Below are 55,723 nucleotides of genomic sequence, written 5' to 3' on the forward strand. Positions count from 1 at the left end.
GTGAAGTGCTGCGAGGTCGACGACAAGCGCAAGCCGATCGCCGGCACTGAATTCGTCATCCGCGCCGATCTCGCCTTCATCGCCATCGGCTTTGCTGGCCCGGCGATGGCGGGCGTTGCGGCGGAACTCGAGGGGGAGATGAAGATCACCACCGACAGCCGCCGTTCCAGGAATGTCGAGGCCAATGACCGCGATTACAGGACGAGCGTCGACCGGCTCTACGCGGCGGGCGACGTACGCCGTGGCCAGTCGCTGGTCGTCTGGGCGATCCGCGAAGGCCGCCAGGCGGCACGCTCGATCGACGAGGCGCTGATGGGGACGACCGTCCTGCCGCGTTAAGGGCTGACCGCCGTGGTGGTGTCGGACGCTGCCGCTGTCGCCGGACTTGCCTTCGGCGGCCGGGAAAAGTCGTCGGCGCGGCCTGGGGAAGCCTCCGGCGCCTTGCCCTCGATCACCAGCCTTTCGCCAGGGAGAGCCGGATTGGCCTTCGGCGGTGGGGCAGCGCCGAGCAATTCTGTGCCGCCGTCGAGCGCGGGATCGCTGAGCAGCATGGGTTGGGTGCGATCGATGACGATAGGCGCGGCCGCTGGAGCGGGGGTCTCGACCGGTGCGCCCGCCGGCGCCGTCGTCGGTGCCACGCTTCCCGGCGCGGCCAGTCCAAGGATCTTAAGCAGCGGCTTTTCGGTGTAGAAGGCGAGCTTGCGCTTGCCGGCTTTGGACACGTTGATGCCGTCATCGGCGCGCAGTCGCACCGGCTGACCGTTCATGTCGGGGCCAGAGGTGACGAAGGCGCCGTTCTCGTCGACGAAGCCGTCCCAGACATCGACGAATTCGCCGCCGTGGCTTTCGGCGGCCTTGTGGTAGATGTCGTTGAAGGCCAGCATGTCGGAGGTCATCTTCGGCACCCGGAAGGCCGGCATGCCGACCCACAGGAAAGGCACCTTGGCGGTGGCGATTGCCTTGCCGAGCTCATCGGTGCGGCGCTCGTATTCCTTCGTCCAGTTTTCGGAGCGGGGCTGTTCGCGTACGTCGCCGACCTTCATCTGCTGGCGGTCGTTCGACCCGAGCATGACGACCACCGCGGCGGGTTTTTCGGTGTCGATCAGCGATTTGATCTGTTCGGGCCAGTTGTAGAAATCATCGCGCACGAAGCCTGACGAGCCATTGCTGCGGACCACGATCCTGACGCCGGTATTCTCGGCGAAGGCTTCGTCCAGACCCTCGGCGAGGCCGGCCGCCATGAAGTCGCCGACCACCAGGACGGTGCGGGCGTCCGGCGCTTTTTCGACCACGGGCGTTGCCGGCTCCTCTGGTGGGCGAGGCGCACGCGGTTTCTTCTTCGGCTTAGGTCTCGCCTTCTGGATGTCCTGCGGCGGCTCGACCCGCTCGCTGCGGCGCGGAAACAGAAGGTCGCGCAATGACCAGCCCCGGCTTTGCTGCGGCTGTTCCTGCGCCATGGCTGGGGCATGGACAGCTCCGGCCACGGCAATGGCGAGCACGGCGAAGGCCAGGATCAGCACCGGCATGCGACGGACGAACGTCCCGATGCGCGTAGGCCAAACCAATCGCTCCCTCCCTACTCAACTTCGTCAGGCTCTATTTCTGCCTGAGCCATTTCAGCACTTCCAAGCTCGGATAGCCATCCTGGGTCAAGCCAACCTTGGCCTGATAAGCCATGATGGCCGTCTTCGAGCCGTCGCCGATCTTGCCGTCGAATTTGCCGTCGTAAAGGCCGTGCTGGGAAAGTCGCTTCTGCAACTCCTGCCGTTCCTCGAAGCTGAGCTTGGTAAAAGGCCGGTTCCAATCCTGGACCAGGCCGCTGCCACCCGCGATCTCATCGGCAAGCAGACCGACGGCGAGCGCGTATTTGTCGGCATTGTTGTAGGCCTTGATGACCGAAAAATTCCTGACCATCAGGAAGGCCGGCCCGCCACGGCCGTCCGGCACTTTCAGCGTTGCCTTGTCGGTGAGGTTCTTGAACGGCTTGCCGCTGGCGCGGCCCACGCCGAGCGCCTGCCATTGCGCCAGGGTCTTCGACGCGGCGGGAAGTTTGCCGGCCGGCAACGCGACCTCGTAGCCCCAGGTCTTGCCGGCCTGCCAGCCATTCTTCTTGAGCAAATTGGCTGATGTCGCCAGCGCATCGGGAATGGAATTCCAGATGTCGCGCTTGCCATTGCCGTCCATGTCGACGGCATAGTGCTGGTAGCTGGTCGGGATGAACTGGGTCTGGCCCATGGCGCCCGCCCAGGAGCCCATCAGGTGGCTTTCGTCGATATCGCCGGTCTGCAGGATCTTCAGCGCCGCTACCAGCTGGGTGCGGGCGTATTTCGACCGTTTCGCGTCGCTATAACCCAAAGTCGCCAGCGAACGGATGACGTTGCGCATGATGTCGTCGCGCTTGAGAATTTCGCCATAGTTCGATTCCATCGACCAGATGGCCAGGAGAACGTAGCGGTCGACGCCGAATCTCGCCTCGATCCTGTCCAGCCAAGGCTTCCATTTCTTCGCCATCTGCTGCCCGACGGCGACGGACTGGTCATGGACGCGGTTGTCGAAATAATCCCAGGCGGGCGCGGTGAATTCGGGCTGGGTGCGGGCCTTTTCCAGCACCACCGGATCGGGCTCGTTGATGCCCCGGAAAGCCTGGTCGTAAACGGCGCCGGAAACGCCACCCGCCACGGCGGTGGCGCGGAAGCCGGCGACCCATTGCCGGAAACCGGCGTCGGCGAAGGCCGGCCCGGTGGGGACAAGCAAAGCGAGCGAGAGGCTGGCCGCCGTCATGACGCTGGCGAAACGTTTTGCGGCATTGCGAACGGACATCTTTTCCTCCTTCTCTGTCCCAGGAAAGACCATTCTTCGCCGAACCGGGTTAGGAATTAGTTTACCATAGGCGTCGCCTGGAACGAAAAGACACCTCGATGCTTTAACCGGCGGGAGTTTCCCTCAGCCGTCCCACTAATCTTCAATTCCGGCGCGAAAATGTCGGGGGACGGGGATTGCGGAGCTGGCCAGCAAACGGATAATTGAAAGTATGAAGAGAGTTCGCAAGGCAGTTTTCCCGGTCGCCGGTCTCGGCACGCGGTTTCTCCCGGCCACCAAGGCTGTTCCCAAGGAGATGCTGACCGTCGTTGACAGGCCAGTCATCCAGTATGTCGTCGACGAGGCGCGCGAGGCGGGCATCGAGCATTTCATCTTCGTCACAGGCCGCAACAAGGCGGTCATCGAGGACCATTTCGATATCCAGTTCGAACTCTATGATACGCTGGCACAACGCGGCAAGGACGAGCAGCTTGCCCGCCTGCAGCGGCTGCAGCCGGCACCGGGGCAGACCAGCTTCACCCGCCAGCAGGTGCCGATGGGTCTTGGCCATGCCGTCTGGTGCGCGCGCGAACTGGTCGGCGATGAGCCGTTCGCCCTGTTGTTGCCCGACATGATCATGCAGTCGGAAAAGAGCTGCACGAAGGCGATGGTCGAGCTCTACGAGGAGACCGGCAACAACATCATCGCGGTGCAGGAATGCGACCCGGCGGAGGCTCATAAATACGGCATCGTCGGGCGCGGCGAAGACACGCATCACGGCTTCCGCATCACCGAGATGGTCGAGAAGCCGAAGTCGGGCACCGCGCCGTCCAACCTCTACATCAACGGCCGCTACATCCTGCAGCCCGAGATCTTTAGGATTCTGGAAGGCCAGGAAAAGGGCGCAGGGAACGAGATCCAGCTGACCGACGCGATGCTGAAGCTGGAGAAGCAGCAGGCCTTCTACGGCTACCATTACAAGGGCCGCACCTTCGATTGCGGCTCGCCGGAAGGTTTCGTCGAGGCCAATGTCGCTTTCGCGCTGTGGCGCAACGACATGAACCAGAGCATGGCCGGCGTCATCCGCACGCTGCTCGACGAGATGAAGCCATCAGAACGGCGCGGGGCAGCCTTCTAGGGTATGCCTGATATTCAGGTGATGCCGGCCTGCGAATGGCCGCTCCTACGCTTCCCAGTTCTACTGCGTCGCAGTAGAATTGTGCTCACGTACATAAAGTACGCTCCGCTGCGGTTCTCGGTATCAGCCATTCTCGACTCGGCCCGACCCTGACTCTCGCCATGCCTTGGCGCACACGCCTTCAGCGCTGCACCTTCACGCCGACGAAGATGCTGTTGGCGGTGTAGTCGCGGCCGGGCAGGTTACTGGTCAGCTTTTCGGTCCTTACCCTGCTGGTGAGGCCCGCATAGCGGTTCAGCCACCAGGTCAGCCCGGCCTCGGCGCTCAAGATCCTGTCATGGCCGTCAATGCCGACATAATCGCGCCAATCCAGGCCCAAGGCCGCATTCGCGGTAAGATTGGATCGGATCACGCGCTCGCCCGTCAGGCGTCCGGAGTAGAGGATATCGCCGCTTTCGCCCGATGTGGTCGTGGTCTCGACGGTGGTCTTGCCGGTCAAGCCGATGGTGGTGCCGCGCTGCGGCGACCATTTGAGGTCGGCATTGAGGGTGGCCCCCGAAATCGCTTCCAGGCTGTTGTCGTCGATCGCCTCCCTGAGCCAGCCGGCCGAGAATTCGCCCGACAGCTTCTCGCCCATGTCGAGTTGCAAGCCGGCGCGGGCGCCGAGACGCGTCGAGGAGCGCTCGAAGCCTTCATTGTCGATGCGCTGGTCGTAGGCCCGGCGGCCGACCTCGATCTCGGTGAAGGGCGTGAGCGCTGGGGATATCTCGTAGCCGGTGCGCAAGGTTGCCGTGTAGAGCGTATTGTCTTGATCTTTCTGCGACAGCGAGGTGCCGTCCGAGAGCTTGGCGTCACCATAGAAATCGTGCGAGACCGCCCCGGTCAACGTGTACTGCATCTTGCCGACGGCCTTCTCGACGCCGATGCTGCCGTCGATGGTCTGCCGCAGCGGCTGGGTGCTGACGCCGGCGATGGCATCGGGCGAGGACGCGGATTCCGGCACGGCTTCGTAGCCGAGCTTGGCGATGGCGCGCAAGTCATTGTCGAGGTCGACATTGAGCTGGCCTTCGATGCGGCCCTGCGCGTCGTGAACCGGGTAGCCCGACACGGTTTCACGGAAAATTCCGTAGCCGTCGATGGTCGCGGCGTTTTCACGCCAGTCGGAAGCGGCGGTAAAGCGAAGAGCCGTCTCGGACAGCAGCGCTGATGTGCCGGCACTGCTCGAATCGCCGTTCGTCGTCGCCGTCAGCCCCTGTTCGATGGTCGGCCGGATGATGAAGGAGCCCCATTTGACGCCGGTTGCGGCGAACGGATCGTCCTCGGGTTTCTTGTTCTGGCCCTCGATTGCAGCGGTGCGCTCGGCGCCGGGGTCGAGTTTCTGCTTGTCCGCACTGTCGATGGTGAGTGCACGGCGATTGGCCGCTTCCTGATCCGCCGCGATATCGGCGGTGTCGTCCGTCGCGGCCGTCGTGGCGGTGGTGGTTGGATCCGTAGCCGCCATGGTGTTCTTTTTTTTCTTCTTTTTGTCGGCGACCTTGTCCTTTGCCTTGTCGGCCGCATTCTGCCTGGCGGTCGAAGCGCGGCGTGGCTTGGGCGGCGTGGGCGCGTCGGCAGAGGCATCGTCGCTGGCCTGGGGCGGGTCGAAGACGCTGGTGGTCGAGTTCGCGGCGTCCGCGTCGTCAGGCACGGCGCCGGCGCTGGCCGGCAGATAGGTTCGCGCCGGCGCATTGTCCTGCGCGGCCGCGTTGGCCGCCGCTTGCTGTGCAAGAACCAGGTTTCTCGCCTTGCGCTGCTGGTCGGACAGGATCGCCGATTCCGACACTTCTCCGCGCAATTCCGTTTCCTGGGCATGGAGTGGCGTGGAACGCAGCAAGGCAAGGATGCTGGTCGCCAGCAGCAAGGCGCAGATCGCCTTGCCCTGTCGTCCTCTCAATTTTTCTGGCTGGACCCCGGACATCGCCACCACTGCCTGCGCGGCGCACGCGCGCCATACTTACCGAACCGTAAATGGGGATGGTTAACGGAGGGTTGAGGTCGCGCGCGCCACTGGCTCCAAACGCGGATTTCCGCGGGCGACAATGCGGGTCTGCGTCGTGCCTTCCATTTGATCCTTGTCGTCGTCCCCAACGACCGCACACATCCGGCCGTCATGCAGAGGCCATTTCTGTTGGACAGGCGGGCGGCAAAGCGCTAATCGCATCACCCATGCATGCGAGATCTCTCGATAAGAAGCCTCTGGACAGGCAAGCGTCGATCGAATCGGCGCTTAGAACGGTAACAACCGAACAGGCGGGAGTCGCGGCCCTTGCCGAGGCGCTTGAGAACGGACTGGCGGCATCCTTTGCCCAGGCCGTCGAGACGATCTCGAAGATCGAGGGCCGGCTCATCGTCACCGGTGTCGGCAAAAGCGGCCATATCGGTTCGAAGATCGCCGCTACGCTGGCCTCGACCGGCACGCCGGCCTTTTTCGTCCATCCCGTCGAGGCAAATCATGGCGATCTCGGCATGATCGCCAGGGACGACGCCATCGTCGCGATCTCGTGGTCGGGCGAGAGCAAGGAGATGATGGGCATCGTCGCCTATTCTAGGCGCTTCTCCATTCCACTCATCGCCATCACCTCCGGAGAAACCTCGGCGCTGGCGCGCGCGGCCGACGTCGTGCTGCTTTTGCCGCGCACCCCGGAAGCCTGCCCGCACGGCCTGGCGCCGACGACGTCGACGCTGCTGCAACTGGTCATCGGCGATGCGCTGGCGATCGCGCTGCTCGAGGCGCGCGGCTTCACGCCGGACCATTTCCGCACCTTCCATCCCGGCGGCCAGCTCGGCGCCAACCTGACCATGGTCTCCGAGATCATGCGGGTCGGCGAGCAGATGCCGCTGGCTTCGCTCGGCACCAAGATGCCGGAAGCGGTGATGACGCTGTCGCAGAAGAAGGTCGGCTGCGTGCTGATCGTCGACGCCAATGGCGAGTTGGCCGGGATCATCACCGATGGCGATGTCGCGCGCAACCTGCACCGCAACCTGGCCGACGTCATCGTCGACGAGGTGATGACCCGCACACCCAAGACGGTCGACCCGCAGACGCTTGCAGGCACTGCGATCGCGCTGCTCAACGAGCACAATGTCGGTGCGCTGGTGGTGACCAGGAACAACATGCCGCTGGGCGTGGTGCATTTCCATGACCTGCTGCGCATCGGCGCTGCCTAAGATATTGATCTTCAGGTGAGGCCGGCCTGCGAGCGAAGGATTTCTGCGCTTCCGGCGTAGGCCGGAGCGCACGGACTTAATGTCCGCCCTGCTCGTCGCAAGAGCGACCCCGAAACCCATCGTTCACGACTTGAATCTCAAATACTTTAGCACGTTGGCACTCGCTGGAATTCAGACCCGCTCCACCGTCAGTTCCAGATCCGTGTCCGCGGCGCTTGTCACACGCACCTGAGTGCCGGCGGGCAGATCGGGGCCGGAGACACGCCACAGCGTGTCGCCGAGCTTGATGCGGCCACGGCCGTCGCGGATCGGTTCGGCGAGCGTCGCCATCCTGCCGACCATCTGGGCGCCACGGCGATTGAGCAGCGGCTGATCGGTTGGCTGGTCGTGTCCGCCCATGAGTTTCTTGCCGACAAAGGCTGAAACCAGCGACAGCACGAGGAATAGCAGCACCTGGACCTGCCATGTCCAGATGGCGACATCCCAGATCAGCAGCGACACCGCGCCGACGATCAGAGCGGCGATGCCGATCCAAAGCATGAAGAAACCCGGTGCGATGACCTCTACCACCAGCAGCACGAAGCCCAGAACCATCCAGTTCCACGGCCCGAGTTCAGAAACGATGCGGTCGATCATGAGAGTGGCCTATCTCAGTTGTCGGAGGGCCTGACGACAGGCGGACGTGCCGCCTGCCTTTGCGCACCGGTCGTGCCTTCGCTGCGAAAGACTTCCTTGGCGATTTCGCCGATACCCCCGAGCGAGCCGATCAGCGACGATGCCTCGAAAGGCATCAGCACGATCTTGCTGTTGGTGGCGGTGCCGATCTTGCCCAGCGCCTCGGTGTATTTCTGGGCGACGAAGTAGTTCAGTGCCTGGACGTCGCCCTTGGAGATCGCTTCCGACACCACCTGGGTGGCGCGGGCTTCCGCTTCGGCGGAGCGTTCGCGCGCCTCGGCGTCGCGGAAGGCGGCTTCCTTGCGGCCCTCCGCTTCGAGGATCTGCGACTGCTTGAGGCCCTCGGCGGCCAGGATCTGTGCGCGCTTGTTGCGCTCGGCGGTCATCTGGCGGCCCATCGATTCGATCAGGTTGGCGGGCGGGTTGATATCCTTGATCTCGACGCGGGTGATCTTGATGCCCCAAGGATGCGCGGCCTCGTCGACGACGCGCAGCAGGCGCTCGTTGATGGCGTCGCGGTTCGACAACAGCTCATCGAGGTCCATCGAACCCATGACGGTGCGGATGTTGGTCATCGTCAGGTTGAGGATGGCGTTCTGCAGGCCGGCAACCTGATAGGCGGCCTGTGCCGCATTGAGGATCTGGTAGAAAGCGATGCCGTCGACACCGACGATGGCATTGTCGCGGGTGATGATCTCCTGGCTCGGAACGTCGAGCACCTGTTCCATCATGTTCATCTTGGCGCCGATGCGGTCGACGAACGGAAAGATGAGGTTCAGGCCGGGGCTCAGTGTCTTGGTGTAACGACCAAAGCGTTCGACGGTATAGTTGTATCCTTGTGGGATTGTCTTGATGCCCTTGAACAGCACCAGTACGACAAGCGCCACCAGAACAACGACCGCAATATCGAAACCACTGAAATCCATTTGGCCCTCCCTCATGGGCAGGCCGCGCGAGCCATTCCCGCGCAACCGGCTTCACCAAAGACTTAAGTGTGTTTCAGGAACGTTACAATCAGGTGATGAGGGATTGTTTGTGGGTATGCACTCAGCGGTTGAAGGCAAACAGGCTTGCATACGTGTCTTCAAGCCCGCCGATCGAAGCAGAGATGATCTCGGCGGCGATGCGCGAGAAGGTAATGCCGTTGCCGCCATAACCCATCACGGCATGGATGCGCGGGTGCCTGGGAATGGCGCCGATGTAGGGGAGGCCAGTGGTCGTGGTGCCGAAGGAGCCGGTCCAGGCAAAGTCGGGCCGGGTGTCGAGGTGCGGAAACATCAGGTCGAGTTTTGCGGCAATGCGGGCGCTTTTGTCGGCTATCAGCTTATCGCGCCGCGTCTCGTCAAGGAATTCCTCGTCCTCGCCGCCGCAGATGACCCGGCCATCGGCGGTTGCCCTGACATAGAGGTAGGGATCCGACGCCTCCCAGATGAACGCCGCGCCCGGCCAGAGCTTCCGTGGTTGCGGACATGTCGCAATCGCCCATGTCGAGATGACCCGGTGAGCGGCCGCCGGCACGATGTCGATCAGCTCGTAACCGGTGGCCAGGACAACATGCCGTGCCGTGATGGTGAGGCCGTCCGTGGTTGCCACCACCACCTCATCGGCGCTGTCCTCGATCGCCGTCGCTTCGACGGGAGCGTATAAACGTGCCTTGCGCTCCAGCGCCTTGAGCAGCAGCCCTGCCGTCAGCTTGCGAGGGTCGAGCGCGATGTTGCCATGGCTCAGGATGGCGCCACCCCGATCGATGCCGAATGCTCCGGCCAATGGCGCCGATGTAAGATAGGTCGCGCCGATGCCGGCCATCTGCCGCGCCTCGGCTTCGTCCCGGAGTTCCGATGGGCCGAGCACGGTGCCAGCCAGATAAAGCGATTGGGTGCGGCTTATGCCGCAGTTGATGCCGAGTTCGGCGATGCGGGCGGCAAGGTTGGAAACGGCTAGCCGGGAGCGTCGCCAGGCCTGCCGTGCCTGGCCCTTGCCGATCATCATCGAGAGCGTTGAAAGCGGCTGGTCGATCTCGAATTGCACAAGCGCTGTTGTTGCCGCCGTCGATCCTTTCAGCGGGCCACGCCGGTCGATGCAGATCACGGCGTGAGCGCCGGCTGTCAGCGCCTCGGCCATCATGGCGCCGCTGATGCCCATGCCGACGATCAGCACATCGGTCTTGACGTCCCGGGTCAGACTGCCAGTCGGTACCGCGGGCGCCCGATAGGCAGACCAGACGGGCCGGCCAGTGCTGAGGTCAAGTTTGCGGAGCATTGAGTTCTCCGGAGGCGCTGCTCAACGCTCCGGAGCTGGTGTTGTTCCGGCATCAAGCCCAGCCTGACAGCTCGCGCCGTACCATCGCTTCGATCACCGCCATGCCTTCAGGGCTGTCATTCAGGCATGGTATGCGGGCGAAGTTCTTGCCGCCGGCATGGTGGAAGGTCTCGGCCGCTTCGCGGCCAATCTCATCCAGCGTCTCGATGCAGTCGACTGAAAACCCCGGATTGACGACGGCGATCGACTTGACGCCGTCCTTGGCCAGTTTCTCCACAGTCTTGTCGGTGTAGGGCTGCAGCCATTCTTGCGCCCCGAAGCGTGATTGGAAGGTGGTGATCAATTTTCTCTCGTCCCAGCCGAGCCTGTCGCGCAGCAGCCGCGTCGTCTTCAGGCAATGACAATGATAGGGGTCGCCCTTCTCAAAATAGGGTTTTGGAATGCCGTGATAGGAGGCGATGACCACCTCGGGCCGGAAATCCAAGGTCGCCAGATGCCGTGCGATCGAACTGGCCAGCGCCTCGATGTAGACTGGCTCATCATAATAGGGCGGCACGCTGCGGACGGCAGGTGCCGCCCGCATCTTCATCAAGGCGCGAAACAGCTGGTCGTTTGCGGTGGCGGTCGTCGTCGCCGAATATTGCGGATAGAGTGGAAAGCTCAGGATGCGATCGCAGCCTTGTGCGACCAGCCTTTCGGCGACGCTCGACGTCGAAGGGTTGCCGTAGCGCATCGCCCAGTCGACGACCACGTTGGGCAGATCGCGTAGCGCCTCGGCCAGTTTTTCACCTTGTGCGCGGGTATAGGTACGCAAAGGCGACTCGTTCTTCTCCCGGTTCCAGATCCTGGCGTAGTTGGCGCCCGACTTCTTCGGTCGCGTGGTCAGCACCAGTCCATAGAGGATGGGATACCAGATCGCCTTGTTGAGTTCGATAACGCGTGGATCAGACAGGAACTCCCTGAGATAACGCCACATCGGCCTGAACTCGGTGCCGTCGGGTGTTCCAAGGTTGACCAGCATGACCCCTATCTTGCCGATCTTGACGGGGGGATGCCCGACCGGTCGTGGGCCAGGGGCTTTCGCGGCTTTGGGATCGACAATAGTGGAAAGCGGCATATGGGTCTCCGAGACGTGAACCTAACCATCCTGCAGGAGCTTTCAATGCCGCGTCTGGCCGCACCTTGTAGCATGTCGCGGCGGATAGGATTCGCCCGACCTGCCGTAAGCTTCTGATAACCGAGGACACCTCCGGGCGACATGCATCAGGCCATGGAGATATAAACCCGCCCGGTTCCCCGGGCGGGCGATGTGGCGGAGCTGGACGAAATTACTTCGCCGGGATGGTCAGTGTCGCGCCCGGCATAAGCCGATGCGGCCTTTGGCCCTTGTTCGCCTCATAGATGAGCTTCCACTTGGTCGCATCGCCATAGGCCTTCTTCGCCAGATCCCAGTAGGTATCGCCGGTCACGACGACATGATTGCCGGTGGCTGGTGTGGCTTCAGCGGGCTTTGCCGGCTCGGCGGGCGCGGGCGTCGCAGGCGCAGGAGTGGCCGGCGCGGGAGTGGTCTCGGCAGGCTTCGCCGGTTCGGCAGGTGCCGGCGGGGCCGGTGGTGCAGGCGCGTTTTCCGTCGATATGGCTGGCGGCGTGTTGGCGATATCGCCTGAGTTGGCAGGCAATTCCGGCATTGCCGGTGCAGCCGGTTTGGCAGCCTCGGCCGGTGCCGGCGCTGCCGGTGCGGTCTCCGCCGGCTTTGCTGGTTCGGCGGCGGGAGCTGCCGCTGTCGTCGCCGCGATCTCGGTGATGCGGCCGTCGAGCTTCGGCGTATAGGGCCGGTGCGCGCCGAGATAGTCGGCCACGACCTGTTCGAGGCCAGGGCCGTAGTCGTAAGCGTTCTTGGCCTTTTCGGCGAAGACCTTGTAGCCGTCGCCGCCCTGGCGGACATAGTTGTTGGTGGCGACCAAATAGTCCTTGGTCGGATTTATCGGCGTCCAGGCGCCATTTTCCATCACCTCCACCGACTTGACGCGGCCGGCATTGGGTGCGACCGATCTGTCGAAGGAATATTTGAGGCCCGCCACCTGCGGGAAGCGGCCGGCGCCGTCCTCGATCTGGCTAAGCCCGCCTTCGAGGCCGGCGACCAGGTCCTTGCCGGAAATCTGGAAGGTCGCCAGCGTGTTTTGAAACGGCAGCACGGTCAGCACCTCGCCCATGGTGACGGTGCCCTTGTCGATGGAAGCGCGCAGGCCGCCTCCGTTGGAAATGACGATCTCGACACCCTGTCCCTTGACGCGGTCGAGGATGGCGTCGGAGACGAGATTGCCCATCGCGCATTCCTTGGCGCGGCAGCTTTCGCGGCTGCCGTCGATGACATCGGTGGTCTCGGCCACTTCCTTGTTCTTCAAGGCCTCGATCGGCGCGCCAAGCTCCTTGATGCGGACGAGCACGGCCGGGTCCGGTGTGATCGACTTGTCGAGATAGATCGGGTCGCCGCTTGCCGATTTGACGACGCCATTGTCGTCGAAAACCACCTTGAACTCGCCGAGATATTTCGAATAGGACGCCGCCTGCACCACCGGCACCTTGTAGCCGCCGGGGTTGTCGACCATGGTCGGGTAGGGACCAGCCGCCTTCGGATCGGTATTGGACAGAAGCGTGTGGCTGTGGCCGCCGACCACGATGTCGATGCCAGGGATCTTGGCAATGACGTCGCGCTCCCTGTTGTAGCCGATATGGGTCACGGCGATGATCTTGTTGACGCCTTCTCCCTTGAGTTTCTCGACCTCGGCCGTGATCGACTTGACATCGTCCTCGATTTTGATGTTGGGGCCGGGGGAGGCGAGTTCGGGCGTGTCGTTGGTGGCGGCGCCGATGATGCCGATCTTCTGGCCGCCGACCTCGACGACAACAGACGGCTTGACGCGGTCGCCGAGCTTGGACTGCGCGTTGGCCTTGACGTTGGCGCCGAGCACAGGGAACTTGATCATGTCGAGGAACGGCGCCAGCGCCGCCTCGCCGTCGTCGAATTCATGGTTGCCGAGTGCCATGGCGTCGAACTTCATGTCATTGAGGAACTCGCCTTCGACCTTGCCCTTGTAAGTCGTGTAGAACAGCGAACCCTGGAAATTGTCGCCGGCACTGAGCAGCAACACGTTCTGGCCTTCCAGCTTCTTGCGTTCCTGGGCAATGGCGGTGATCAGCCGGCCGGCGCCGCCGATGCATTCGCCCTTGGTCTCCTCCTCGGCCGAGCAGGTCGATTCGTATTTGTTGTTGCCTTCGATGCGGCTGTGCCAGTCATTGATGTGCAGGATGTTCAGTGTGTAGTCGGCAAAGGTTGCGCCGGCCGACAGGCCAAGCGTCGACGCGGAAAGGGCGGCAATGGCGGCAAGCTTCTTCATCTTCGTCTCCCGGTAGGCTGATCAGAGGCGTCTGGCGCCCTTGCTTGACTGGGTATTACAGCCAGCGTTTCGATCATGTTCCCATCGCGTCCGGGCCGACGCAAGGGGAAATGCGGCGGTATCTCCAGGCGCGAAACCCGGGGTATTTGCCGGCACAAAAAAAGAACGGCGGCCGAGGGGCCGCCGTCTTATGTGACTGGATTGTTCGCCGAGTTCAGGTGCGCCGCGTCAGCACGAAATTCTGGCCGGCGGAGCTGGTGCAGTTGAGCTGGCTGGTCGACACCATCAGGCAATTGAAGCTTACCGGGGTTTGGCGGATCAGCGAGGTGCCGTTGATCTGCACCGACGTGGCGCCGGTCATCGTGTAGCTGCCATCGGCAAGCTTCTGTCCCGTGTCGGTGGCGACGGTCGTGAAGGTGCCGCCGGTGAAGGTCGACAGGCCGGTGCCCTTGGCATCGATCCAGGAACCTTCGACCCCTTTCGGGGCGGCGGCCATGGGCGGCGTATCTGGGCCGCTGGTGGCACAGGCAGCAAGCATCGAGGCAAGGGCGCCCGCCAGGCCTGTCGAAAGAACTTTGCGCGCAATCGTCATATGAAATCCTCTCCAAACGCGTCGTCCCAGAAATCGGGCCGATTTCTGGGAATGACGCGAACGTCCAAAGTGCCGGGGTATGCTTTAAGCGTTCAACGGACGCACATCGCCACCCCAGGCCGCCTCCCTTCAATCGCCCGATTTCCGGGCGATTGCAAGGCAATGGAGCATGGTCCGGGTGGTGCTATCGGACGAGGATGTTGCGGAATTGCCACGGGTCGCTGCGGTCGAGGTCCTCCGGGAAGAGACCCGGGCGTCTGTCGAGCGGCGTCCAGTCGGTATAATAGCCCTTGACCGGTCCGAGATAGGGCGACTGCACGTCCAGGCAGCGTTTGTAATCCATCTCGTCGGCCTCGACGATGCCGGCGGCGGGATTCTCCAGTGCCCAGACCATGCCGGCCAGGACAGCCGAGGTGACCTGCATGCCAGTGGCGTTCTGGTAGGGGGCCAGCTTGCGCGCTTCGGCGAGTGACAGCTGCGAACCGTACCAGTAGGCATTCTTGTCATGGCCGTAGAGCAGGACGCCGAGCTCGTCGACACCGTCGACCAGTTCGTTCTCGTCGAGCACGTGGTGCACCGGCTGCGGCTTGCCGGCGGCACCGAACATCTCGTCCAGCGACAGCATCGCATCGTTGCAGGGATGGTAGGCGTAGTGGCAGGTCGGGCGGTATTGAACCTTGCCCTTCTTGGAGCGCACTGTGAAGAAATCGGCGATCGAGATCGCCTCGTTGTGGGTTACCAGCAGGCCATATTGCGGTCCCGGCGTCGGGCACCAGGAGCGTACGCGGGTGTTGGCGCCGGGCTGCTCCAGGTAGATCGCGGCCTTTGAACCATGCTTGTGCTTCTTGCCGTTCTTGGGCATCCAGGTCTCATGCGTGCCCCAGCCGAGCTCGGCTGGCTGCAAACCCTCGGAGATGAAGCCCTCGACCGACCAGGTGTTCCAGAACACATCCATCGGCTTGGGCTTCTTGGTCCGCTGGGTGTCGCGCTCGGCGATGTGGATGCCCTTGACGCCGGCCTTCTTCATCAGCTTGGCCCAGCCCTCGCGGTCGTCCTGCGATGGCTCGGAGAATTCCATGCCAAGATCGGTGGCGAGGTTGACCAGCGCCTGCTTGACGAACCACGACACCATGCCGGGATTGGCACCGCAGGTGGATATCGCAGTGGCGCCGCCCGGCTTGTCGTGCTTTTCCTTGATCAGCGCCTCGCGCAACGCATAGTTGGTGCGGCTGGCGTTGTCGGCCTTGGCGTCGAAATAGAAGCCAAGCCAAGGCTCGACGACGGTGTCGATATAGAGCACGCCGAGCTTGCGGCAGAGCCGCATCAGGTCCACCGAGCCGGTATCGACCGACAGGTTGACGCAGAAGCCCTGGCCACCGCCATTGGTCAGAAGCGGCGTCAAAAGCTTCTTGTAGTTCTTCTCGGTCACCGCTTCCTGGACGAAGGCGATGCCGCGCTCGTCGAGCAGCTTGCGATCGGTATCGCGCGGGTCGAGGACTGTCATGCGCGACTTGTCGAACTTGAAATGGCGCTCGATGAGCGGCAGCGTTCCGCGTCCGATCGAGCCGAAGCCGATCATCACCACGGGGCCGGTGATCTCACCGTAAACGGGCCAGTTTTCGTTCGCCATTTTATCGAGCACTCCTTCAACTACGTCCAAAAGCCGGGCAACTGCGTTCAAAAGCTGGGCAACTGCGTGCAAAAGCCCGGCATTTTCGCCCAACGGCCATGCGCTACATCACAGATCATTGTCACAAACCAGCGAAAAGCGCCAACCAGCGACTACGCGTCCTTGGCCATTTGGTTAAGGACAGCGATCAGCCGATCGCGATCCGATGTCAGGCCCTTGTAGTCGAGCTGGGCGACATCGAGTGCTTCGAGCTGCGCGGCAAAGGACGCTGCCAGCGTCGCCCGGTCCGGGTGCCGCGCCAGCACAGCGAGCGGGTCGAGATGGATGCGGATGGTGAACAGGATGTCGCGTGAGGCGGGCAGTTTGCGCAGCGTCTGGCGCTCGACCCGGATGAAGGCGTGCGTCTTCACGTCACCGTCGGGGAAACGCGTCGGCCGGCTGGTGGCGCGGTCGATGCGCTCGATATTGGACAGCGGATGGTAGAGTGCATCGCCTGATTGGATCGACCAATTGTAACGTTCGACGGCCTGGCCCTGCAGGCCATCGAACATCCGGTTGATCAGATCGGCCGGCCTTGTGCCTGGGCCGAAGCCCGGCACCGGCTCGTGGATCTGCTGCAGCGGCTTGCCGAATTTTTCGACAAGCGACCAGGACGAGGGAAAGCACAGCGAACCCGCGGCGAGCCGCCAGCCGTCTTCGCCCCGCCGCATGAGGATCAGGTCTTCCTGGACCAGCAGCGAGGCCGCGACGAGGGGGGCGCCGGCGAGTCTGGAGGGGATCGTGGGACGGCTCGTCGCACCCACGACCGCAACGCCCGCATCGCTGCGCCGGTGGGTGTCGGGAAATCTTTCCGGCAGGTAAGCGCCGAGCAGTTCGAGCACTTCCTGCTGGGCGTCAAGCGTACCGTCCTGCTCGACGAAGACGCGTTCAGGGATTTCGGCATAGAGCCGGCGCTTTTTAGCGAGGTAGGGCAGCAAATGGCCGTCTACCTCGATCCAGTTCGCGGGGTCGAGCGGCTTCAGCCCGATGGTGAAGAGTTTCGACGAGCCGTCATACGGCGTGTGGGCGGGTAGGGACGTCATGCCTCAGATCAGTTGACTTCAGATTAGTTTGGCCGGGATCAGCCCGCGCAGCGAATTGCCGACGAACAGCGCCTTGGCGGATTTCAGGTCATTCAAGCTGTAGATCGCTTCACCGGCGCGGCCTTCATCCAGAAGCGCGCCGCGCAGTACGCCAGGCAGCAGGCCGCAATCGAGCCGGGGCGTTGCCAGCACGCCGTCGCCGAAATCGGCGAAGACATTGGTGATCGTGCCTTCGCAAATCTCGCCGCGCTCATTGGCCAGCAGCACCTCATCGGCCTGGGTGACGAGGTATTCGGAGCGGGCATGGGTGTAGGGCTGCCGCCGGCTGGTCTTGTGGCGCAGCAGCGTGTTGCTCGAATCGAGCCTCGTCCGCGCCAGCCGCAGTGCCCACACCTTGTCGGCGGCAAGCGGTTCATAGGGCTGCGCCGAGGCGTTGGCCCGGCCATTGCGCGACAGGGCGAGCCGCGTGCGCATGGCGACGGGCGATCGATCGACCGCGTCGCTCAGGGCCTCGCCAACCCTTTGCGGATCATAGCTGAAGCCCAGTTCCGCCGCCGAGCCATAAAGGCGCGCAAGATGGCGATCGAGGCGCAGGAAGCCCGAGGCGGGCTCCCAGCGCATGGTCTCGATCAGCTCGAAACCGGCGGTGTCCCCGTCGCGAAACGGGCTTTGAGCAGACACTCCTGGTACTCCTCTTCCGCGACCGAATCGAAGACGATGCCGCCGCCGACATTGTAGACGGCCTCGCCGCTGGCAAAGAGCGAGATGGTGCGGATCGCCACGGAAAAGCGCATCGTGCCGCCGGGCGCGATCCAGCCAATGGCGCCGCAATAGACATCGCGCGGCGTGGCCTCCAGATCGTGCAGGATCTCCATGGCGCGAATCTTCGGCGCGCCGGTGATCGAGCCGCAGGGAAACAGCGCCGCGAATACCTGTCGTATCGAGAGGCCGGGCAGCAGCTTGGCCCTGACGTCGCTCACCATCTGGTGCACGGTCGGGTAGGTCTCGATGCGGAACAGTTCCGGCACCTCCAGCGTGCCGACCTCGCTGATCAGCGATATGTCGTTGCGCAGGAGGTCGACGATCATCCGGTTCTCGGCCTGGTTCTTCTCGTCATTGCGCAGGAAATTCTTCTGCCGCTCGTCCTCGTCCCCGGTTGCGCCGCGCGGTGCGGTACCCTTCATCGGATGCGTCTCGATCATCCCCGCTGCATCGATCTCGAAGAACAGTTCGGGCGAGCGCGACAGGACGATCGGGTCGCCCAGCGCGATCAGGGCGCCATATTTCACGGGCTGGCGTTCGGTCAGCGCGTCGAAGGCGGCGAGCGGATCGCCGGACCATTGCGCGTGCACCGGAAAGGTCAGGTTGCCCTGGTAGCAATCGCCTTGCCTGATGTGCCGATGCAACCGCGAGAACCGCTTCTCGTAGTCCTCGAACGACCACGTTGCCCTTGCGTCGAAGATCGGGCCGTTGGTCGGCGTGCCTGGCGGCGGCACCGCTTCTTCATCAGGAGCATCGAAGACCCCGAGGCAGACCAGCGGGGCCCGGCGCCGGCCCGGCAGCAAGGGAACGAGTTTCGGTTCGAGCAGGTAACCGGCCTCGTAGGAGAAATAGCCGGCCAGCCATTTGCCGGCATCGTGCGCGGCCTGCGCCGCTTGCAACGCCGCCGGGAAGTCTTTGGGCTCATGCGCAACGATGACATCGGCCGGCCGCTTGAAAACGAGCTGGCGCGCGCTTTCGTCGTTGCGGAAAATTGCTGCGGGCAGGGACATGGGAACCGGGATCGATGGAGCTGACGATCGCTCTATATAGGGGGCCGGGCGCGCGCAATCGAGGGAACGGCACCCTGTCCCTCAAAGCCGACCTTTGCCGGATCGAACCTTGCCGACAAAAGAAAGCGGCGGCGTCCTTGGCGCCGCCGGTCGCATGGCCTCTGTATCCGTCGTTCAGGTATTGCTGGCGGTGCCGGCCGTCGGAAACTGCTTGGCGAATTCGGCCTCATTGCCAGCGGCGAGCAGCTTGGCCTGCTCGATCCAGCGTTCGCGCGCGATGCGGCCGTCGAAGTTCATCACCTCCTCGATCCGCTTGATGTCGGCTGGTGTCCAGCCGGCGATCTGGGCGTATGTGGTGACGCCTTGCGCCTTGAGCAGCTTTTCGTTGACTGGGCCGATGCCGATCAACCGGCGCAGATTGTCGGGCTTGCCCGACGCCGGCTTGGCCGCTGCCGGTGCGGTCTTCTTTGCAGCGGGTGCTGCCTTGGGCACGGTCGAAGTCTTCGCCGGAGCCTTGGTCGTCGGAGCCTTGCTCTGCGAAGCCATGGCTGCCGGTGCCGAAGCAGTTGCGAGTTTGGCGGCCGCGGGCTTCGGTGCTGCCTTTGCCGGGGCCGCCTTCGCGGCGGCTGGCTTGGCTGCCGCCGCACCGGATTTTGCAACGGCTGGCGTCGACATCAGGGCTGCCGGTGGCTGACTTGACGCCTTTGCTCCGCCGGTGCCCGACGAGGCCTGGGCCTCGCGCAGCTGACGCTCGAGGTCGGAGCGGCTCTTGCCGCATGCACTGAGTTCGCCGGTCAGGCGGTCGCTGTCGGCGCGCAGCTTGTCGCGCTCGCTGCGGGTGCGATCGAGGTCGCCGCGAAGACTGTCGAGCTCACCGCGCAGGCGCCCCCAGATGAACCAGCCGACCAACACGCCTACCAACAACGCCAGGACCACGTAGAAAAAAGTGCCCATTGTCTCTCTCCAGTCAGATCCGTCTGCCGTGGGTCATGGCCTTCGGCGCAGGACTACTCGATGATGGTTCCGCGGTTCGCGGAACAGCCGGCTTCGGTCAAGCTGTCGGCGATCGGCTTTGCCTGCCCATGGCCAACGGCCGTTGTCGCGTTCGCCTGATCGCCACGGCCGGCTGAGATTTCCCTCGCCGATCCGCATGCGCTCCGGCTGAGCTTAAACGGAAAGCTACCATAGAGCTTGCGGAAAGCTATGGGAAAACGTCGATGTAGAGTTCTTCAAGAACAAATATTTAGGGCAAGAAAAGCGCGACCCGAACATGCATTCCGGCTAAACTGTTCTTGCCGGGCGAGAGGCGTCTCAATCGTCGAGCGTTTCCAGTTCGTCAATCAGGCCGCCGATGACGCCGAGCCCGATCTGCCAGAAGGCCGGATCGGTGGCGTCGAGGCCGAAGGGTGCCAGAAGCTGCGAATGATGCTTGGTGCCGCCGGCACGCAGCATCTCGAAATATTTGTCCTGAAAGCCGCGTTCGGCATTCTGGTAGACGGCATAGAGCGAGTTCACCAGGCAGTCGCCGAACGCATAGGCATAGACGTAGAAGGGCGAGTGGATGAAGTGCGGAATGTAGGTCCAGAACACCTCGTAGCCCTCGCGCAACTTGATCGCCGGTCCGAGGCTTTCGGCCTGCACCTCCAGCCAGAACTCGCCCAGCCTGTCGGATGTCAATTCGCCGTTGCGACGCTCGGCATGCACCTTGCGCTCGAATTCATAGAAGGCGACCTGGCGCACCACGGTGTTGATCATGTCCTCGACCTTCTGGGCGAGCATGGCTTTGCGCTCGCGCCGGTCGGTGGTCCGCTCGAGCAGCGAGCGGAAGGTCAGCATCTCGCCGAAGACGGATGCCGTCTCGGCCAGCGTCAGCGGCGTCGAGGCCATCAGCGCGCCCTGGCCGGCGGCCAGCACCTGATGCACGCCGTGCCCAAGTTCATGCGCCAGCGTCATCACGTCGCGCGGCTTGCCCATGTAGTTGAGCAGCACATAGGGGTGAGCCGAGGGTACGGTCGGATGTGCGAAGGCACCCGGCGACTTGCCCGGACGCACCGGCGCGTCGATCCAGTTGCGGTCGAAGAAGGTGCGCGCGATCTCGGCCATCTCGGGCGAGAAGCGGTGATAGGCCGACAGGACCGTGTTCCTGGCCTCATCCCAGCCGATCACCGCCTGCGGCGTCTCCGGCAAGGGCGCGTTGCGGTCCCAGTGGTTCATCACCTCCATGCCGAGCCAGCGCGCCTTCATCGCATAATAGCGGTGCGACAGGCGCGGATAGGCCTCGCGCACGGCGGTGGCGAGCGCATCGACCACGCCGCGTTCGACGCGGTTGGCGAGGTGGCGTGAATCGGCAATGTCCTCGAAGCCGCGCCAGCGGTCCGAAATTTCCTTGTCCTTGGCAAGCGTGTTGGTGATCAGCGTAAAGGTGCGCAGGTTCTTGCGGAAGGTCGTGGCCAACGCCTCCGAGGCGCGGCGGCGGACCTCGCCGTCGGCATCCTGCAAGCGATTGAGGGCCGGCTCCAGCGTCAGTTCCTCGCCGTCGATATCGAAGCGAAGATCGGTCATCGTCTCGTCGAACAGGCGGTTCCAGGCGCCGCGCCCGGTTATCGATTTCTCGTGGAAAAGCTGCTCGACACGGTCCTCGAGCTGATAGGGCTTGTCCATTCTGAGATCGAGCACCCACGGGCGGTAATGCCCGAAGGCGGGATCGGCGGCCAGCGCGCCCTCGATCGCCGCATCGTCGATCAGGTTCAGCTCGAGCGCGAAGAACAACAGATGCGCGCTGGCGTCGGTCATCTTCTCCTGGATGTCGCCATAGAGCTTGGCGCGCTGCGGATCGGCGGTGTTGCCGGCATAGACAAGGCCGGCATAGGAGACGATGCGGCCGATCAGTTCCTCGAGCGCCTCGTATGCGGCCAGTGCCTCGCCCAGCCTGCCGGTAGTTCCGCGCCCGGCCTCGGCGGCGAGCGTGCCTTTCCAGCGGGCCTCGAATGCGACGGCGTCGGCCGCCGCCTTGGCAATGTCACGCTTCAGTTCCGGCGCGTCCATGCCGGCATAAAGGTCGGCGAGGTTCCATTCCGGCAGATCGCCAAGCCCGGCAGCGCCCTGACCGGACGCTGGCGCTGCAATCCGCCGATCAAACATCATGCGCATCGAGATACCTTCTTTGAATCAAATGGCCTGAGTTGAATCACGTGGCCGCAATCACGGAGCCGGACTCAACGGGAATGGAGAAGCCGGTCAAATCCTAAGGAATTCGTTCACCGGGTTTTTTGAAACCTTATTTAGAACCCTGTGCCAAGATGATCCATGGGGTTTTCGGGCGCGGGCGAAGCAAGACAGTCATGACAGGTTCCATACTCATAGTCGATGACGATCCCGTGCAGCGCCGGCTGCTCGAGGCCGCGGTGACGCGGTTCGGCCATACCGCGATCGTTGTGGATGGCGGTACCGCCGGCCTCGAAGTTCTCGACGGGCCTGGCGCCCGCGATGTCTCGGTCGTGATCCTCGACCTGGTCATGCCCGGTCTCGACGGCATCGGCGTGCTGAAGGCGATGCGCGAGCGCGACATCAGCGTGCCGGTCATCGTGCAGACCGCGCAGGGCGGCATCGAGACCGTGGTTTCGGCGATGCGCCACGGCGCTTTCGATTTCGTCGTCAAGCCGGCTTCGCCCGACAGGCTGCAGGCCTCGATCTCCAATGCGCTCAAGGTCGAGGCGGTAGAGGGCGAGGTCAAGCGCACGTCGCGCAAACGCGGCGGGCTGCTGACCTTCAGGGACATGATCACCCATAGTCCGGCCATGGACCGGGTGATACGTCTCGGCCAGAAAGCGGCGGCCTCTCACATCCCGATCCTGATCGAGGGCGAGTCGGGCGTCGGCAAGGAACTGGTGGCACGTGCCATCCAGGGCAGCGGCGACCGCCGCTCGAAACCCTTCGTCACCGTCAATTGCGGCGCCATTCCCGACAATCTGGTGGAATCCATCCTGTTCGGCCATGAGAAAGGCTCGTTCACCGGCGCCACCGACAAGCACACCGGCAAATTCGTCGAGGCGCATTCCGGCACGCTGTTCCTCGACGAGATCGGCGACCTGCCGCTCGACGTCCAGGTCAAGCTGCTGCGCGCCGTCCAGGAAGGCGAGGTCGATCCGGTCGGCGGCCGCTCGACCGTCAAGGTCGACATCCGGCTGATTTCGGCGACGCACCGCAACCTCCTGCAACAGGTCAAGGACGGCAAATTCCGCGAGGATCTGTTCTACCGGCTGAACGTCTACCCGATCTTCGTGCCGCCGCTGCGCGACCGCCGCGACGACATTCCTCATCTGGTCACGCATTTCATGGAGAAGGTGGCGCCGGCCGACCCGCGCCATCGGCTGAAAGGCATTTCGGCGGCAGCACTTGCGGTGCTGCAGGCTTATGACTGGCCCGGCAACATCCGGCAGCTCGAAAACGCCGTCTTCCGCGCCTCGGTGCTGTGCGAAGGTGATGTGTTGACCGCCGATGACTTCCCGCAGATCCGCGCGCAGGTGGAAGGCACCGTCAATCTCGACGCGGACGACACGTTGGAAGCAAGCAGCGTTGCGCCGCCGCCGTCGCTGGAGCCGCGCGACGAGGACGTCGTGCCCGACGAGACCGCTCCGGCGGCTGTGCTGCCGGCCGGGGTCCAGGCCCGCTTCGGTACGCTGCGGGCGCTCGACGAGCGCGGCAATGTGCGTGCGCTGGCCGATGTCGAACTCGAAATGATCAAGCTCGCCATCGATCACTACAATGGCCAGATGAGCGAGGTCGCCCGCCGGCTCGGCATCGGTCGCTCGACGCTTTACCGCAAGCTCAAGGAATATGGCATCGACCCGGAAACCGGCCGCGTCGACAGGCTCGCTTCCTGAGCCGCAAGGCAGGCACCAGTTTCCCTCGTCATTATATGGTTCGACAGAGCGCCGTCGCCGGATAATGGCGGCGCTCGACGGGGTATTGTTCACGCATTGAGGCCGACGGTAACAGATCGTGTTCGGCCCAAGCCGGAATCCTGATCTAAACCAGCGGTTTACCAAGAAACCTTGCGGACAATTTTTGACGGGATATCGCCATGGTCTTACCGCATTTTGGCTTCAATAAGCGATGATTAACCATTAGGATCGATATTCGGATGTGAAAACGACACGTCCGTTTGGGCAAATCCGGGGACAAACGGCAGCCTGCAAGGCCTTTTGATTTGAACAGAATCGAACGACTCACAAACGGGCGGCACTATCATTTGAGCGTCTGGCCGAGATGGTTGGCGGCGGTGATTGTCGCATTTGGTTTTGTTGCCGCGGCCGCCACGGGCGCCCAGGCCGAAGTTCGTTCGCTGAAGCTCTACCATCTTCACACGCATGAGAAGGCGGAGATCGTCTACAAGCGCAACGGTCGCTACGTTCCCGAAGGCCTGAGGAAGATCAACATCATTTTGCGCGACTGGCGTCGCAACGAGCCGACCAAGATGGACCCGCGTCTGCTGGATCTGGTCTGGGAGGCGTATCGGGAAAGTGGCGCCACCGATTATATCCAGGTCGTCTGCGGCTACCGTTCGCCGTCCACTAATTCGATGCTGCGCAGCCGCAGCCGCGGTGTCGCAGAGAAGAGCCAGCATATGCTTGGCAAGGCGATGGATTTCTACATTCCCGGCGTACCGCTGAAGAAGCTGCGCAACATCGGCCTCAAGATGCAGGGCGGTGGCGTCGGCTATTACCCGACCTCCGGTTCGCCATTCGTCCATATGGATGTTGGCAATGTGCGCCACTGGCCCGGCATCAGCCGCCAGGAACTGGTCAGCCTGTTCCCCAATGGCAAGACGCTGCATGTGCCGAGCGATGGCCGGCCGCTGCCCGGCTATGAACAGGCGCTGGCCTCCTACAAGTCGCGCAAGGGTTCGGGCACACCGAATATCGAAGTGGCCAGCGCCGGCGGCAGCGGCAAGAAATCCGGCGGGTTCCTCGCTGCCTTCTTCGGCGGCGGTGGCGATGACGAGGCCGACGACAGCGCAGACGTCGAGACCGCTTCGGCCGCACCCGCGCCCAAGGCTAGAAATCTGAAGCCGGCCGCGACAGCCAAGAGCGGCAACCTGCCTGGCATTGCCATCGTGGCCCCCGAGAATGCCCAGCGCGCCGACATTCCGCAGATTGCCGACGAGCAGGCTCCGGAACCGGAGAAGGACACGCCGGAGACAATCATCGCGGCGCTGCCGGCCAAGGAAATCCCGCTGCCCGATTTCGCGCCTCGGCCGAAGGCCGATGTCGGCGCACAGACGCCTGAAAACGTTCCCTTCGCCACGGCGGATGCGACGACCACCACGGAACAGGCCGTGGCGACCGCGCAGGCGCCGGCGAACATGCCTTTCGGCAAGGCCGATCCGGCGCTGGCAGCGGCAGCCGATCCGGCGCAGGTCGCGGTCAACAATATCCCCTTGCCGACATGGCGTCCCGAACGCACGCTGCCGGCGGATCTCGCGCCGCCGCCCAGCAAGGACGTGCTGATGGCGCTGGCCGAAACGGCTGACCAGGGCAAGACCGCGACGGATGCGTTCTCCGTGCTGCCGACGGCGCGTCCCGAGCCGGCCAAGCCGGATGCCGTCAAGGCCGTGCTCGACGAGGCCAATGCCAAGGCCGGCACGGCCGACGAATATCAGCTCGCCTCGCTGGCCGTGGAACCGCGTTCAGCCTTCAACGATCCGTCCGGCGTCGATGCGGCATCGCCGCGCCAGGCTGTTGCCGGCCGGCCGGCCGGTTCGGATCCGGCCGCCGCGATCGGCGCCGGTGTGAAGACGACCCGCAAGGAGGCCAGGGCCACCGCCCGCGATCAGAAGCCTGGCCCCAGGGCCGTAGTGGTTGCCGCAGCGCCGCAGGCCGCCCGCTGGGCACTGACCAGCGGCGAGAACGTCGCCACCGTTTCGAGTGCGACGACTGCGCCGGGTTACGCCTACAACATCGTGCATACGCCGCCGAGCGAGGTCTATACGGCCGGCTTCCAGCAGGACAATCAGGTGGCCGACGCCAATCGCTTTACCGGCAACGCCGTCAAGTTCCTGTCTGTCGCCCGCTTCCAGACGAAGTAACGAACAGGCCGCAGTATGCCGAGGCCGCGCCGGGCGATCCGCGCGGCTTCTTGCTGTCCCAGGGTGCGATGCATGCGGTCTCCGATCCCTGAGGATCACGCGCGGCTGAACTTCTCGTGAAGCGGGAACGGCCCACTCATTTCCGGTTTAGTGTGGGTACGCTCCAACCCGAGGATATTCATGAAAAAGATTCTACTGGCATCAGTTATGGCGCTGGCGGCAGCATCGGCCGCGATCGCGCCATCACAGGCGGAGACCGTTGTCGTCAAGACCGACAATCATATGCACATGATGAAGAAGCACTGCCGCACCAGGGTGGTGACGCACTGGCGGCACCATCACAAGGTGACGGAGACGGTCAAGGTCTGCAACTGATCGCAGTCTGGACTAGCCAGTCAAAAAGGCCCGGTCGACGCTCGTCGGCCGGGTTTTTCATGCCGTGCGGAAAGACGCTATTTCCCGAGTTCGCTGGCAGCGCGTGCGAGCGCTTCGATCTGATCCCACTTGCCGGCCTTGACCATGTCGTCGGGCGCCACCCATGAGCCGCCGACGCAGATGACATTGGACAGGCTGAGATAATCGGCCGCGTTCTTGCCGGTGATGCCGCCGGTCGGGCAGAACTTGACGTCCGCCAGCGGCGAGGCAAAAGCCTTGAGCGAAGCGATGCCGCCGGACTGTTCGGCCGGGAAGAATTTCAGGAAGCGCAGGCCGGCTTCGCGCGCGGCCATGATCTCGCCGGGCGTGATGGCGCCGGGCAGCAGCGGAACCTCGCTGTCGGAGGCGGCAGCCAGAAGCTCGCGGGTGATGCCGGGGCTGACGATGAAGCGCGAACCGGCCGCGGCCGCTTCGTCGAACTGGCTGGCATCCAGAACGGTGCCGGCGCCGACGATGGCTTCCTCGACTTCGCCCGCCACGCGACGGATCGCTTCGAGCGCATCCGCGGTCCTCAGCGTGATCTCGATCGCCGGCAGACCGCCACGCGCCAGGGCACGGGCCAGCGGCACCGCATCGGCAACGTTGGCGATCTTCAACACCGGAATGACCGGCTGGCCATTGAGGAGCGACAGGAGGTTCTCGGTCTTGCTGGACATTCGGTCTCTCCTTGTCGGGGGCGTATCGAAGGGAATTTCAACCGATTAGCAGACAGGTATTGCCCTGTCCACGGAACCCATCGCGGCGCGATGTCACGCGTTGCCGCTCAGCTTAAAGGTTCTTTCCCGACAGGGCCATGACAGACGGATCGAACCCGTTTCACTTGAATCGGCTTCTACTAGCGTCTAGTTGCTCTGGCAATGACAACACTGCCCGCGCCATCCCAGCCAGCCCGCGTCGCCGCGCTCTACCGTTTTGCCCGGCTCGATGCTTTCGAAGCGTTGCGCGCTCCGCTTGCGGCCTTCTGCTGCGGGCGCGGCATCAAGGGCACGCTGCTCCTGGCGCATGAGGGCATCAACGGCACCGTCGCCGGCAGCGACGAAGCGATCGCCGCGCTGATCGAACACATCGAAGCGATCGACGGCCTGTCGGGTCTCGAGGTCAAGTACAGCAGTGCCGCGGCCATGCCTTTCCACCGCATGAAGGTGCGGCTGAAGCGCGAGATCGTCACCATGGGCGTCGAGACCATCGACCCGGCGGCAAGTGCGGGCACCTATGTGGAGGCGGGCGACTGGAATGCGCTGATCTCGCAAGCCGACACGATCGTCATCGATACGCGCAACGCCTATGAGGTCTCGATCGGCAGCTTCAAGGGCGCCGTCGACCCGGCGACGGCGAGCTTTCGCGAATTCCCGGCCTGGGTGGAAGCGCATCGGGCGGATCTCGAAGGACGCAAGGTGGCGATGTTCTGCACCGGCGGCATTCGCTGCGAAAAGGCGACCGCCTATGTGAAGTCACTCGGCTTCGAGGACGTGTTCCACCTCAAGGGGGGCATCCTCAAATACCTTGAGGAGGTTCCAGCGGAGCAGAGCCTGTGGCAAGGCGAGTGCTTCGTCTTCGACGAGCGGGTTTCGGTGTCGCACGGCCTCACCGAAGGTGATGCGGAGCTTTGCCGTGCCTGCCGCCATCCGCTGACGGCAAGCGAGCTGGCTTCGCCTCGATATGCCGCCGGCGTTTCTTGCCCGCATTGTTTTGACGCCCGCTCGGACGAAGACCGGAAGCGCTACGCGGAGCGGCAGCGACAGGTCGAGCTCGCGCAAGCGCGGGGCAGGGGACCGCACATCGGGTCCTGATCGAGGGCGCCGGGGCCGGGCAAACCGAGGCACTGTCATTGCAATGTCAAACTTCGGGACCTACGTCTTCGGCGTTCGAAACCTGCCCGTTCGGCTGGGCAAATCCTGGAGGCATCGATGTTCGATCCCAAGAAGCTTCTCGACGATCTGCTCGGCTCGCAAGTTCCCGGTGCCAGCGGCACGGTCCGCGACAAGGCCGGCCAGGCGGTGCAGATGGCCAAGGACAATCCGCTGGCCGCCGGTGCGCTGGCCGCCGTGCTGCTTGGGACCGGCGCCGGCCGGCAGGTGACGGGTGCCGCGGTGAAGCTCGGCGGACTGGCCGCCATCGGTGGTCTCGCCTACAAGGCCTACCAGAACTACAAGGCCGGCAACGCACCGGAACAGGTGCCCGCCGCCGGCGAGCCGGAATTGCTGCCGCCGCCCAAGGACACCGCCTTCCACCGTCGCAGGCGCCGCAAGGCGAGGATGAGTTCACGCTGACCTTGGTGCGGGCGATGATCTCGGCGGCCAAGGCCGACGGCCATGTCGACGACGAAGAGCGCCGGAAGATCGCCGGCAAGCTCAGCCTTGCCGGGATCGGCACCGATGCGGAAAAATTCCTGATGGCGGAGATGGAGAGCCCACTCGACCTCGACACGCTGGTGGCGGGTGCTCATACTGATGCGCAGAAGCTCGAACTCTACACGGCGTCGCGCCTCACGATCGACCCCGACACGCGCGCCGAGCGCGGTTACCTCGACCTGCTTGCCGGGCGGCTCGGCCTGCCGGACTCGCTGATCGACCATGTCGAGGCGACGGTTTCGGCGGCGAAAGTGCCCACGGCCGAGGGTACGCCACCCAATCCGCAGTGGTAACCCGGATTGGCACACAGGCCGTGGAGGCGTTAACCTTTCGTTAACTCAGGAAGCGCATGATTCTACACAGTCGGATCGGCTTTTCCTCCTCCCAAGCCCGGTTCAGATCAGGGCGGTCGCCAATGACCGCCCTTTTTGTCCGTCCTCGCCGGCTGCCCTCCAAATAAATGGGTTCACTTTTCGAGGCCATGTCCCAGTGGCCGCGCTTGCCATCGCTGCCATCATTTGCGATGCCTTCTCCACCCGAACCAAATTTGTAGATCAGGCGAGCACGCACATCGCTGCCGGAGGACATCAGCCATGACCGAGCAAAAGACCGCCATCGTCACCGGGGCCGGCACCGGGATCGGCAAGAGCGTAGCCACGGCATTGCTCAAGGCCGGCTGGAATACGGTGTTCTGCGGGCGCCGCAAGCCGGTGCTGGATGCCGCGATCGCCGAGATCGGGCCGACCGAGGCCAAGGCATTGGCGGTTGTCTGCGACATCAGCAAGGCCGGTGAGGTCGACGATCTGTTCGAGACCGTGGCGGAGGCTTTCGGGCGGGTCGATCTGCTCTTCAACAATGCAGGCATGGGCTACAAGTCGACGCCGATCGACGAGATCCCGGTCGAGGTCTGGAACGATATCGTCGGCGTCAACCTCACCGGATCTTTCTTGTGCGCGCGCGCGGCTTTCGGCGCCATGCGCAAGCAGAAGCCGATGGGCGGCCGCATCATCAACAATGGTTCGGTGTCGGCCTATGCGCCGCGCCCGGGCTCGGTGCCCTATACGGCGACCAAGCACGCCATCACCGGGCTGACCAAGACGCTGGCGCTCGATGGCCGCCCCTATGACATCGCCTGCGGACAGATCGACATCGGCAATGCATTGACCGACATGGCGCAGCCGATGACCGTCGGCGTGCCGCAGGCCAATGGCTCGATATCAGCCGAAGCGGTGATGGATGTCCAACGCGTCGCCGACGCGGTCTTGCACATGGCCAGCCTGCCGCTCGACGCCAACGTGCTGTTCATGACCGTGATGGCGACCAAGATGCCGTTCGTGGGGCGTGGGTGAGCAGCGGGCGCTGGCGGCGCTTTTGCCCGTGCCTCATTTTTCCGCCAGCGGCACGCCGGGCTTGAAGAGTAGAATGGGCCTGATCTCGTAAACGGCGGTCGGATTGACACGACGAAGATCGCGGGCGATCGCGATGGCGTCATCCCTGGTGACGCAGTCGACGACATAGAGGCCGAGCAATTGTTCCTTGGTCTCGGCGAAAGGGCCGTCGATGATCATGCCGTCGCCCGGGCCGCGCAGGGTGAAGGCATCCTGCGTCGCCCCCAGACGCGCCGACGGTCCAAGCGTGCCTTCCGCATGAAGCCTTGTGTTGATCTTCAGCAGGTCGGCCATCAGCGCCGCATCTTCCTGAGGAGTCAGCGCCTTGATCGCATCTTCCACGTGATAGGCAAGTATTGTATAGAACATGCGAGATTCCCCCATTGGTCCTGATACGGGAATTCGTAGCCGTTTTCGGTATGCCCGCACAGCCTTGGCTACGCGCCTCCGGACGGCTCATGACACCGTCATGGAATGCGGTGGCAAGCTATCCGGCTCGCGCGGCGACGCTGAGCCTCACTTGGCCAGAAACGCCCCGATCCGCTCCAGCGCGCGCAGGATGTTCTCCTCGGAATTGGCGTAGGAGAGCCTGATGTAGCCTTCGCCGAGAATGCCGAAATCGGGGCCGCCGATCAGCGCCACACCGGCCTCGTCGAGCAGGGCCGAGGCGAGATTCTTGGCCTTCCAGCCGGTCTTCGAGACATTGGGGAAGGCATAGAACGCGCCCTTGGGCGTGATGCAGGAGATGTTTGGCAGGGCATTCAGGCCCTCGACCACGATTTTCCGGCGGTTGTCGAAGGCGCGCATCATGGTGTCGACGTCATCCTGCGGGCCGTCGATCGCCGCGATGCCGGCGAACTGGCTTGGTGCGTTGACGCAGGACCAGCAATTGACCGCCAGCTTGCGCACCTTGTCGTAGAGGTGGGCGCCCTTGTCGCCGTTCGGCCAGATCGACCAGCCCATGCGCCAGCCGGTCATCGCCCAGGTCTTGGACCAGCCGTTGAGCACGATCAGCCGGTCACGGATCTCGGGAAAGCCAAGCAGCGAGCAATGCGTCTCGCCGTCATAAGTCATGACATCGTAGATTTCGTCGGAGAGAATGGCCACGTCTGGATGCTTCTCAAGCCCCTTGACCAGCTTCTCGATCTCGGCGCGCGGGGTGACGCCGCCGGTCGGGTTGGCCGGCGAGTTGAGGATCAAGAGCCTGGTCTTCGGCGTGATCAGCCCCAGCGTCTCTTCGGCCGAGAAGGCGAAGCCGTTCTCCTCGCGCATCGGCACCGGAATGGGGGTTGCACCGGTGAACTCGATCATCGAGCGGTAGATGGGAAAGCCGGGGTCGGGATAGAGGATCTCGGCGCCGGGCTCGCCGAACATCAGGATGGCGGCGAACATGGTTGGCTTGCCGCCGGGCAGGATCATCACCGCCTCCGGCGAGACCTCGACGCCGGTGGTCGTCAGCGTGCGCCGCACCACCGCCTCGCGGGTCGCCAGCAGGCCATTGGCCGGCGTGTAGCCATGGTGGCCGTCACGCAGCGCCTTGATCGCCGCCTCGACGATGTGCTGCGGCGTCTTGAAGTCGGGCTGGCCGATGCCGAGATTGACGATGTCGCGGCCCTGGCTCGCCAGCGCCGTTGCCCGCGCCAGCACGGCAAAAGCGTTTTCCTCGCCGAGACGGTCGAAGGCCGAAATCGTGTGGAGCATTTTTCCCGTCCCTGTGGTTCTTACTGTTGGCGAGCGTTTTTGTGAGCGTCCGCCCGCAAAAGTCAAACGGATTGGAGTTTTCGGTGTCGGAAAATATCAAAGACTGGCAGCCGCGCCCGCGCCCGGAGCGCAAGGTTCTAGAGGGCCGCTATGTCAGGCTCGAGCCATTGAGTGCCGCAACACATGGCGACGGCCTCTATGAAGCGTCGTCCGTGGCCGACGTCGACGGCCGCTTCGCGTGGCTGCCCGACTATCCGCCGGAAACCCGCGCCGCCTTCCAGCCCTGGCTGGACAAGGTGGAGGCGAGCGAGGATCCGCTGTTCTTCGCTATTGTCGACAAGGCAAGCGGCAAGGTCGCCGGCCGCCAGACGCTGATGCGCATCGATCCGACCCATGGCGTCATCGAGATCGGCAACATCTACTGGGGACCCCTCATCTCGCGCAAGCCGGCGGCGACGGAAGCGCAGTTCCTGTTCATGAAATACATCTTCGACGAACTCGGCTATCGCCGCTACGAATGGAAGTGCAACAACCGCAACGGGCCGTCGAAGCGCGCGGCGGAACGGTTCGGCTTCAAGTTCGAGGGTATTTTCCGCCAGCATCTCATCGTCAAGGGTGAAAACCGCGACACCGCGTGGTATTCGATCATCGACAAGGAATGGCCGGCTCTGCGCAAGGCTTATGAAGCCTGGCTCGATCCGGCCAACTTCGACGCCAATGGCCAGCAGAACCGCCGGCTCGAGGATTTTCGCGCGGAATTCGGCGCCTAACGGGAGTTTGCCATTTGGCGCATATCCACGATCACAGCGGGCACGATCACGGCGGTGGCCATGTGCACGGCTCGACGGACAAGAAGCGCGTGCTGATCGCGGCCTGCCTGACCGCCGGCTTCATGGTGGCCGAGGCGCTAGGCGGCCTGTTTACCGGGTCGCTGGCGCTGCTGGCCGATGCCGGCCACATGCTCGCCGACGCCATTGCGCTCGGCCTGGCCTGGTATGCCTTCCATCTGGCGGGCCGGCCGGCAACCGGCCAGCTCACCTACGGCTTCGGCCGCGTCAAGACGCTGGTGGCCTACACCAATGGCATCGCCATTTTCGTCATCGCGCTGTGGATCGTCTACGAAGCGTGGGATCGCCTGCTGACACCGGCGCCGGTGCTGGGCGGGCCGATGCTGGTGGTGGCGATCCTCGGCCTGCTGGTCAATATCGGCTCCTTCCTGGTGCTGCATGGCGGCGATCGAGACAACCTCAACATGCGCGGCGCCATCCTGCATGTGCTCGGCGACCTGCTCGGCTCGGCAGCCGCGATCGTCGCGGCGCTGGTCATCCTGGCGACCGGCTGGACGCCGATCGACCCGATCCTGTCCGTGCTGGTCTCGCTGCTGATCCTGTCCACCGCGTGGTCGCTGATGCGCGCCGCCGCCCACGTCCTGCTCGAAGGCGTGCCGCCGAGCCTCGATCGCGACCTGATCGCCGGGGACATTCAGGCAACGGTCCAGGGCGTGCGCGAGGTGCACCATATGCACATCTGGTCGCTCGACGGGTCGAGCAGCATGGCGACGCTGCATGCCTGCCTCAACGAGGGCGTCGATGCCCATCAGGCGGTCAGCGCCATCAAGAAGCGGCTTGCCAGCGAGCACGGCATCAGCCATGCCACCGTGGAACCGGAATTCGGCCGGTGCGCCGACGATGGCGACGACCATCATCACGAGCATGAGCACGATGCGGCCGCGCATCACGGCCACTATCACTAGGATCGATCGATGACCATTGATCGGACCTGCCTCAGGAGTCCTCCAGCTTTGCAACTCAGCTCGATGAACGACCGCCGTTCCGGTGCGGCATGATGGACCGTGACACGCGCAATGCGGCCATTGCGGCGGTCTGGATCATGCTTCTGTTCGGCATTACCGCTTTCTACCTGCCGACCGTGATGTTGGCACTCGGCAGTTATTCGACCGTGCTGGCGGGTATCTTCGGCACCGTCTTCGTGCTGGCGTTTTTCCTGGTGTTCTGGTTGCGCGCGCGCACCCAGCGCAAAAATCGGAAATAAGGGATATCGGACATGCGCATTCTGATCACTGGCGCCGCGGGCATGGTCGGCCGCAAACTCATCGCCCGGCTGGCCAAGGACGGCACGCTGCGCGGCGAGAAGATCACGGCGCTCGACCTCCACGACATCGTGCCGCCGCAGGCGCCAGCCATGGACGGCGTCAGCGTCGCGCTGCACACGGGTGACCTTGCCGTAGCAGGCGCCGCGGAAAGCCTGGTTGTGTCGCGCCCCGATGTCGTCTTCCACCTCGCCGGCATCGTGTCGGGTGAGGCGGAAGCGAATTTCGACCTCGGCTACCGCGTCAACCTCGACGGCACGCGTGCGCTGTTCGACGCCATCCGCCTGGCAGGGTTTGCGCCGCGCGTCGTCTTCACGTCGTCAATCGCCGTTTTCGGCGCGCCGTTCCCGGATGTCATACCGGACGAATTCCACCCGACGCCGCTGACCTCCTACGGCACGCAGAAGCAAATGAGCGAAGCGCTGCTGGCAGACTATTCCAGGCGCGGCTTCTTCGACGGCATCGGCATCCGGCTGCCGACGATCTGCGTGCGGCCCGGCAAGCCCAACAAGGCGGCGTCCGGCTTCTTCTCCGGTATCATTCGTGAACCCTTGAGCGGGCAGGAGGCGATCCTGCCGGTGCCGCGCTCGGTCGTGCACACCCATGCCAGCCCGCGCTCGGCGGTGAGTTTCCTGATCCATGGCGCGGAGATCGACAGCGCAGCCGTGGGACCGCGCCGCAACCTGACGATGCCGGGTGTCGCCGTCACCGTTGGCGAGCAGATCGAAGCGCTGGAACGGGTGGCTGGATCGCAGACGACAAGCCTGATCCGCGAGGTGCCCGACGAGACGATCTGGGCAATCGTCAAGGGCTGGCCGACCCGCTTCGAGGCGCGGCGGTCAAGGGAACTTGGCTTCAGTGCCGAAAAGAGTTTTGACGAGATCATCCGCGCGCATATCGAGGATGAGCTGGGCGGCAAGATTCCCGGTCAGTAGCGCACGGTGCCTATCCCATTCCAACGGAATGGTAGGGTCTAAACGCTGCCCGTCAGGCTCGCGGACAGCAGCAGCAGTCCGAACAGGAAGACGAAGGCAGCGCCGCCGATCTCGACGATCGAGTGGATGCGGTTGCCCATGCGGCCGTCGCCGGCGAAATACACCGCCCAGTTCTTGGCGGTCACCGCGAGTGTGGCCAGGGCCGAGACGGTGATCGCGGTTCCGATCGACATTGCCAGCACCGACAGCAGGCCGCCGAGCCAGAGCCCGTTGAGCAGCGCGAAGCTGAGAACGATCAACGCACCGGAGCAAGGGCGGATGCCGACGGCGGCCACCGCCGACCAGGCGGTGCGCCAATCGAAGCGGTCACCCGACAGCAGCGCCGGATCAGGTGCATGCGAGTGGCCACAGGTGTCGCAGACCTCGCCGCTGGCGTGGTCGTGATGCGCATGATCATGCGCGCCATGGCCGTAATGATCGTGCGAATGGCCATGCCCATGGTCGTGATCGTCAAGCGCGTGCAGTGCGTGGGAATGAGCGTGCGCCGCATGGTTGTGAGCGCCATGCGAATGGCCGGCATGGGAATGACCGGCGTGAGCCGCCGACAGGCTGTAGGCCGGGCCCTTGCCAAACAGGCGCAGGACGGCTGGGCCGAGCTTGCGCCACAAAAGCCAGGCGCCAAAGAGGGTGACCAGGGCAAAGCTCATGATCTCCATGAACCAGGCCGCATCGGTCATCGAGATGGTGGTGCCGCGCAGGACGAAATAGGCCAGCAGCATCACCAGGATCGCCGTCAGGCCCTGCAGCAGCGCCGAGACGAAGGACAATAGGATGCCGCGCTTCAGCGCCACTTCGTTGGCCACCATATAAGACGAGATCACCGCCTTGCCGTGGCCGGGGCCGGCGGCGTGGAAAATGCCATAGGCGAAGGACAGGCCGATGAGTATCCAGATCTTGCTGTTGTCCTGGCGCATTGCCTTCATGGCGGTCGCCAGCGCGCGGTAGAATTCCTGCTGCCTCAGATTGATCCACATCAGGATATGGGCGAACGGACCGGTGGTGGGTGCCATGCCGTCATTGACGCCGATGCCGAGCGAACTCTGGGCGTGCGCGGCATTGGCGAAATCCATCATGGCAAAGGCAAGGGCCAACAGGCCGACTGCCAAACGCAGGGACGGTTTCGAACAGTTCCCGATCGGGTTCACCGGATCTATCCTTCTGGCTGACAGGTCAGTTCGAGTTTGGTGGCAAAGATCTTGCTCATGTCGGTGCCTGTCGGATCGTTGAAGAAGGCATCCGTCAGGGTCTTCTGGTTTTCCTTGATCGCTTCGTCCGGGTCCGGCCGGACGACCTTGCTCGTGCAGTTCGACGGCAGGCCCTCGACGGTGATGTTGGAATCCTCGGTGAAGTCGATCGCCGTGTAGAAGGTCGGATCGTAGACGCCGATGTCGATCGTGCCGGACAGCTTGATCGGCGCCTTCGGTTCGGATTCAAACAGGATGATCAACTGGTCGTTGTCGAAATTGGCCATCAGATGCGGCGGCGGCGTCATCGCCACGTCCTTGCCGTCCTGCGTGACGAGCTGGAAATAATTGAACTCGGCCAGCGAGGCATGGACGGTGTCGGCGACCTCCTTCAGCTCCTTGTCGTCAAGCTTCAGGTCGGAGTTCTTGTCGAACTCCATCATCACCGTGCTCGAAAACAGATCGTCGAAGCGCCACAGATGACGCAACGCTTTCACACTTTGGTGATCCGGGGACAGGACCACGTCGAGGCGCGCCTCGGCGAAGACGTGCGGATGCACCTCGGCCGGTCCTGTCGCGGCAAAGATCGCCGCCAAGGCCGAGGCCAGCATGATTGCGTGCCGTTTCAGATGCATTCGCGGTAGCGATTCCCTTGGCTTTCGAGAGCGTGGTCGAAGGTTACCAGAAAGGGGGCGAAATTGGGACTGCGGGCGCATGTCACCCAAAAGTGCGCGAGGCTTTGGATAGCGCCACGCATGCAGGAGAGCTCAAAAGCGTGCGGTATCCGGGCTGCTGGGGCAGGTCAGGCGCTCTCGCGCGTCCTGAACCACTGCACCAGGAAATCGACGAAAACGCGCACCTTCGCCGGAAGGTAACGGCGATGCGGATAGACGGCGAAGATGCCGCCGCCCGACAGGATGCGGTCGTCGAGCACCGCCACCAATTGGCCGCTCTTGAGGTCTGGGGCGGCGATGAAATCCGGCAGGATGCAAAATCCAAGCCCCGACAAGGCCGCGGCGCGCGCCGCCATCGGGCTGTTGACCTCGATCGGGCCGGAGACGGCGATGCTTACCGGATCGCCATTGTCGCCCTTGAAGGGCCAGTTGTTCAGTCCGCGGCCATTGGTGTCGACGATGCAGGGCATGTGGCCGAGATCCTGCGGTCGTGTCGGCATGCCATGCTTGGCGATCAGTTCTGGAGAGCCGCAGAGCTTGATCGAAAACGGCGCCAGCCGCCTGGCGATCAGCGACGAGTTTTCCAGCCGCGAGATGCGCACGGCAAGGTCGAAGCCTTCCTCGACCAGATCGACGAAGCGGTCGTCGAGCTGGATGTCGAGCACGATGTCGGGATACTGCTTGGCGAAGTCGATCAGCGACTGGCCAATCGGCGCGTCGGCGAAGGTGCGCGGCGCCGACAGCTTGATGCGGCCGCGCACGTCGCCGGAGGACTCGCGCACGGCGTCGGCCAGGCTATCGACCTCGCGCACGATTTCCGAGGCGCGGCGGTAGTAGGTGTGGCCGGCCTCGGTCATCGAGAACTGGCGCGTGGTGCGGTTCAGCAGCAGAGCGCCGAGCTCGTCCTCCAGCTCGCGCACATATTTCGACAGCAGCGCCTTGGAGCGGCCGATCTTGCGCGCCGCCGCCGAAAAGCCTTCGGCCTCGACGACGTCGATGAAGGCGCGCATGCGGGTCAGTGTGTCCATTGTTCAGGCTCTTTGTGCTGCGTCGAGAAGTTTTCGGCCGAGCCGTATCAGGGCAATGTCGCTGCCGGAAGGGCCAAGCAGCGACAGGCCGAACGGAGCGCCGGCGACCGAGCCGATCGGCAAGGTGATCTGCGGAAAGCCGGAGAGCCCGGCCAGGCATAGAAGATGGAGCGCGCGTTCGCGGTAGGCCTGGAATTGCTCCGGTGTGCTGTCGACATAGGGTGCCGGACCCGGCACCGTCGGCAGGACAAGGAAGCCGTCCTTGCCAAGCAAGGCGCTGAGTTCGCCGCGAAAGGTCAGCCGGCGCACCTTCTCGGCCTGTGCTGTCCGGTCGTCGACCGCACGGCCAAAGCCGAACCGTTCCTCGACGCCGGGCCCGAGCTCGCGCTCCCCGCTGGTGATCCATTCGCCATGCACTGTCCAGGCCTCCTTGGCCTGCAGGCGGCGAAAGCACCAGTAGAGTTCGTCCGGGGACGAGCTGAAGCGCGTCGCTGGCGTCGCCGGCGTGCCGAACACCGTGCCCACCAGCGCCTTCATTCCGGCATATTCGGCGGCCGCCGGCCGGGCGACCATCTCGTCCAGCCAGCCGAGCGCCAGCGGGCGGTCCAGGGAATGCTGGTGCGGATCGCGGCCAAGCAACAGCTTGCCGACAGTCTCATAGGTTTCGATGTCGTCGGCGAACCAGCCGAACGTGTCGAGACTCGGCGCCAGTTGCATGGTGCCGTCGAGGGAAATGCGGCCATGCGTGGTGCGCAGCCCGATCAGCCCGCAGAAACTCGCCGGCGCGCGGATCGAACCCCCGGTGTCGGACCCCGTGGCGATGTGGGCCAACCTGCCCGCCACCGCCGCCGCCGACCCCGACGACGAGCCTCCGGTGACACGGTCGGGAGCCGCGGGGTTCACCGGAAACGGAAAATGCGCGTTCTGGCCGAACAGAGCAAAGGCCAGTTCGTCGGTCTGCGTCTTGCCGATGAAGCGCGCACCGGCGTCGAGAATTGCCTGCACGGCCGGCGCCGTGCGCGAAGCGGCGTGGCCATTGGCGAATTTCTGCAAATTGCCGCAACCGGTGCGGTAGCCGGCAACGTCGTAAATATCCTTGACCGCCAGCCGCAGGCCGGCCAGGGGTCCAAGTTCGGCATGCGCCACCGGCATCTGGCGAAGGTCGAGAAAGGCGTTGAAAGGGCCGTGCGTGCCTGTCATCGTTCGATATCCGTATACGGTTGGCCAACATTGTTCGATGGCAGAAATTTTACAACCTGCGATAAGATTTTTATTGATTGTGAAATGCTTCGCTCTTATATCGCGCTTGCCCAAAGTCGCACGTGCCTGTGGGTGTCCGCCGATCCTCGAATGGTGAGGGAAATCGGTAAGGTAACTGGAGCTAACCCCTCCAGTCGGTTTAGCGGCCAACCGCCAGACCGAGGACACCTTGAAGCAACGACGGTGCGGGCCTTTCTGGTTCTCTGCCGGTTGTCCAAAGACCGGGGTTACTGAAGAGGCACACCTTCATTGCCGGCAGTGCGGAACGGGGTTCTCCCAATCCAAGCCAAGGCAGACAAAGCGAACCGAAGCCGGGCAAGGCTAAGGTTCATCGCCGCGAGACGGCGTTTCATGGTTCCGGGGTCTCCACCGGCTGGTTCCATGGATTTTCCGTCCCGCCTTTGTTTGACCGCGTGTTCGCGAGGCCGACAGCCCGCGCCCGCACCCTTGTGCGCGCCGAAAGGCGCGATGGAGAAACCCGATGGCCACACAGCGCATCCTCGACTTCCTCGCCACCCGACGTCCGTCCGGCCCCTGCCTCGTCGTCGACCTCGACGTCGTGCGCGACAATTTCCGCGCCTTCGAGAGGGCTCTGCCCGATTCCAAGATCTATTATGCGGTGAAAGCAAACCCGGCGCCGGAAATCCTGCGCCTGCTTGCTGCGATGGGCTCGTCCTTCGACACCGCTTCCGTTGCCGAAGTCGAGATGGCGATGGACGCCGGTGCGCCGGCGGACCGCATCTCCTTCGGCAACACCATCAAGAAGGAGCGTGACATCGCACGCGCCTACCAGCTCGGCATCCGGCTGTTCGCGGTCGATTGCGTCGAGGAAGTCGAGAAGATCGCGCGCGCCGCTCCAGGCTCCCGCGTGTTCTGCCGCGTGCTGACCGATGGCGAGGGCGCCGAGTGGCCGCTGTCGCGCAAGTTCGGCTGCGTGCCCGACATGGCCGTCGACGTGCTGCGCCATGCCAGGGGCCTCGGCCTCGACGCCCATGGCGTGTCGTTCCATGTCGGCTCGCAGCAGACCGACCTGACCGCGTGGGACCGTGCTCTGGCCGACGCCAAGAAGGTGTTCGCGACGCTCGCGGAAGAAGGCATCGTGCTCAAGATGGTCAATATGGGCGGCGGCTTCCCGACGCGCTATTTGCGTGACGTGCCGGCGGCCCAGGCCTATGGCCAGGCGATCTTCTCGGCGCTGCGCAAGCACTTCGGCAACGCCATTCCCGAGACGATCATCGAGCCGGGCCGCGGCATGGTCGGCAATGCCGGCGTCATCAAGTCGGAAGTCGTGCTGATCTCGAAGAAGGCCGACAACGACAATGTGCGCTGGGTGTTCCTCGACATCGGCAAGTTCGGCGGTCTGGCCGAGACGATGGACGAGGCGATCCGCTATCCCCTCGTCACCCGCCATGACGGCAGCGAGACCGCGCCTTGCGTGCTCGCCGGCCCGACCTGCGATTCGGCCGACGTGATGTACGAGAAGACGCCCTATCCGCTGCCCTTGTCGCTGACCATCGGCGACGAGGTGCTGATTGAAGGCACCGGCGCCTACACGACCACCTACTCGGCGGTCGCCTTCAACGGCTTCGAGCCTCTCCGATCCTACGTGATCTGACGGCTCATTAGAGCTGTTCAGATCATCCCAGGTGGGCGCCCGTCGCCCACTTGGGCTCGCCTGTGGAACATATCTCCGCTCGTGAAGGGATCGCGGAAATGGAAATGTCAGTCGAATTCGTAGCTCATGCGCCGGCCTTCGCCATGGTCGCCGAAACCACTGCCGACGTGGCGGCGCGCGAAGCCTTGCTCGATCGCGCCATGGGGCCGAAGCGCAAGACCAAATCATCGGAGAAGCTGCGCCGCGGCCGCCGGCCCTCGGAGGGGCTTGCCTTCGTCGCACGCGATGCCTCGGGCGGCGTGGCCGGCACCGTGCGGCTATGGGATGTCACGCTGGGCGAGGGCGGTCCGCCAGCGCTGCTGCTTGGCCCGCTCGCCGTCGACCCATCGCTCAAGAGTGCCGGCATCGGCTCGGCGCTGATGCGGCATGCCATCGCGGAAGCCGCGCGCCTCGGCCACGCTGCGATCCTGCTGGTTGGAGACGAGCCTTACTATGGCCGCTTCGGCTTTTCGGCCGCCAGGACCGGGGCGCTCGCCATGCCGGGGCCTTACGAACGGCACCGTCTGCTGGCCTTGGAACTGGTGGAGGGCGTGCTTGACGGCGCCAGGGGCACGCTGAAGGCGTCCGGCCGCAAGCTCAAGGCACAGGCGCCGACCTTGGCCGCATGAGGCCTTAAGCGCGACTGCCCTTCAAACGAAACGCCGCCTGAAAAGGCGGCGTTTCGTTTACCTCGAAATCGCTTCTGGCGGCCGCGCCTGTCAACCGATCAACTGGCTCAGCGCCATGGCGACGGTCATGTCGCCTTCGACCTTTATCTTGCCGGTCATGAACGCCATGGTCGGGTTCAGGTCGCCCGCGATCAGCGAATCCAGATCGTCGAGCGACAGCTTGATGGTGCAGTCGGCGGGAGCGTCCGTGGTCGAGACGGCCGCGCCGTCGATGACGATGACGCCGTCGCTGCCGGTGTCGAACTTCACGGAACGGTCGAAGCCGCTGCTGGCCACGCGCGACTTGATCTTCTCGGCTATATCCTGAACGCTCACGCTGTTCTCCCTGTCTGGTTGCATCTGTCACGCTACGCACTTCGGTCCAGCCGAAGTTCATGCGGCATCACTGGCGATCATGATCGCTGCCGCATATAGCTTCGGATTGACGTTTACGTCAACGCGAATTGCAGGGATTGGCCCCAACGCCGACTGCTCTAGGGCCACCGGCACCGGGCCGATGGCTTAGTGCGCGCTGACCGGCTTGGGAGTCTCGGTCGCCTGGGTGCTGGCATCCTGCCGCCGACGCAGCCAGTTGTCGCGGATCTCATCCTTGCTCAGGAAATTGACCTGGTCGATCAGGACCTCATGGACCAGGGTTGCGCCGACCCGGGTGTTGATCGTGTCGCGGATCGCGGCGCGAAAGGCATCGAGGTCGAGCGTCGCCTTCTTGGTGAAGTCGATCTGGGGGTTGGCGTAGAGGTAGGTGTAGACCTGGTCGGTGATGAGCGCCTCGGCCGGGATCGACAGCTTCTTTATCTGCTCCGGCTCGACGGTGTAGACGAGCTTGGCCAGAAAATAGCCGTCGATCTTGGAGTCGTGGATCAGCGGCACCGAAATGATGTCGGTCTTGACGTAGTCCAGCCCGCCCAGCATCGGCTTGGGTTTCTCACCGACGCCCTGTTCACCGGCGGCCTGGAACGAATAGAACACCGCGCCGAGCGTGGCGGCGCAGATCCAGACCGCTATGGCGATGACCTTGATCATTTTGAACGCGAGCTCGGCATTGCCGCGCTCTAACCTTTCATCCTGCCGAACTCGCCGGCGGAGTAGGTGCCGTCGGTCTCGGCGCGCTGGATGGCACTGCGCAGCAGGCTGGCGACCTCGTTGACGGCGCTCAGATGCGCCAGGATAGCGGCTTCGTTCTTCGCCAGCTTCTGGCGCAGCCGGGTCAGGCCCTCGCGGTGCTGCTCGAGGAATTCGGCTTCGCTGCCGCCCTTCATGGCCCGGGTCAGCTCGTAGAGATAGCGGCTCTTGCGGGCGTTCGACGCCTTGAGGTCATAGCTTGTATCGCTGCGGATGCCGGCGGTCTCTTCCTCGACCACCTCCTCGATGCGGCCGATGATGGCGGCAAGGTTTCCAGGCCGCGCGAAAGGAGTCGGTGCCTCCGACGCGGTGGTGCGCGCGGGCAGCTTGGCGGTGAATTCCGAAGAGTCGGCCATGTGTTTCCCAGTCCTAGATCTTGATGTCTGTTTTTTTGGTTGTCTCGTCGCCGGTCATCGACTTGGCGGCTTTGCGCTGCAGCTCCTGGACGAGCGACGCGGACAGGCGGGTCTGCTGATCGATCTCGGTTTTTTCCGGCCCATTCGAGATCGGGCCGATCGGAATCTTGCGCTTGCCGTCCATGTAGTGGTCGGCGAGCAGCGACTTGGCGATGCCGATGCCGCCGCGGTCAGCCATGACGTCGGCGACACGCTCGGCGAGCTGCGATTTCCACATGTCGCCTGCGAGACCCGTGCCATAGACGCCCTCGGTGTCCTTGGGCAGCATGTTCTGGATGAAGGTCTGCAGGACCATCGCCTCGAACTTCTTGAACTTCTTGGCCGGGTCGGCTGTTGCGGCGGCCTTGTCCGCCGTCGCGCGCGACAGGATCGAGCCGGCATCGATCGAAGCCGCGGTGTCGACCGAAAACGTGCCGGCGACGCTGCCGGCGCGCTTGGTCAGCGCGGCGCGGGCAGCCTCGATATCCATCGGATCGGCAGCTCGGACGACATCCATCACGATGTCGCTGGGTGGAGAAATCGCCAAGAAGGTCCGCCTTTTGCCGGGTTTCCTTAGCCAGGACCATGCCTCAACAAGCTTGTGGCAGGCTTGCGGAGGCGGGCTTGATCTGGTTTCTCCGGGTCCAAGCCGTCTAGCCACCTTCCGTCAGGAAGCAGGAAGGCCAGCTCTCGACAGCATTTCGAGGAATCTCGCGTGATGATGATCCTTCACATAGCGAGGCACAAAGCCGGGGCAGACATTGCCCAGGTTGAGATGAGGAAGTTGTGACAGGCAATGGTGTATGGCCCTAGAGGCTTCTTCGTTGTTTCCGGTCGCCGACGCGGACGCGGCCCAGTAAAGGGCGCCGCGAACAAATCCCGGCTTTGTCCTGACCACCCTGCGGGCAACTTCGAGCGCCCGCCGATCGTCGCCGCCCGCAAACAGTGCGACAACCAAGCCATGATGACGCCAGAAATCGATGACGTCATGCGTTCCGAGCCGGATTGCCTCGTTCGCCTCACGCACTGCTTCGTTTACCTCTCCGCGCAATGCCAACAGCATCGAAATGTCGCCGTGGCCGGTCGGATAGCTTGGATTGAGACTGATCGCGTGCTGGCATTCGGCGATCGCTTCGTCGATGCGGCCACAGCTTTCGAGCGCGAATGACAGGATGCAGCGGGCGATTTCGTCGTCAGGCACCGCCCGTACCGCCGCCGCCGCAAGCTCGACCGCCCGCTCGATCTGGCCCGGCTCCCTGGGTAACGAGCCGAACGCCACGCCCATTGAAATTATAATCGAGAGCGTCCGCTTCGCACGCGCGTTGTCGGCGCCTATGGAGACAGCTTTCTCGGCAAGTTCTAGCCCGATCAGAAGCGAGTCCCGGGTCATCTCAAAATACTTCATCAAAGCTTCGTTCACCAACCTGCGCACTTCGGGGGGACCAGGCGGACTCTTGTCGCGGACTTTCCAGTTGGTCAGTTGAAGGTCGAGGATCACGGCCAAGACAACAGACTGTGCGATCCTGTCCTGGAATTCGAGCGCATTCTCGGACTGCCCGTCGAACTTCTGGGCCCAGACGTTGTGGCCGCCAGCGGCATCGACAAGCTGGATGTTCACCCTCAGCCCATTGCCCGATCTCTGGACGCTGCCGCTAAGCACGTATCGCGCACGGAGCGTTCCCGGGATCTTGGTTCCTTCGGCACCACTTTTCTCCGCAGGCGGCTGTGCGGAGAGCACGACGTAATCGGCCACCTCGGAAAGAGCCGTGGTGATGTCCTGCATGAGCCCCTTGGAGAAAAAGTCGTCGCCTTGCTTTCCGGTCAGATTGATGAAGTCGGCAACGCTGATCGATGGGCGCCCGTGGCGCTGGTTGGCTGGAACAGTATTTGCCGACTGTGTATTCGACGCCGTATCGGTAGACAGCATGGATTGCCAAAGCGCTCGCGTTTCCGGGCCGACCTCGACCCCGAATTCTTTCTTCAACATGCTTCTGCAAACTTCGTATGTCCTGATCGCCCTGTCGCGTTGACCCGACGCAAGCAGTAATTCCATCTTGAGCCGATAGGCCTCTTCCCGCGTCGGTTCCATGACGAGAACGCGATCGACCAGTATGATTCCGGTTTCCGTGTCAACGAGACGGGCCAATTTTTCGAAAGCTTCAAGTGCGCGGCTCAGCAATCTGTCGCGTTCGGATGTGACCCAGCCATCGAACCCATCGCTTCCCAGATAAAACCCGTCGAGGAACGGCCCGTTGTAGTTCGCCAGAGCCTTTTCGAGTTCCGGCACAGAACGGGCCGTGAGGCCTGCTTCGAACTCGTCCACGTCAACCCGAACCGCGTCTGGCGTGAGGCCAATCGATTCCCCGCGGGAATGGATAAGATTCACGCCTGCCCGCGATAAATCCCGGCGCAGAATACTGAGGGTTTGCCTCAGACTGTTGCGGGAGTGTTCGCTATCGCTGTCACTCCAGAATAGATCAGCCAGCCTCTCCCGTGTCGCTGCCATGCCTGGAGACCGGGACAGATAAGCGATGATCGCAGGCCCTCGTTTTCCTGTCAGCCGGAGCGAATCCGCCATGGCATTTTCGATCCTGAAACCACCGAAGAGTGAGATTCTATTTGTCTCGTCCTTATCTTCATTTTGCATTTGCTCTCCCCGCCTGACGAAATTCTAACTCAAAACTAACGCTTCGCAAACAGTAGCGGCCCACCCTCAAGCGCTGCCGTGATGCAGGATTGTCTAGGTCCGGCGAGTTAGGGGGCCGAGTCATCAAGAACTTGGCTTGAGGGGTGCCGGGTGTCTGAGATCAGAGCCAATTTGCTGCTGCTGTTGGCGGCCGCTATATGGGGCCTCGCCTGGCCCGATCCCTTCCGTAGTGCAGTGCTCGCCAGCCGGTTGCCGGCAATGCTAGCGACAACCGTAGCCCTCGGGGGGACCTTCCCGCGGGTCTGGTTGGGCGAGTCCTTCGCGGCGCTCGCCATGCAACTGAGTTTGCTGGGCTGTTACCTTCTATGGACCAAGGCGGATCTGCTGCTGCTCGGCGCGCGGAGCAAGGTTCTTCGCGAGATTTCCACATGTTGAAAAGTAACTGTTTGAGAATGCCCGTCTTGAGGTGGAGAATGACATGTTGGGTAGTATGCATCGGGGCGTAGGTGCCCTGTCCGTAGCGGCCTCTTTTCGCGAGCAGGCGTGCGCGATATGCAGGGGTACCCTGATATCGGGGACAGAGCGGTCAGCCGAAGGGCCAGCAAAGCGTGCCGGCCTATTTTTGGCGCTGGTGGGGACACTTGGAGCTTCGGTGGTTTGGGCGCCGCAGGCCTGGGCGGCCAACGTCGATGTTGCCGTAGTATTCGCTGTCGATTTCTCATCCTCGGTCGATCCAAAGGTCGCCGATCTACAGCGCGAAGGTCATGCTGCGGCACTTACTTCTCCAGAGATCATCGCCGCCATCGCGCGCAATTACGTCGGCTGCATCAGCGTTGCCTACTTTGAGTGGTCAAGTCCCGGACACTCACGCGTCGTGCTGCCGTGGACAAACATCTGCGGGCTGGAAGACGCCAGAGCGGCCGCATCGGTGATCAGCAAGAAAGGAGATACCGGCTTCGCCCGTCGGGGGCGGAGCGGAACGTCCGTATCGTCGGCTATTGATGTCGGTGCCCTTCTGCTCGACCAGTTTCCGGGAACGGCAGCAAAGAAAGTAATCGACATCTCAGCCAACGGCGAGAATAATGATGGGCTTCCTGTCCAGCCGAGCAGGCTGAACGCCGTTGCCAAGGGGTATACAATCAACGCGATTGCCATTCCAACGCAGGATGAGGATCCCGATCAACCGTTGGCATCCTATTTTGCCAAATCGGTCATTGGCGGCTCCCAAGCCTTCGTTATAACGCCGAAGGGACCGAGTGACTATGTGATGGCCCTTCGCCGCAAGCTGGTTACGGAAGTAAGCATGGACGTTAGCCGGCAGGCGGATGGACTCTCTACGCAACATTGATGAGTTCGGGCAACGTTCCGGCTCCGCCAATTACTCCTGTCCCCGCTTCTGCGCGATCAGGTCCAGCCGCTCGCGGTCTGATCTCTCGCGCTCGTCGCGGTTGCGCAGGTCCCTGTAGGCGCGCTCGACCATGTTCGTGCGGGCGGTTGCCGCGGCGATGAGGGCGGCTTCTTGTCTCGCGCCTTCCAGGCTCTCCTCCTGGCGCACGACGGCCTGGGCGATGCGGCGATGATAGAGATCGGGGAACAGGCTAGAGAGGGAATTGTCCTGGTCGAAATGGCCGATCAATTCGCGGGCCTCGGTCTCGGCGGCGCTTGCCGCGGCGACGAAGGTGGCGTGGCGGGTTTCGTGCAGGGCTTTCAGCTGTCCCTGCACCTTGACCAGTTTCCTCAGACGATCCTTGCGCGTGCTCATGTCACCTCGCCAGCGTGAGGTCGACGAAGCCGTCGACGAACAGCGACAGCATGGTGCCGGCGGCGAAATAGAAGATCAGCATGCCGCCGGCCATGACGAAGGGCTGCGAGATGAAATAAATCGGGATCTGCGGCGTCAGCTTGTTGACGAAGCCGATCGTCAGATTGACGAGAATGGCATAGGCGACGAACGGGCTGCCGAGGCGGATGACCAGGAAGAAAGTGTCCGACACGGTGTCGGTGATGTCGACCAGCGCCGCCTGCGGGTTGAAGAAGACGTTGACCGGCGCGACCGTGTAGGACGCCACGAGGGCGCGGACGATCTCGTGATCGAAGTCGAAGACGAACAGCATCAGCAGCGCCGAGAACGAAATGATGGCGGCAAGGGCTGCCTGCGGCTCCGGTTCCTCGATCGCCGGTCCGCCGGAACCGCCATAGCCGATCAGCATGGCGATGGCCGAGCCCATGAAGCGAAGCGCCTCCATGTAGAGCCTGGTCATGGCGCCGATCAGCCCGCCGACCAGCAACTCCGAGATGATCATCGGCACCAGGATCTGCGGACGCGGATCAACGAAGGGAAAGATCTTGTCCCACAGGAAGGCAAGCAGGCCGCCGGTGGCGGCGATCGCGACGAACAGCCTGACCTGGACCGGGACGCGGGCGCTGGACAGGCCAGGCATCAGCATGAAACAGGCGCCGATGCGGCAGAAGGCGAGGAACGCGGCGATGACGACGGCCTGCGAGAGAACGCTCACGATATGGTCCCGAGCACCCTGATCTCGACGCCCTTGGCGATTTCGACATGGGAGAGCACCGGCAGCGTGGTGAACAGGCGCTCGATGATCATGCGCACATAGGGGCGGGCGTCGGGCGCGGTGACGAGGACAAAACGCTCGCCGGCTTCGAGGTGTTTCTTGATCGCCTTGGTGGCGTCCTGGCCGAATTCCTCCAACTGGCGCGGATCGATGTCGAATTCGCGCACCTCGCCCTTGGCGTCGCGCTTGAGGCTCTGGTGGAAGGCAAGGTCCCAGCGGTTGCCGAGGCGCAGCACCTTGAGCACGCCGCCTTCGGAGAGGTCGCCGCAGATCTGCTGGGCCATGCGGATGCGCACATGTTCGACGATCTGCTCGGTGCGGCGCACATGCGGCGCGATCTCGGCGATGGCCTCGATGATGAGATGCAGGTTGCGGATCGAGACGCGTTCGGCAAGCAGCAGCTTGAGCACCGCCTGCAGGCCGGGATAGGAGATGTGGGTGGTGCAGATCTCGTCGGCGAGCTTGCGGTATTCCTGGTCCTGGCGTTCGAGTAGCGCCTTCATGTCCTTGTAGGACAGGAGCTGCGGCAGGTTGTTGCGGATGACTTCCGAGAGATGGGTGAGCAGCACCGACATGTTGTCGGCGAAGGTGAAGTTCTCGCGCTTCAGATCCTCGGCGAAGGTTTCCATGACGGAGTAGGCGCGCATGCCGAAGGCGGGCTCACGAATCTCCTCGCCTGGGATTTCGGGTATGTCGCGGTTGCCGAGCAGCACCATGATCTCGCCGACGCGCATCGAATATTCGGCGACCACGGTGCCGTGCACCTTGATCTGATAGCTTTTCGGTGGGATGGCGAAGTCGTCGGCGACACGGACTTCCGGCACGACGAAGCCGTATTGCTGGGCGAATTTCTTGCGCATCTTGGACATGCGGAAGACCAGTTCCTGGTGCGAGACCAGGAGCCGGGTCGAAAGCTGCTTGCCGATCAGCAGTTCGATCTCGGCGGTGGCGAGCGAGGCCTTGACCGAGTTCTTCTCTTCCTCGGCCTTGCTCGCTTTTTCCTGGCTCTTCAGCGCCTCGGCCTCGGCGACGGCCCGGTTGTGGCGCATTGGAATGACATAGCCGAGGCCGGCCATGCCGGCGGCGAGCGCGAAGAACGGGAACAGTGGCAGGCCGGGCATCAGGCCGAGCAACACCAGCAGTGCGGCCGCCACGTAGAGCGCGCGCGGATGGGCGCCGAGCTGGCCGAACACGGCCTGGTTGGTCGAGCCGCGCGTGCCGCCCTTGGAGACCAGCAGGCCGGCGGCGAGCGAGACGATGAGCGCCGGGATCTGAGTGACGAGACCGTCGCCGACCGACAGCTTGATGAACACGTCGGCGGCCTCGCCCATGCCCATGCCGTGCCTGATGTAGCCGATGGCGATGCCGCCGACGATGTTGATGGCGGTGATGATGAGGCCAGCGATGGCGTCGCCGCGGACGAATTTCGAGGCGCCGTCCATCGAACCGAAGAAGGAGGATTCCTCTTCCAGTTCGCGGCGGCGCAGTTGCGCGGTCTTGTCGTCGATCATGCCGGCGGAGAGGTCGGCGTCGATCGACATCTGCTTGCCGGGGATGGCGTCGAGGGTGAAGCGCGCGCCGACCTCGGCGATACGGGTGGCGCCTTTGGTGATGACGATGAAGTTCACCACGATCAGGATCATGAAGACGATCAGGCCGATGACGAAATCGCTGGCCATCACCAGCTTGGAGAAGCCGGCGATGACATAGCCGGCGGCGTGCGTGCCCTCATTGCCGTGCGACAGGATCATGCGCGTGGTGGCGATGTTGAGCGACAGGCGCAGCATGGTGGCAATGAGCAGCACGGTCGGGAAGGACGAGAAATCGAGCGGCCGCTGGATCCACAGCGCCACCATCAGGATCAGCACCGAAAGCGCGATCGAGAAGGCAAGCCCGATGTCGATGAGAAAGGCCGGGATCGGCAGGAACAGAACGGCCAGGATGACGACGATGCCGAGCGCGAAGAAGACGTCGCGGCCGTTCTTGGCCACCGCGCCGGGCTGGATGCTTTCGCTGATCGCCATTCTCGTCCTCGAACCCCTGGGCTGCCGAGCATGCGACAGCCCGGCGAGGGTAGCTGGCCAAGCTTGCGCGAGGGTGGGAGAGTGAGGGAAGCGACTCTCTCGCGAAGGACACCTCATGCTGCTGATCATCGGTACGATCCGCCTGCCGCCCGACAGGCTCGACGAGGCAAGGCCGGTGATGGAGCGCATGGTTCGCGCCAGCCGCGCCGAGGACGGCTGCCTTGAATATTCCTATGCCCAGGATGTGCTTGATCCCGGTTTGATCCGGATCACCGAGGTGTGGCGCGCCAGACCGGCCCTGGATGCGCATTTCCGCTCGCCGCATCTTGCCGACTGGCGCGCGAGCTGGCCGGGGCTCGGCATCGGCGAGCGCAATCTCGTGCTCTACGAGGCCGGCGAAGCCATGCCGACCTGAGCGGTCCGGCGCCCGGATCCTTGCCGCGCTCCGGCTCGGTGTACGCATTGTGCTGAAAGGGCACGGTTAGTTCGCAACTGGCGGGCGGCCCCCTCGGCCCCAAGGCGGGAAGGCCGGATCGGGCGGTTTCGCGGCCATAATGGCGCCTTTGATGTCGGCATTGTGGTTGTCACGACGTGCCGCCCGGCGTATCAGGCGGGTCTTCCTTTGCCTTGATATCGGCGAGCCGCCCCGGTGCTTTCCAGAAACCAACCCCAAGTCTACGCCCGCCGGCTGCGCGCGGTTCTTTTGAGGTCAGTCCCTCTGCTGGAGGCACGCGGCATCGCCGTGGTCATGCTGGCGGGCGTTGTCGGCGTCATGGGCGGCATACTGGTCACCGCGATGAGCCAGATCGTACAGGACCTGCACGGGCTGCTGTTCGGCGTCCAGCCCGGCGGGCGCCTGTCTGGCATGTTCTCGCTCGCCAATCCGATACAGGCGCTGATCCCGGCGATCGGCGGTATCCTGCTCGGGATATCGGTGGTCTGGCTGAGGCTCCGGAAATTCCGCACGCCGGTCGATCCGATCGAGGCCAACGCGCTCTATGGCGGGCGCATGTCTCTGACCGATACCTTCATCATCGTCGTGCAGACGATGATTTCCAGCGGCTTCGGCGCTTCGGTCGGTCTGGAGGCGGGCTACACGCAGGTCGGCTCAGGCGTCGCCTCACGGCTGGCGCGCGCTTTCCGGTTGCGCCGCAACGACGTCCGCATCCTGGTTGGCTGTGGTGCCGCCGGCGCCATATCGGCCGCCTTCGACGCGCCGCTGACGGGCGCCTTCTACGGTTTCGAACTGGTCATCGGCATCTACTCGGTCGCCAATGTCGCCCCTGTCATGACGGCCGCGATCTCGGCGTCGCTGACGGCGGAAGTGTTCGGCGGCGTGCCCTTTCCGCTCGAGCTTTCAGGGTTGCCGCAACTCACCGCCAGCCAATATGTGCCTTTCCTGTTGCTCGGCCTGCTTGGCGGTGCTGCCTCGATCGCCATCATGCAACTCGTGACGTTGATCGAGCGTGGGTTCAACCGCCTGTCGGTCGACGCCTCGCTGCGCCCCGTCATCGGTGGTGTGCTGGTCGGCCTCCTCGGCCTGATCACGCCGCAGGTCCTGTCCAGCGGCCACGGCGCGCTGCATCGCGAGTTCGCCATGAATTACGGGCTGGCGGTGGTGGCCAGCGTCTTCGTGCTGAAGCTGGCGGCGTCGGCGATCTCACTGGGTTCGGGCTTTCGCGGCGGATTGTTCTTCGCCTCGCTGTTCCTTGGTGCGCTACTAGGCAAGTCGTTCGCCGGTGTCATGGCGCTCGTGTCGCCGGCGACCGGTATCGACCCCTCCGTCGCCGCCGTTGTCGGCATGACGTCGCTTGCCGTCGGCGTCGTCGGCGGGCCTTTGACCATGACCTTCCTGGCGCTGGAATCGACCCGCGACCTGACGCTCACCGGCGTGGTGCTGGCCGCCTCGATCATGGCGGCGATCCTGGTGCGCGAGACCTTCGGTTATTCGTTCTCGACCTGGCGCTTCCACCTGCGCGGCGAGACGATCCGCAGCGCCCACGATGTCGGCTGGATGCGCAGCCTGACCGTCGGCTCGATGATGCGCGAGGACATCAAGACCGTCGATGCGTCGACGACGCTGGCCGCCTTCCGCAAGGAATTCCCGCTGGGTTCGGCCCAGCGCGTGATCGCCGTCGACCCGGGGGATGAGTATGTCGGCGTGCTGATCGTGGCCGAACTGCATAGCGATCCCTCCGGGGGCGAGGTGCCGGTGCGCGACCTTGCCCAGTACAAGGATGCCGTCCTGGTGCCCAGCATGAACGTGCAGGCCGCCGCCGAGACCTTCCAGCGCGCCGGCGCCGAGGAACTGGCCGTGGTCGAGGACTTCGCCGACCACATCGTGCTCGGGCTGCTGACCGAGGGCCATTTGATGCGGCGCTATGCCGAGGAGCTGGAAAAGGCGCGGCGGGACCTGTCGGGCGAGGGGTGAGGCGCCGCGAACCTTCGAATTCGTCAGTGCTCGATCGGCCCCTTGGCCATCACCAACGCGGTGCCGGCGGTCGTCGGACGCTCGATGACGCGGCGCACGCGCGGCGGCTCGCTGCCCGAGTGCAGCGCCCGCAAGCGTTCGCCGACCATGGCGTCGGCTTGGGTGATGCGACCGTTATGCCTGACATATTCGAGCCAGGTCGGCGTGTGGTAGTGCTCGATCCAGATCGACGGATTTTCGAGATCGCGCGCCAGTGTCCAGTTGCGGGCGCCGTCGCGACGGCGGATGCGGCCGCGCTCGGCCATGGTGGCGAGGAATTCCGCCTCGTCCTCGTGCCGGATGATGTATTCGATCATAATGGCGATCGGACCGCTGCGCGGCTTCAGGTCGAGTGCCAGGTGCGGCTCCTTGAAGCGGTTGAGCGGGTCGAGGTTGAGCACCTGCTGTTGCGGCAGCGGCAGCACGAGGCCGATGGCGCCGCCGGCCAGCATGGCGATGGCCGCGGCGATCAGCGCCGTCTCGGCGCCATGCGCGTCGGCGACGACACCCCAGATCCAGCTGCCCAGTGCTATGCCGCCGAAGGTTGCGGTCTGGTAGACCGACAGAACCCGGCCGACCACCCAGCGCGGTGTCGCCATCTGCACGGTGACGTTGAAATGCGAGAGCGCGATCACCCAGCAGGCACCGCCGACCAGCAGGCCGAGCGAGGTCTGCCAGGCATCCTGGCTGACGGCGGCGTTGAAGGCGCAGGCCGCAAAGCCGGCGAAGGCACAGCGCACCATCGTCTCGCTGGAGAGCAGCTGCCGCAGCCGCACGCTGATCAGCGCCCCGCCGACGGCGCCGATGCCGAAGGCGCCCAGCATAATGCCGTAGGTCAGCGCATCGCCCTTGACGACGTCGCGCGCCACCAGCGGCAGCAGCGCCAGCACCGCGCCGGCGCTGAAGCCAAAGGCGGCGCCCCTGACCAGCACCTTGCCGATATTGGGCGACATGGCGACGTAGCGCAGGCCGGCGCCCATGGCGGCCCCCAATGACTCGCGCGGCAAGGTCGAGGCCGGCAGATCCGGCTTCCAGCGTGCCAGCACGACGATAAGCCCGACATAGCTCACCGCGTTCGCCGCGAAGGCCGCGGCCGCGCCGGCGGCCGCGACGATGATGCCACCGATTGCCGGGCCGACGCTGCGTGTCAGGTTGAAGCCCATGGAATTCAGCGCCACGGCGGCAGGCACCTTGTTGCGCGGAACGATGTCGCCGACGGAGGCCTGCCATGACGGGCTGTTGAGTGCCGTGCCGCTGTCGATCAGGAAGGTAAAGGCCAGCAGCGTCCACGGCGTGATCAGGTCCAAATAGGTGAACGCGGTCAAAAGCACCGAAACGACCAGCATGAAGGTCTGGGCGACCAGCATCACCTTGCGCCGGTCGAAGCTGTCGGCGATGGCGCCGGCGACAAGCGCGAACAGCATGATCGGCAAGGTGGTCGAGGCCTGGACCAGGGCGACCTGATAGGGCGAGGTGGCGATGGTGGTCATCATCCAGGCGGCGCCGACGCCCTGGATCAAGCCGCCGAAATTGGAGACGAGGCTCGCGCCCCATACGGCCCGGAAGATGCCATGCCGGAACGGCGCCAGCGCCGAGACGCTTTCGCTATCCGGCTTCTCGTCAATCATGGATGGGTTCCTGCCACGGCGCGCTGATCCTTGCGGGGATCCGTTTCCCCGCATGATTTGCCGAAACTATGGCATCGCGGCGCAAAGGGCGAATGCCTTGCAGGGAAGATCATGGTCCAACAAGGGGATAGCGAAGGGCCACACGCTGGCGCCGCCACCGCAAACCGTCGCGCCCTGAATGGCACTCCACAGCATGTCGCGGCGAACCGGATTCGCCCACCTGCTGTAAGCTTCTGATTCTATGCACGTCGTTGTTCCGGAACCGGGAACCACTTCGGGCGAAATGCATTGGCCGCAACCCGGACGCCTGCTAGCTGCGTTTCATCCCGGCGCAAATCTGGGCGGAAGCGTCGAGCACCCTTGCTGGAAATCGCTCAGAAACCGTTCTGGATGCGCTCGAAGATGACATTGGTGAAGGCCGATATCTGGCCGCCGATGAAGGGACCCGTAAGCGCCACCACCAGCATGATGGCGACGATCTTGGGCACGAAGGTCAAGGTGATTTCCTGGACCTGCGTCAACGCCTGGATCAAGGCAATGCCAATGCCGACCGCCATGGCGACCAGGACCACCGGAGCGGATGCGGTCAGCACCGTCCACACCGCATACTGGACGATGTCGAGTGCGTCGGCCTCATTCATGTCGGCGGTTGGCCTAGCTCGCCGGCTTGATCGACACGCCCGCGCCGACAGGGACCGTGGTGCCATCCTGCAACACCGCGATCAGTCCGTTGCTGCCAAGCGTAACCGACGCCACCGTGCCCGTTGTCTTGCCATCGGCCGAGGTGATGTTGCGGCCTATGAGAGCGTCGGCCTGCGACAGCGCCGAGGACTGCATGATCTGGTCGAGCTTGGTGTTGGTCTGCACCGATTGCTCGACCTGGGAGAAGGTGGCGAGCTGGGCGACATACGCCGTCGAATCCATCGGCTTGGTTGGATCCTGGTTCTTCATCTCCGCGATCAGAAGCTTCAGGAAGGACTGATAGTCGACCGCCGTCTTCGAGGTCGACGTGGTGGTCTGGTTGGCGCCAACCGGCACCGTCGTCGTCATGTCCACGGTCATCAGTATCGTGCTCCCACGGCCAGCGGGCGCGCGGCGCCCGGAACATCGTCATTGCCGCCAAGCGCGCGGCGTTCGAGAGGATAAAGCGAACGGATCGCCTTCAAGGCCTCGTAGATGTGATCCTCGCCGACCATGCGGTCGACCTGTTTCAGCGCGCTGCCGATCTCGGCGTCTTCGAAACTTGCAATGAGCAGTGGCAGCGAGCGGCGGAACATCTCGCGCGCTTCGTCGGCGCCAGCGGGGTTTATCAGCATGACCTGCACGATGAAATAGAGCTGCCGCAATGGCGTCGACGCGTCGTCTGCTTGGATCACATGGCTCTCGAGCAGGAACTGCACGTCGTTCATCAGCTCGATGGTGACCTTGCGGTCGACGCGGATGACCGCGCCGTTGATGTAGATCTTCTCATTGGGCTTCAGCGATAACTTCAACGTGTTGGTCATTGAATGCCGTCGCGGATGATCTGGGATACTTCGATCAGCCCCTCGAAATTGTCGGTGCGGCCCTGGCGGATGTCCTCGGCCTCGCGCAGCAGCCACAGGCCGATGGAGATCAGGTTGGCGCGCAACTCCTTGGGGAGCGCATTGTCGCTGGAACCGAGATCCTCGACGAAGGTGGTCCAGACGCGATTGGTGAAATGCAGCGCCTCGACCGCCTCCATCGAATGCTGGCCTGCCGCGGCGGCGGCCGA

54 protein-coding genes and 1 pseudogene (2 of these 55 cut by a window edge) are annotated in these 55,723 nt (G+C 63.7%); 19 read left to right on the forward strand and 36 right to left on the reverse strand.

From position 1 onward, the window contains the following. Positions 1-339 carry the 3' end of a glutamate synthase subunit beta gene (locus LB554_RS04445; protein ID WP_015315836.1) on the forward strand. Its footprint begins 1,116 nt before the window's first position, so 339 of the gene's 1,455 nt are visible here — the last part of the coding sequence; its start codon lies beyond the left edge, outside the window; the stop codon is at positions 337-339. Here the strand turns inward: LB554_RS04445 and LB554_RS04450 are convergent. Continuing rightward, positions 336-1,526, reverse strand: coding sequence for a DUF459 domain-containing protein (locus LB554_RS04450; protein ID WP_224583417.1), 1,191 nt, complete (start codon positions 1,524-1,526; stop codon positions 336-338). The two genes, LB554_RS04445 and LB554_RS04450, sit on opposite strands and share 4 nt — an antisense overlap. Before the next feature lie 70 nt (positions 1,527-1,596). Next, positions 1,597-2,820 (reverse strand): lytic murein transglycosylase, encoded by a 1,224-nt coding sequence (locus LB554_RS04455; protein ID WP_224583300.1) that lies wholly within the window; start codon positions 2,818-2,820, stop codon positions 1,597-1,599. Positions 2,821-3,031: 211 nt separating this feature from the next. Here LB554_RS04455 and galU point away from each other — a divergent pair, with 211 nt between their 5' ends. Beyond that, positions 3,032-3,937, forward strand: coding sequence for a UTP--glucose-1-phosphate uridylyltransferase GalU (gene galU / locus LB554_RS04460; RefSeq protein WP_015315839.1), 906 nt, complete (start codon positions 3,032-3,034; stop codon positions 3,935-3,937). A 181-nt stretch (positions 3,938-4,118) separates the two neighbouring features. Here galU and LB554_RS04465 read toward each other — a convergent pair whose 3' ends face one another. Further along, positions 4,119-5,894, reverse strand: a complete 1,776-nt coding sequence (locus tag LB554_RS04465; RefSeq protein ID WP_181174534.1) for an outer membrane beta-barrel protein — start codon at positions 5,892-5,894, stop codon at positions 4,119-4,121. A gap of 248 nt (positions 5,895-6,142) precedes the next feature. On the opposite strand from LB554_RS04465, the gene LB554_RS04470 reads away from it, so the two are divergent. Continuing rightward, positions 6,143-7,144, forward strand: a complete 1,002-nt coding sequence (locus LB554_RS04470; RefSeq protein ID WP_224583302.1) for an SIS domain-containing protein — start codon at positions 6,143-6,145, stop codon at positions 7,142-7,144. Between the two features lie 171 nt (positions 7,145-7,315). Here LB554_RS04470 and LB554_RS04475 read toward each other — a convergent pair whose 3' ends face one another. The 12 genes from LB554_RS04475 to LB554_RS04530 form a co-directional block, all read right to left on the reverse strand. After that, on the reverse strand, positions 7,316-7,780 hold the full coding sequence (locus tag LB554_RS04475; RefSeq protein WP_015315842.1) for an NfeD family protein: 465 nt from the start codon (positions 7,778-7,780) through the stop codon (positions 7,316-7,318). A gap of 14 nt (positions 7,781-7,794) precedes the next feature. Beyond that, positions 7,795-8,745, reverse strand: coding sequence for an SPFH domain-containing protein (locus tag LB554_RS04480; RefSeq protein WP_015315843.1), 951 nt, complete (start codon positions 8,743-8,745; stop codon positions 7,795-7,797). 121 nt (positions 8,746-8,866) lie between these two features. Then, a complete protein-coding gene (locus LB554_RS04485; protein ID WP_224583304.1) occupies positions 8,867-10,078 on the reverse strand; it encodes an NAD(P)/FAD-dependent oxidoreductase in 1,212 nt (403 codons plus the stop codon). Between the two features lie 52 nt (positions 10,079-10,130). After that, positions 10,131-11,195, reverse strand: coding sequence for a ferrochelatase (gene hemH / locus LB554_RS04490; RefSeq protein ID WP_224583307.1), 1,065 nt, complete (start codon positions 11,193-11,195; stop codon positions 10,131-10,133). A 211-nt stretch (positions 11,196-11,406) separates the two neighbouring features. Next, a complete protein-coding gene (locus LB554_RS04495; protein WP_224583309.1) occupies positions 11,407-13,476 on the reverse strand; it encodes a bifunctional metallophosphatase/5'-nucleotidase in 2,070 nt (689 codons plus the stop codon). Positions 13,477-13,690: 214 nt separating this feature from the next. Further along, positions 13,691-14,068, reverse strand: coding sequence for a hypothetical protein (locus tag LB554_RS04500; RefSeq protein ID WP_023770500.1), 378 nt, complete (start codon positions 14,066-14,068; stop codon positions 13,691-13,693). 184 nt (positions 14,069-14,252) lie between these two features. Beyond that, positions 14,253-15,698: a homospermidine synthase gene (locus LB554_RS04505; protein ID WP_140661790.1), complete on the reverse strand. Its 1,446-nt coding sequence runs from the start codon at positions 15,696-15,698 to the stop codon at positions 14,253-14,255. 152 nt (positions 15,699-15,850) lie between these two features. After that, a complete protein-coding gene (locus tag LB554_RS04510; RefSeq protein WP_224583311.1) occupies positions 15,851-16,780 on the reverse strand; it encodes a heme-dependent oxidative N-demethylase family protein in 930 nt (309 codons plus the stop codon). 18 nt (positions 16,781-16,798) lie between these two features. Next, the gene (locus LB554_RS04515; protein WP_224583313.1) at positions 16,799-17,461 is read right to left on the reverse strand and encodes an aminotransferase class IV family protein; all 663 of its coding nucleotides are present in this window, start codon (positions 17,459-17,461) and stop codon (positions 16,799-16,801) included. Beyond that, a complete protein-coding gene (locus LB554_RS04520) occupies positions 17,410-18,564 on the reverse strand; it encodes an aminodeoxychorismate synthase component I (RefSeq protein ID WP_411909931.1) in 1,155 nt (384 codons plus the stop codon). Before LB554_RS04520 ends, LB554_RS04515 begins: the two co-directional genes overlap by 52 nt. 162 nt (positions 18,565-18,726) lie before the next feature. Continuing rightward, the gene (locus LB554_RS04525) at positions 18,727-19,506 is read right to left on the reverse strand and encodes an NADH dehydrogenase (RefSeq protein WP_015315852.1); all 780 of its coding nucleotides are present in this window, start codon (positions 19,504-19,506) and stop codon (positions 18,727-18,729) included. A 357-nt stretch (positions 19,507-19,863) separates the two neighbouring features. Next, positions 19,864-21,702, reverse strand: a complete 1,839-nt coding sequence (locus LB554_RS04530) for a M3 family oligoendopeptidase (RefSeq protein WP_224583315.1) — start codon at positions 21,700-21,702, stop codon at positions 19,864-19,866. 191 nt (positions 21,703-21,893) lie between these two features. Between LB554_RS04530 and LB554_RS04535 the strand changes: the two genes are divergently transcribed. From LB554_RS04535 to LB554_RS04545, 3 genes are all read left to right on the forward strand, one after another. Next, on the forward strand, positions 21,894-23,435 hold the full coding sequence (locus LB554_RS04535) for a sigma-54-dependent transcriptional regulator (RefSeq protein ID WP_140721383.1): 1,542 nt from the start codon (positions 21,894-21,896) through the stop codon (positions 23,433-23,435). Positions 23,436-23,803: 368 nt separating this feature from the next. Continuing rightward, positions 23,804-25,639: a DUF882 domain-containing protein gene (locus LB554_RS04540; protein ID WP_263485724.1), complete on the forward strand. Its 1,836-nt coding sequence runs from the start codon at positions 23,804-23,806 to the stop codon at positions 25,637-25,639. A gap of 180 nt (positions 25,640-25,819) precedes the next feature. Beyond that, positions 25,820-26,014, forward strand: a complete 195-nt coding sequence (locus LB554_RS04545) for a hypothetical protein (RefSeq protein ID WP_140721389.1) — start codon at positions 25,820-25,822, stop codon at positions 26,012-26,014. 77 nt (positions 26,015-26,091) lie between these two features. Here the strand turns inward: LB554_RS04545 and LB554_RS04550 are convergent, their stop codons facing one another. Continuing rightward, positions 26,092-26,730 carry a 2-dehydro-3-deoxy-phosphogluconate aldolase gene (locus tag LB554_RS04550; protein ID WP_140619401.1) on the reverse strand — a complete coding sequence of 213 codons (639 nt, stop codon included), beginning with the start codon at positions 26,728-26,730 and terminating at the stop codon, positions 26,092-26,094. A 201-nt stretch (positions 26,731-26,931) separates the two neighbouring features. Between LB554_RS04550 and LB554_RS04555 the strand changes: the two genes are divergently transcribed. Next, positions 26,932-27,864 (forward strand): rhodanese-related sulfurtransferase, encoded by a 933-nt coding sequence (locus tag LB554_RS04555; protein WP_015315859.1) that lies wholly within the window; start codon positions 26,932-26,934, stop codon positions 27,862-27,864. A 117-nt stretch (positions 27,865-27,981) separates the two neighbouring features. Then, a pseudogene (locus tag LB554_RS04560) lies at positions 27,982-28,718 on the forward strand (tellurite resistance TerB family protein). A gap of 40 nt (positions 28,719-28,758) precedes the next feature. Here the strand turns inward: LB554_RS04560 and LB554_RS04565 are convergent. After that, positions 28,759-29,013, reverse strand: coding sequence for a hypothetical protein (locus LB554_RS04565; RefSeq protein ID WP_140619405.1), 255 nt, complete (start codon positions 29,011-29,013; stop codon positions 28,759-28,761). A gap of 5 nt (positions 29,014-29,018) precedes the next feature. On the opposite strand from LB554_RS04565, the gene LB554_RS04570 reads away from it, so the two are divergent. Continuing rightward, the gene (locus LB554_RS04570) at positions 29,019-29,774 is read left to right on the forward strand and encodes an SDR family oxidoreductase (protein ID WP_224583319.1); all 756 of its coding nucleotides are present in this window, start codon (positions 29,019-29,021) and stop codon (positions 29,772-29,774) included. Between the two features lie 33 nt (positions 29,775-29,807). Here the strand turns inward: LB554_RS04570 and LB554_RS04575 are convergent, their stop codons facing one another. Both LB554_RS04575 and LB554_RS04580 read right to left on the reverse strand, forming a co-directional pair. Further along, complete coding sequence (locus LB554_RS04575; RefSeq protein WP_224583321.1) at positions 29,808-30,182, reverse strand: YciI family protein; 375 nt, start codon at positions 30,180-30,182, stop codon at positions 29,808-29,810. Between the two features lie 147 nt (positions 30,183-30,329). Further along, the gene (locus tag LB554_RS04580) at positions 30,330-31,514 is read right to left on the reverse strand and encodes a pyridoxal phosphate-dependent aminotransferase (protein WP_224583323.1); all 1,185 of its coding nucleotides are present in this window, start codon (positions 31,512-31,514) and stop codon (positions 30,330-30,332) included. Between the two features lie 83 nt (positions 31,515-31,597). Between LB554_RS04580 and LB554_RS04585 the strand changes: the two genes are divergently transcribed. From LB554_RS04585 to denD, 4 genes are all read left to right on the forward strand, one after another. Beyond that, positions 31,598-32,284 (forward strand): GNAT family N-acetyltransferase, encoded by a 687-nt coding sequence (locus tag LB554_RS04585; RefSeq protein WP_224583325.1) that lies wholly within the window; start codon positions 31,598-31,600, stop codon positions 32,282-32,284. A gap of 14 nt (positions 32,285-32,298) precedes the next feature. Then, complete coding sequence (locus LB554_RS04590) at positions 32,299-33,267, forward strand: cation diffusion facilitator family transporter (protein WP_140823131.1); 969 nt, start codon at positions 32,299-32,301, stop codon at positions 33,265-33,267. Between the two features lie 89 nt (positions 33,268-33,356). Next, on the forward strand, positions 33,357-33,566 hold the full coding sequence (locus LB554_RS04595; RefSeq protein WP_140661799.1) for a hypothetical protein: 210 nt from the start codon (positions 33,357-33,359) through the stop codon (positions 33,564-33,566). A gap of 12 nt (positions 33,567-33,578) precedes the next feature. Next, positions 33,579-34,559: a D-erythronate dehydrogenase gene (denD, locus tag LB554_RS04600; protein ID WP_224583327.1), complete on the forward strand. Its 981-nt coding sequence runs from the start codon at positions 33,579-33,581 to the stop codon at positions 34,557-34,559. A gap of 38 nt (positions 34,560-34,597) precedes the next feature. On the opposite strand, the gene LB554_RS04605 is transcribed toward denD, so the two are convergent. The 4 genes from LB554_RS04605 to LB554_RS04620 all read right to left on the reverse strand — a co-directional run bounded on the left by LB554_RS04605 (position 34,598) and on the right by LB554_RS04620 (position 38,705). Beyond that, positions 34,598-35,692 carry a nickel/cobalt transporter gene (locus tag LB554_RS04605; RefSeq protein WP_263485730.1) on the reverse strand — a complete coding sequence of 365 codons (1,095 nt, stop codon included), beginning with the start codon at positions 35,690-35,692 and terminating at the stop codon, positions 34,598-34,600. Positions 35,693-35,769: 77 nt separating this feature from the next. Continuing rightward, positions 35,770-36,438 carry a DUF1007 family protein gene (locus LB554_RS04610; RefSeq protein WP_140619413.1) on the reverse strand — a complete coding sequence of 223 codons (669 nt, stop codon included), beginning with the start codon at positions 36,436-36,438 and terminating at the stop codon, positions 35,770-35,772. A gap of 167 nt (positions 36,439-36,605) precedes the next feature. Continuing rightward, positions 36,606-37,505: a LysR family transcriptional regulator gene (locus LB554_RS04615; RefSeq protein ID WP_015315874.1), complete on the reverse strand. Its 900-nt coding sequence runs from the start codon at positions 37,503-37,505 to the stop codon at positions 36,606-36,608. Positions 37,506-37,508: 3 nt separating this feature from the next. Next, positions 37,509-38,705 carry an amidase gene (locus LB554_RS04620; RefSeq protein WP_224583329.1) on the reverse strand — a complete coding sequence of 399 codons (1,197 nt, stop codon included), beginning with the start codon at positions 38,703-38,705 and terminating at the stop codon, positions 37,509-37,511. Between the two features lie 541 nt (positions 38,706-39,246). Between LB554_RS04620 and odc2 the strand changes: the two genes are divergently transcribed. Both odc2 and LB554_RS04630 read left to right on the forward strand, forming a co-directional pair. Then, positions 39,247-40,380: an ornithine/lysine decarboxylase gene (gene odc2 / locus LB554_RS04625; protein ID WP_224583331.1), complete on the forward strand. Its 1,134-nt coding sequence runs from the start codon at positions 39,247-39,249 to the stop codon at positions 40,378-40,380. Positions 40,381-40,478: 98 nt separating this feature from the next. Next, positions 40,479-41,048: a GNAT family N-acetyltransferase gene (locus tag LB554_RS04630; protein ID WP_224583333.1), complete on the forward strand. Its 570-nt coding sequence runs from the start codon at positions 40,479-40,481 to the stop codon at positions 41,046-41,048. Positions 41,049-41,138: 90 nt separating this feature from the next. Here the strand turns inward: LB554_RS04630 and LB554_RS04635 are convergent, their stop codons facing one another. From LB554_RS04635 to LB554_RS04655, 5 genes are all read right to left on the reverse strand, one after another. Further along, positions 41,139-41,423 carry an SCP2 sterol-binding domain-containing protein gene (locus LB554_RS04635; RefSeq protein WP_140661803.1) on the reverse strand — a complete coding sequence of 95 codons (285 nt, stop codon included), beginning with the start codon at positions 41,421-41,423 and terminating at the stop codon, positions 41,139-41,141. Between the two features lie 186 nt (positions 41,424-41,609). After that, positions 41,610-42,131, reverse strand: coding sequence for a hypothetical protein (locus LB554_RS04640; protein WP_015315879.1), 522 nt, complete (start codon positions 42,129-42,131; stop codon positions 41,610-41,612). 29 nt (positions 42,132-42,160) lie between these two features. Beyond that, entirely contained in the window at positions 42,161-42,586 is a 426-nt protein-coding gene (locus tag LB554_RS04645; RefSeq protein ID WP_140713433.1) for a hypothetical protein, read from the reverse strand. 13 nt (positions 42,587-42,599) lie between these two features. Continuing rightward, a complete protein-coding gene (locus LB554_RS04650) occupies positions 42,600-43,172 on the reverse strand; it encodes a rod-binding protein (RefSeq protein WP_224583335.1) in 573 nt (190 codons plus the stop codon). Between the two features lie 120 nt (positions 43,173-43,292). Continuing rightward, positions 43,293-45,272 (reverse strand): BTAD domain-containing putative transcriptional regulator, encoded by a 1,980-nt coding sequence (locus LB554_RS04655; RefSeq protein WP_224583337.1) that lies wholly within the window; start codon positions 45,270-45,272, stop codon positions 43,293-43,295. Positions 45,273-45,422: 150 nt separating this feature from the next. Here LB554_RS04655 and LB554_RS04660 point away from each other — a divergent pair, with 150 nt between their 5' ends. After that, the gene (locus tag LB554_RS04660) at positions 45,423-45,707 is read left to right on the forward strand and encodes a hypothetical protein (RefSeq protein ID WP_181171431.1); all 285 of its coding nucleotides are present in this window, start codon (positions 45,423-45,425) and stop codon (positions 45,705-45,707) included. A 43-nt stretch (positions 45,708-45,750) separates the two neighbouring features. Further along, positions 45,751-46,620, forward strand: coding sequence for a DUF1194 domain-containing protein (locus LB554_RS04665; protein ID WP_140619424.1), 870 nt, complete (start codon positions 45,751-45,753; stop codon positions 46,618-46,620). A 30-nt stretch (positions 46,621-46,650) separates the two neighbouring features. Here the strand turns inward: LB554_RS04665 and LB554_RS04670 are convergent, their stop codons facing one another. The 3 genes from LB554_RS04670 to flhA are packed head-to-tail and all read right to left on the reverse strand — an operon-like array spanning position 46,651 to position 49,872. Next, the gene (locus tag LB554_RS04670) at positions 46,651-47,034 is read right to left on the reverse strand and encodes a hypothetical protein (RefSeq protein ID WP_140619426.1); all 384 of its coding nucleotides are present in this window, start codon (positions 47,032-47,034) and stop codon (positions 46,651-46,653) included. 1 nt (position 47,035) lies between these two features. Beyond that, a complete protein-coding gene (gene fliR, locus LB554_RS04675) occupies positions 47,036-47,788 on the reverse strand; it encodes a flagellar biosynthetic protein FliR (RefSeq protein ID WP_140619428.1) in 753 nt (250 codons plus the stop codon). Next, positions 47,785-49,872, reverse strand: a complete 2,088-nt coding sequence (gene flhA, locus LB554_RS04680; RefSeq protein ID WP_015315887.1) for a flagellar biosynthesis protein FlhA — start codon at positions 49,870-49,872, stop codon at positions 47,785-47,787. The genes fliR and flhA overlap by 4 nt, the downstream gene beginning before the upstream one ends. Positions 49,873-49,987: 115 nt before the next feature. On the opposite strand from flhA, the gene LB554_RS04685 reads away from it, so the two are divergent. Continuing rightward, entirely contained in the window at positions 49,988-50,287 is a 300-nt protein-coding gene (locus LB554_RS04685) for a putative quinol monooxygenase (protein ID WP_015315888.1), read from the forward strand. A 234-nt stretch (positions 50,288-50,521) separates the two neighbouring features. Beyond that, positions 50,522-52,303, forward strand: a complete 1,782-nt coding sequence (locus LB554_RS04690; RefSeq protein ID WP_224583339.1) for a chloride channel protein — start codon at positions 50,522-50,524, stop codon at positions 52,301-52,303. Between the two features lie 23 nt (positions 52,304-52,326). Here LB554_RS04690 and LB554_RS04695 read toward each other — a convergent pair whose 3' ends face one another. The 5 genes from LB554_RS04695 to flaF all read right to left on the reverse strand — a co-directional run. Continuing rightward, positions 52,327-53,970 carry an MFS transporter gene (locus tag LB554_RS04695; protein ID WP_224583341.1) on the reverse strand — a complete coding sequence of 548 codons (1,644 nt, stop codon included), beginning with the start codon at positions 53,968-53,970 and terminating at the stop codon, positions 52,327-52,329. A gap of 374 nt (positions 53,971-54,344) precedes the next feature. Then, entirely contained in the window at positions 54,345-54,611 is a 267-nt protein-coding gene (gene fliQ / locus LB554_RS04700) for a flagellar biosynthesis protein FliQ (RefSeq protein ID WP_013893193.1), read from the reverse strand. A gap of 13 nt (positions 54,612-54,624) precedes the next feature. Continuing rightward, entirely contained in the window at positions 54,625-55,032 is a 408-nt protein-coding gene (flgD, locus tag LB554_RS04705) for a flagellar hook assembly protein FlgD (RefSeq protein ID WP_140661809.1), read from the reverse strand. Then, entirely contained in the window at positions 55,032-55,475 is a 444-nt protein-coding gene (gene flbT, locus LB554_RS04710; RefSeq protein ID WP_015315892.1) for a flagellar biosynthesis repressor FlbT, read from the reverse strand. Before flbT ends, flgD begins: the two co-directional genes overlap by 1 nt. Beyond that, positions 55,472-55,723, reverse strand: partial view of a flagellar biosynthesis regulator FlaF gene (gene flaF, locus LB554_RS04715; protein ID WP_015315893.1) — the 3' portion only. 96 nt of this gene lie beyond the right edge of the window; the window shows 252 of its 348 coding nt (coding positions 97-348); the start codon falls outside the window, past its right edge — the gene reads right to left on this strand; it ends in the stop codon at positions 55,472-55,474. The genes flbT and flaF overlap by 4 nt, the downstream gene beginning before the upstream one ends.

Source organism: Mesorhizobium sp. CO1-1-11 (assembly GCF_020164995.1).
Taxonomy (GTDB): domain Bacteria; phylum Pseudomonadota; class Alphaproteobacteria; order Rhizobiales; family Rhizobiaceae; genus Mesorhizobium; species Mesorhizobium australicum.

What these genes read in the sequence shown, in the direction of transcription:
- LB554_RS04455 (WP_224583300.1), bottom strand. Translation starts at nt 2,820, where the DNA reads ATGTCCGTTCGCAATGCCGCAAAACGTTTCGCCAGCGTCATGACGGCG.
- LB554_RS04530 (WP_224583315.1), bottom strand. Translation starts at nt 21,702, where the DNA reads ATGCGCATGATGTTTGATCGGCGGATTGCAGCGCCAGCGTCCGGTCAG.
- LB554_RS04595 (WP_140661799.1), top strand. Translation starts at nt 33,357, where the DNA reads ATGATGGACCGTGACACGCGCAATGCGGCCATTGCGGCGGTCTGGATC.
- LB554_RS04510 (WP_224583311.1), bottom strand. Translation starts at nt 16,780, where the DNA reads ATGACGTCCCTACCCGCCCACACGCCGTATGACGGCTCGTCGAAACTC.
- LB554_RS04645 (WP_140713433.1), bottom strand. Translation starts at nt 42,586, where the DNA reads ATGGCCGACTCTTCGGAATTCACCGCCAAGCTGCCCGCGCGCACCACC.
- LB554_RS04565 (WP_140619405.1), bottom strand. Translation starts at nt 29,013, where the DNA reads ATGTCCTCCGGCAGCGATGTGCGTGCTCGCCTGATCTACAAATTTGGT.
- LB554_RS04630 (WP_224583333.1), top strand. Translation starts at nt 40,479, where the DNA reads ATGGAAATGTCAGTCGAATTCGTAGCTCATGCGCCGGCCTTCGCCATG.
- LB554_RS04695 (WP_224583341.1), bottom strand. Translation starts at nt 53,970, where the DNA reads ATGATTGACGAGAAGCCGGATAGCGAAAGCGTCTCGGCGCTGGCGCCG.
- LB554_RS04665 (WP_140619424.1), top strand. Translation starts at nt 45,751, where the DNA reads ATGTTGGGTAGTATGCATCGGGGCGTAGGTGCCCTGTCCGTAGCGGCC.
- LB554_RS04685 (WP_015315888.1), top strand. Translation starts at nt 49,988, where the DNA reads ATGCTGCTGATCATCGGTACGATCCGCCTGCCGCCCGACAGGCTCGAC.
- flgD (WP_140661809.1), bottom strand. Translation starts at nt 55,032, where the DNA reads ATGACCGTGGACATGACGACGACGGTGCCGGTTGGCGCCAACCAGACC.
- LB554_RS04545 (WP_140721389.1), top strand. Translation starts at nt 25,820, where the DNA reads ATGAAAAAGATTCTACTGGCATCAGTTATGGCGCTGGCGGCAGCATCG.
- flhA (WP_015315887.1), bottom strand. Translation starts at nt 49,872, where the DNA reads ATGGCGATCAGCGAAAGCATCCAGCCCGGCGCGGTGGCCAAGAACGGC.
- LB554_RS04615 (WP_015315874.1), bottom strand. Translation starts at nt 37,505, where the DNA reads ATGGACACACTGACCCGCATGCGCGCCTTCATCGACGTCGTCGAGGCC.
- LB554_RS04500 (WP_023770500.1), bottom strand. Translation starts at nt 14,068, where the DNA reads ATGACGATTGCGCGCAAAGTTCTTTCGACAGGCCTGGCGGGCGCCCTT.
- LB554_RS04465 (WP_181174534.1), bottom strand. Translation starts at nt 5,894, where the DNA reads ATGTCCGGGGTCCAGCCAGAAAAATTGAGAGGACGACAGGGCAAGGCG.
- LB554_RS04670 (WP_140619426.1), bottom strand. Translation starts at nt 47,034, where the DNA reads ATGAGCACGCGCAAGGATCGTCTGAGGAAACTGGTCAAGGTGCAGGGA.
- hemH (WP_224583307.1), bottom strand. Translation starts at nt 11,195, where the DNA reads ATGCCGCTTTCCACTATTGTCGATCCCAAAGCCGCGAAAGCCCCTGGC.
- odc2 (WP_224583331.1), top strand. Translation starts at nt 39,247, where the DNA reads ATGGCCACACAGCGCATCCTCGACTTCCTCGCCACCCGACGTCCGTCC.
- galU (WP_015315839.1), top strand. Translation starts at nt 3,032, where the DNA reads ATGAAGAGAGTTCGCAAGGCAGTTTTCCCGGTCGCCGGTCTCGGCACG.
- LB554_RS04605 (WP_263485730.1), bottom strand. Translation starts at nt 35,692, where the DNA reads ATGATGGATTTCGCCAATGCCGCGCACGCCCAGAGTTCGCTCGGCATC.
- LB554_RS04450 (WP_224583417.1), bottom strand. Translation starts at nt 1,526, where the DNA reads ATGCCGGTGCTGATCCTGGCCTTCGCCGTGCTCGCCATTGCCGTGGCC.
- LB554_RS04475 (WP_015315842.1), bottom strand. Translation starts at nt 7,780, where the DNA reads ATGATCGACCGCATCGTTTCTGAACTCGGGCCGTGGAACTGGATGGTT.
- LB554_RS04610 (WP_140619413.1), bottom strand. Translation starts at nt 36,438, where the DNA reads ATGCATCTGAAACGGCACGCAATCATGCTGGCCTCGGCCTTGGCGGCG.
- denD (WP_224583327.1), top strand. Translation starts at nt 33,579, where the DNA reads ATGCGCATTCTGATCACTGGCGCCGCGGGCATGGTCGGCCGCAAACTC.
- LB554_RS04550 (WP_140619401.1), bottom strand. Translation starts at nt 26,730, where the DNA reads ATGTCCAGCAAGACCGAGAACCTCCTGTCGCTCCTCAATGGCCAGCCG.
- LB554_RS04470 (WP_224583302.1), top strand. Translation starts at nt 6,143, where the DNA reads ATGCATGCGAGATCTCTCGATAAGAAGCCTCTGGACAGGCAAGCGTCG.
- LB554_RS04575 (WP_224583321.1), bottom strand. Translation starts at nt 30,182, where the DNA reads ATGTTCTATACAATACTTGCCTATCACGTGGAAGATGCGATCAAGGCG.
- LB554_RS04620 (WP_224583329.1), bottom strand. Translation starts at nt 38,705, where the DNA reads ATGACAGGCACGCACGGCCCTTTCAACGCCTTTCTCGACCTTCGCCAG.
- LB554_RS04495 (WP_224583309.1), bottom strand. Translation starts at nt 13,476, where the DNA reads ATGAAGAAGCTTGCCGCCATTGCCGCCCTTTCCGCGTCGACGCTTGGC.
- LB554_RS04480 (WP_015315843.1), bottom strand. Translation starts at nt 8,745, where the DNA reads ATGGATTTCAGTGGTTTCGATATTGCGGTCGTTGTTCTGGTGGCGCTT.
- LB554_RS04525 (WP_015315852.1), bottom strand. Translation starts at nt 19,506, where the DNA reads ATGGGCACTTTTTTCTACGTGGTCCTGGCGTTGTTGGTAGGCGTGTTG.
- fliQ (WP_013893193.1), bottom strand. Translation starts at nt 54,611, where the DNA reads ATGAATGAGGCCGACGCACTCGACATCGTCCAGTATGCGGTGTGGACG.
- LB554_RS04505 (WP_140661790.1), bottom strand. Translation starts at nt 15,698, where the DNA reads ATGGCGAACGAAAACTGGCCCGTTTACGGTGAGATCACCGGCCCCGTG.
- LB554_RS04485 (WP_224583304.1), bottom strand. Translation starts at nt 10,078, where the DNA reads ATGCTCCGCAAACTTGACCTCAGCACTGGCCGGCCCGTCTGGTCTGCC.
- LB554_RS04580 (WP_224583323.1), bottom strand. Translation starts at nt 31,514, where the DNA reads ATGCTCCACACGATTTCGGCCTTCGACCGTCTCGGCGAGGAAAACGCT.
- LB554_RS04535 (WP_140721383.1), top strand. Translation starts at nt 21,894, where the DNA reads ATGACAGGTTCCATACTCATAGTCGATGACGATCCCGTGCAGCGCCGG.
- LB554_RS04640 (WP_015315879.1), bottom strand. Translation starts at nt 42,131, where the DNA reads ATGATCAAGGTCATCGCCATAGCGGTCTGGATCTGCGCCGCCACGCTC.
- LB554_RS04570 (WP_224583319.1), top strand. Translation starts at nt 29,019, where the DNA reads ATGACCGAGCAAAAGACCGCCATCGTCACCGGGGCCGGCACCGGGATC.
- flbT (WP_015315892.1), bottom strand. Translation starts at nt 55,475, where the DNA reads ATGACCAACACGTTGAAGTTATCGCTGAAGCCCAATGAGAAGATCTAC.
- LB554_RS04555 (WP_015315859.1), top strand. Translation starts at nt 26,932, where the DNA reads ATGACAACACTGCCCGCGCCATCCCAGCCAGCCCGCGTCGCCGCGCTC.
- LB554_RS04655 (WP_224583337.1), bottom strand. Translation starts at nt 45,272, where the DNA reads ATGCAAAATGAAGATAAGGACGAGACAAATAGAATCTCACTCTTCGGT.